The organism is Clostridium sp. DFI.5.61, from assembly GCF_024462915.1.
GTDB classification, from domain to species: Bacteria; Bacillota; Clostridia; order Oscillospirales; family Oscillospiraceae; genus Lawsonibacter; species Lawsonibacter asaccharolyticus.
This window is the reverse complement of the sequence record NZ_JANGBZ010000015.1, coordinates 1-56,133: the sequence shown is the minus strand read 5'-3', so window position 1 is coordinate 56,133 and position 56,133 is coordinate 1. Positions and strand designations below refer to the sequence as shown.

Here is a 56,133-nt window from a genome sequence, read left to right as displayed (position 1 = left end):
TGCTGGGCTATCTCCAGGAGGCGGCCACCCTGGCCGCGGAGGACGGGGGCTTCGGGCGGGAGAAGACCCTGGAGTACCACGCTTTCTGGATGCTGGCCCGGATCTGGTTCCGTCTGGACCGCCCCCTGCGGTGGGAGGAGAAGGTGACGGTGCGCACCTGGCACCGGGGCAGTAAGACGGCGCTGATGTACCGCGATTTTGACCTGCTGGCGGGCGGCGTCCCAGTGGGCGAGGCGGTGTCCGCCTGGGTGCTGGCTGGTGTGGAGGACCGGAAGCTGCTCCGCCTGTCCCAGATGCGGGAGCTGGAGGGGACCGAGGGCGGCGGGCTGTGCAAGCAGCTGACCCTCTCCAAGCTGCGCATGCCTGGAGAGATGGAGGAGCGGGACCGGCGGAGGATGGGGTACAGCGATACCGACATCAACGGCCATGTGAACAACACCCGCTACGCCGACTTCGTATGCGATGCCCTGCGGCTGGAGGGCCTGCCCCGTAGCCGCTTTCTGAGCGAGCTCCAGATCGGATACACCGCAGAGAGCCGGGCAGGTGATGTGCTGACTCTGGAGGTGGGAGAACAGGGGGGGCAGCACTTTGTGAAGGGTGTAGACGAGGCGGGCAAAACTCACTTTGAAGCGGCCGCGAAATTTGGAGAAGAGATTCATTGACAAGCCCGCGAGGCGGGGGGTACAATAGAAAAAATATGATCCTCAAATCCCAACATCATTCCTTGCTATTGGAGAGAAAAGGAGCTGTGAACTATGGTCAACCAGGACGCTTCCCAGAAGTTTGTCAAGCAGGGGCTTACCTTTGACGACGTGCTGCTGATCCCCGCCGCCAGCGATGTGCTGCCCGCTGATGTGGATCTGCACACCAATCTGACAAAGAAAATCCGGCTGAATATCCCGCTTATCAGTTCCGCTATGGATACCGTCACCGAGTATCGCATGGCCATCGCCATCGCCCGGGAGGGCGGCATCGGCGTCATCCACAAGAACATGTCTATCAGCCAGCAGGCGGAGCAGGTGGATATGGTCAAGCGCAGCGAGAACGGCGTCATCACCAACCCCTTCTGGCTGGCTCCGGGCCACACCCTGGCGGAGGCCGACGAGCTGATGGCCAAGTACCGCATCTCCGGCGTGCCCATCTGTGACAACGGAAAGCTGATCGGCATCATCACCAACCGGGACATGAAGTTCGAGACCGACATGAACCAGCTCATCGACAACGTGATGACCAAGGAGAACCTGGTCACCGCCCCCGAGGGCATCACCTTGGAGGAGGCTAAGGAGATCCTGCGCCGCCACAAAATCGAGAAGCTGCCCCTGGTGGACAAGGATTTCCGCCTCAAGGGCCTGATCACCATCAAGGACATCGAGAAGGCGGAGGTGTACCCCAACTCCGCCCGTGACGAGAAGGGCCGCCTGCTGGTGGGTGCCGCCATCGGCGCCACCGCCGACGTGCTGGACCGGGTATCCGCTCTGGTGGAGGCCGGCGTGGATGTGCTGAACCTGGACTCTGCCCACGGGCACACCCAGAACGTGCTGGAGACCGTCAAGCGCATCAAGGCCCTCTACCCGGAGGTCCAGCTGATCGCTGGCAACGTGGCCACCGCCGAGGGCACCCGCGCCCTCATCGAGGCAGGCGCCGACTGTGTGAAAGTGGGCATCGGCCCCGGCTCCATCTGCACCACCCGCGTGGTGGCCGGCATCGGCGTGCCTCAGATCACCGCCATCTATGACGCCGCCTGCGTGGCCGCCCAGTATGGTGTGCCCATCATTGCTGACGGCGGCGTGAAGTTCTCTGGCGATATCGTAAAGGCCATCGCCGCTGGCGGCAGTGTGGTCATGATCGGCTCTCTGCTGGCGGGGTGCGAGGAGTCCCCCGGCGATACCGAGATCTATCAGGGCCGCCAGTTCAAGACCTACCGCGGCATGGGCTCCCTGGCCGCCATGAATCACGGCTCCAAGGACCGCTACTTCCAGGAGTCCAACAAGAAGCTGGTGCCCGAGGGCGTGGAGGGGCGCGTCCCCTATAAGGGCTCCACCAGCGACACCATCTATCAGCTGATGGGCGGCCTGCGGGCCGGCATGGGCTACACCGGCTGCCACAGCATCGCGGAGCTCCAGCAGAACGCCCAGTTCATGCAGATCACTGCCGCCGGCCTGCGGGAGTCCCACCCCCACGACATCTATATCACCAAGGAAGCTCCCAACTATACCATCAGTCCTGACTGATCGCAGAGCCCGGGCCGCAACTGCGGCCCGGGCTTTTCCATTCCCATGATCCCCCCTTGTCCTCCCGGAGCGGAGTGAGTCTGACCCAATGGGGAGCTATCCCTTTTTCCGTGTCAAGAAGATCCCGACGATCGCGGCGATCAGGATGATGGGGGCCGCTCTGACGAACAGCCATTCCAACCCGTGAAGGGCCACCCCGATTACAGCGGTCTCGGGATCGCTGTAATCCCAGCCTAAGTAAGGGCTGTTCAGGGCCGACAAGAAGGCGAAGATGGCCGCTATGACCGCGCACAATGATAGGAGGAGCCAATGCAGGATACGCCTCCTTGTGGTTTTTCTCTGCGCAAGCTGCAGGTTTATCACCTCCAGTTTTGCGGAGATGGCTTTCAGGGGATCAACGTCCGACTCCATGACGGTTTCTCCCAGCAAGGTGCTCACGGGGGTCTCAAGGGCTTCCGACAGAGAGATCAGCAGGTCAGAGTCGGGGACAGATAATCCTTGTTCCCATTTTGAGATCGTCTGCCGCACCACGTTCAGCTTGACAGCAAGCTCCTGCTGGGAAAGTCCTTTTGATGTTCGGATCGCTTTTATGTTTTCGTTGAGCATTTGGGATGGTCTCCTTCCATCTGTTCTCTGCCATAATTATATAGAGAGCGGCCCGTTGCCGCAAGCAACGTATGTTAACATTTCAGGAAAATGGCCATTTTTGTTCCATGATTTGAGGCTGGCCGCTGTTCATACGCAGAAAAAATGAGTTCGATCTCTGGATGCTTTGGAGCGTTTCATATACATGTAAATTTCCCTGCGCTTGGGAGAAAGAAGAAGGGGCGGAAGTCCATGAATAAGGAGGAGAAGAATATGGAGCGGTACACCCTGCGGGAAGGGGGGCGGGTCCTCTGCCCCACGGAGCGCCTGGAGGCGGCGCTGGAGCGGCTGGCGGCCTTTGAGGACCTGGCCTGTGGACTGGAGGAGGAGCAGCAGTCCATCTCCCAGCGTCTGGAGGAGCTGAGAGGACAGCGGAAGGAAAAGACCGTCCAGTTCCGGGAACTGCTGGCCCAAAAGCTGGTCAACAGCAGCCTGATCCAGCTGCTGGAGCGGAAGGGACTGAAATGAGACCCAGCTGTCCGGCGGACGGGAGGGACAAGCGGGCCCCCGAAGAGAAATTACTTTCTCTCCGGGGGGCTTTGTGCTACAATGCGTATAGCTGAAAAACAGGCTGGAGAGGGGCGAGGACCGTGCTGAAGCTGATACTGGGCCGGGCGGGATCGGGGAAGACTACCGCCGTCTACCGCCGCATGTGCGGGGCGGGGGCGGAGCGCCCCCAGGTCCTGCTGGTGCCGGAGCAGAACTCCCACGAGGCAGAGCGGGCGCTGTGCAAGGTGGGGGGGAACGGAGTATCCCTGTATGCGGAGGTGCTCTCCTTCAGCCGCCTGGCCAACCGGGTCTTTCTGGCGGCCGGAGGGCTGGGAGAAGCGGAGCTGGACGCAGGCGGCCGCCTGCTGCTGATGCACCGGGCAGTGAAGTCGGTGGCGGCCCAGCTCACCGTGTGCGCCCGCTCAGCGGGGCGGGCCTCTTTCCTCCGCAGCCTGATCGCCACTGTAGACGAGCTGAAGAGCTGCCGGGTCTCCCCGGCAGACTTGGAGCGGGCGGGCTGTGAGGCGGAGGGACCGGAGGGAGAGAAGCTGCGGGACCTGTCCCTGATCTGCGGGGCTTACGATGCCCTCACTGCCCAGGTGGCCCTGGACCCCAGGGACCGGCTGACCCGGACGGCGGAGAAGCTGAAGGACTGCCCCTGGGCAGCGGGGAGGGACCTGTGGCTGGACGGCTTCACCGACTTTACTCCCCAGCAGATAGAGGTGCTCTCCCGCCTGCTGGAGCAGGCCCATTCGGTGACGGTCACCCTCACCTGTGACCATCTGGAGGAGGATGAGGGGGGGACCGGCATCTTCTCCCCCGCCCGCCGAACGGCCGCCCAGCTGCTGCGGGCGGCCCGGGAGCGCCGCGTCCCCAGCCAGGTGGAGCACCTGGCGGCGGAGGGAGGAGGACGGGCGGCGGATCTGGACTTCCTGGAAAAGGCCCTGTTCGCCCACGCTCCCGGCCTGGAGCGGGAGCCGGAGGGGGCAGTGGAGCTCTTTGCCGCCCGGACGCCCCGGGGAGAGGTGGAGTGGACTGCGGCCCGCATCCTGGAGCTGGTGCGGCGGGAGGGGCTCCGCTTCCGGGACATCGGGGTGGTAGCCCGATCCTACAGGACCTATCAGGATTTGGTGGAGTCGGTGTTCGCCCGGTACGGGGTGCCGGTGTTCTCCTCCTCTATGAGTGAGATCCTGGATAAGCCCGTCCTGGCTCTGGTGACCGGGGCGCTGGACACGGTGGCGGGGGGATATGTCTATGACGACGTGTTCCGCTATCTCAAGACCGGCCTCACCGACCTGGGGGAGGAGGACCGGGATCTGCTGGAGAACTATGTCTTGAAGTGGGACATCCGGGGGAGCCGGTGGACGCAGGAGAAGCCCTGGACCATGCACCCCAGGGGCTATGGCTTCCCCATGACGGAGGAGGACCAGGCCCTGTTGGAGCGGGTGGACCGGGCCCGGCGGCAGGTGGCGGCCCCGCTGGAGAGGCTGCGGAAAAATTCGGCCCGTACAGGACGGGGACAGGCTATGGCTCTCTACGGCTTTCTGGAGGAGATCGGCCTGCCCCGGCGGCTGGGAGAGCGGGTGGAGGAACTGCGCCGGCGGGGGGAGCCCGCGCTGGCCGAGGAGTACCGCCAGCTCTGGGAGATCCTGTGCGGCGGGCTGGAGCAGTGTGCCGCCCTCACCGGGGAGGTGCCTATGGAGCTGGAGGAGTTCTCCAGTCTGTTCCAGCTGGTGCTCTCTCAGTATGACGTGGGCACTATCCCGGTCTCCCTGGACCGGGTGACAGCGGGGGAAACCACCCGGCAGACCGGCCACCGGGTGAAGGTGCTCTTCCTGCTGGGGGCGGACGACAGCTCCATCCCCCAGGTGGGGGCGGAGCCCGGCCTGCTCTCCGACGACGACCGCACCCTGCTGGCCTCCTACGGCCTGGAGCTGAACCAGAGCGCGGAGGAGCGCCTCTACCGGGAGATGACCACCCTGTATCAGATCTGCGCCCTGCCCAGCCGGCGTCTGATTCTCACCTGGCCCGCCCAGGGGGCGGGGGGGGCGGAGCGGCGGTCCTGCTTCCTGGTGGGGCGGCTGAAGCTGCTCTTCCCCGGCCTTGCAGAGGTGCGGGAGGAGGGACTGGGGGACTCCTTCCGCATGGCGGCCCCCCTGCCCGCCTTGGAGCTGGCGGGGCGGAGCCCGGCAGTCCGGCGGGTGATGGGGTCCCTGCCGGAGTACGCCCCCCAGGTGGAGCGGCTGGAACGGGCCGGACGCTGGGAGAGAGGCAGGCTGACCCGGGGGGCGGTGGACCGGCTGTATGGACAGCGGGTACCCATGTCCGCCTCCCGGATGGACAAGTACAAGTCCTGCCACTTCTCCTACTTCATGCGCTACGGCCTCCAGGCGGAGCCCCGGAAGCCTGCCGGATTCACTGCGCCGGAGTACGGCACCTTCGTCCACTATGTGCTGGAGCATGTGCTCCAGAGCTGCCCCATCGGGGAGGAGAGCTGGGGGGAGGAGCTGCAAAAGCGGCTGAGAGCGGCGGTACGGGCGGCGGTGGACCGCTACACGGCAGAGGAACTGGGAGGGTTGGAGCACCAGAGCCAGCGCTTCCGCTATCTGTTCCGCCGCCTGCTGCGCTCCGTCCAGGCGGTGGTGGACAACGTGGCCCAGGAGCTGTGCGCCTCCCGATTCCGGCCCATTTCCTTTGAGCTGGGCTTTGGGAGCCGGGGGGAGCTGCCTCCGGTGGAGCTGACGGCGGAGGGGGTTACCATCAGCGTCTCCGGCTTCGTGGACCGGGTGGACGGCTGGGTGGAGAACGGGCGGCTCCACCTCCGGGTGGTGGACTACAAGACCGGTCGTAAAAGCTTTGACCTGACGGAGGTGTGGAACGGCCTGGGCCTCCAGATGCTTCTGTACCTCTTCGCCCTGGAGGAGCGGGGAGAGGGGTTCTACGGACTGCCGGTAGAGGGGGCGGGGGTGCTTTACCTGCCTGCCCGGGACGCGGTGGTCCGGGGCAGCCGGACCATGAGCGAGGAGGAGCGGCAGAAGGCAGTGGACAAAGAGCTGGTCCGCCGGGGATTGGTCCTCTCCGACGGGGCGGTGCTGGAGGCCATGGAGCGGCCAGGGCCGGGGGGTTACCGCTTCCTGCCCCTGCGGGTGTCCAAAAGCACGGGGGAGATCACCGGCGAGGCCCTGGTGAGCGCCGAGCGGCTGGGGCGGCTGGAGAAGCACACCCGCAAAGTCCTGGAGGAGATCTGCCGGGAACTGGCGGCGGGCAACATCGCTGCCGATCCCTTCTGGCGGGGGCCTGAGAAGAACGCCTGCCGCTTCTGCGACTACGCCGCCGCCTGCCACTTTGAGGAGGGCAGAGGCGGGGACTGTCGGCGCTGGCTGCCGGGGGTCAAGGCCCAGGAGTTCTGGGAGAACGTAGAGCGGGAGACAGACTGAGAGAGGTGCAGCAGATGGAACATCGTTTTTATAAGCTGGAGATCTTTGTACCGGAGGACTATTTCGCGGCTGTCCGTCAGGCCCTGTGGTCGGTGGACGCCGGGCACATCGGGGAGTATGACCGGTGCCTGAGCTGGAGCCGGGTGAACAGCTGCTGGAGGCCCCTGGAGGGGGCGGACCCCTTTGAGGGCATCCCTGGGGAGCTGTCCCAGGAGCAGGAGCTGAAGATCGAGGTGTGCTGCCGGGGGGAGCGGCTAAGGGAGACCCTGGCGGCAGTGAAGGAGGCCCACCCCTATGAGGAGCCCGTGATCAACGTGCTGCCCCTGGTGGGCACAGGGCTGTGAGAGGAGGACTGTGATGGACATCAGGCTGTGCTGTGTAGAGGCGGGGGAGGGATTCCCGCTGGTGCTCCTCCACGGCAACGGGGAGGACCACACCTATTTCAAGCGGCAGATGGGACCCTTTTCCCAGCACTTCCGGGTCATCGCGGTGGACACCCGGGGCCATGGGGAGAGCCCCAGAGGGACTGCCCCCTTCACCCTGGAGCAGTTTGCGGAGGATCTGAAGGAGTTCCTGGACGGGAGGAGCATTACCCGATGCCACCTGCTAGGCTTCTCCGACGGGGGCAACATCGCTCTGCTGTTCGCCCTGAAATACCCGGAGTATGTGGAAAAGCTGATCCTCAATGGGGCGGACCTGTGCCCCTCCGGCGTGAAGCTGACCACCCAGCTGCCCATCGTGCTGGGCTGGGGAATGTGCCGGGTGCCAGCCCTGTTCAGCCGGAAGGCCAGGGCGAATTGGGAGATGCTGGACCTGATGGTGACCCAGCCCCACATCCCCACGGAGGCGCTTGCCCGGCTCCCTATGCCCGCCTTGGTGGTGGCAGGGGAGCGGGACATGATCCGGGAGGGCCATACCCGGGCCATCGCCGCCGCCATCCCGGACAGCCGGCTGGCCATCCTGCCCGGGGACCACTTCGTGGCTCGGCGGAACTGGCAGACCTTCAATCCCCTCGTGCTGGATTTCCTGCTGGACGGCGCACAGATCCCGTAGGAATTGGAAAGGAAAGACAGAGATGGATGATTGGTTCACGCTGGAGCGGATCGATGAGGATACGGACATCCTCAGTGAGTACCGCCACTGGGAGGAGACTCACTGCTACCTGCTGCGGGGAAGGGAGCGCAGCCTGCTCATCGATACCGGGCTGGGGATCTGCGACATCCGGCAGGCGGTGGACCGTCTGACGGATCGGCCGGTGGCGGCGGTAGCCACCCACATCCACTGGGACCACATCGGGGGCCACCGGTACTTTCCGGAGTTTTACGCCCACGAGGCAGAGCTGAATTGGCTGTCGGGCGGGTTCCCGCTGTCCGTGGAGGCCGTCCGGGCCATGGTGGCGGACCGCTGTTGCCTGCCGGAAGACTTTGATGTGAGCCGGTACACCCTGTTCCAGGGGTATCCCGCCCGCGTGCTGCGGGACGGAGACCGCATCGAGCTGGGCGGGCGGACCTTGGAGGTGCTCCACACGCCGGGCCACTCTCCTGGCCACATGTGTTTTTGGGAGGCGGAGCGGGGCTATCTTTTTTCCGGAGATCTAGTCTATCGAGGCACCCTGTTCGCCTGCTACCCCTCTACCAACCCGGAGGAATACCTGAGTTCCCTGGAGCGGACCGCCTGCCTGCCGATGGAGCGCCTGCTCCCTGCCCACCACGCCCTGGACATCGGGCCGGAGCTCCTGGGCCGTGTGCGGGACGCTTTCCGCGGGCTGAAAGAGCAGGGAAAGCTCCGCCACGGCGGCGGCACCTTTGATTACGGGGACTGGGCGGTCCGGCTGTGACAGGAAAACCGGAAAAGCAGAACGACGAAAAAAGAAGGAATGGACCATGCAGCAGAACAAGAATATTTTGATCATCAACGACATGCCGGGATATGGAAAGGTCGCTTTGGCCGCCATGCTGCCGATTTTGTCCCACATGGGGCATAATATCTACAACCTCCCCACCGCCTTGGTGTCCAACACCCTGGATTATGGGAAGTTCACCATCCTGGATACCACCGACTATATGAAAAAGTCCATTGCCGTGTGGAAGGAGCTGGGCTTCTCCTTTGACTGCATCACCACGGGCTTTCTGGCCTCGGCGGAGCAGGTGGACATTATCCGCGCCTTCATCGAGAGCCAGAGGAAGGAGGACCTGCTGGTGATGACCGACCCCATCATGGGGGATGAAGGGAAGCTCTATAACGGCGTCACCGAGGAGACGGTGGAGAACATGCGCCGCCTCATCGGAGTGGCTGACGTGATCGTCCCCAATTTGACGGAGGCGGAGTTCCTGACAGAGCGGTACCGGGGGGCGGAGGCCCTCGACCGGCATCAGGCCCGGGAGGTGGTGGACGCCCTGCTGGCCTGCGGGCCCAGATCGGTGGTCATCACCAGCGGGCTGGAGGCGGAGACCGGCCGCCACGTGGTGTGGGGCTACTGTCACCGGCAGGGGCGGTACTTCACCCTGCCCTTCGACTTCATCCAGGTCCACTTTCCCGGCACTGGCGATGTGTTCTCTGCCGTCCTGGTAGGAGAGCTGCTGGCCGGGACCGGCCTGGAGCAGGCGGCCCGGAAGGCCATGGATACGGTGGAGCGCCTGGTCTGTCTGGACCGCAACGAGGTGGAGAAGAACAAGGGTATCCGCATCGAGCGGTTTTTGAAGGAATTGGATCTCTGAGCCTCCAGAGGGCGGAAGAAAGGAAGAAAAGGGATATGTGGGTAGTTTTTGCGCTCCTGTCTGCGGTGTTCGCTGCGCTGACCGGGATATTGGCCAAGCTGGGGATGGAGGGCATCAACTCCAACCTGGCCACCGCCATCCGCACCGTGGTGGTGCTGGTGATGGCCTGGGCTATTGTGTTCCTGACAGGGAAGCAGCATGAGATCGGGGATATTTCCACCCGGAGCTGGGTGTTCCTCCTCCTGTCCGGCCTGGCCACCGGCCTGTCCTGGCTGTGCTATTTCCACGCCCTTCAGATCGGCCAGGCCAGCCGGGTCATCCCCATCGACAAGTTCAGCGTGGTCATCTCCATGGTGCTGGCCTTTGTGGTGCTGAGGGAGGCGGTGACCGTCCAGACCGTCATAGGCGGCCTGCTCATCACGGCAGGGACGCTGGTGTTGATCCTGTGAATGGAGCGGACAGAGAGAGGAGGACGCGCAGATGGCCTTTGCCTTGACAGAGGAACAGAGCAGAGCAGTCCATGACCGGGGGGGCGGACTGCTGGTGTCGGCTGCGGCCGGCTCGGGCAAGACCCGGGTGCTGGTGGAGCGGTTGCTGGACCAGGTGACCGGGGAGGGAGCGGATATCGACGACTTCCTGGTCATTACATATACCCGGGCGGCTGCGGCAGAGCTGCGGGCCCGGATTGCTCAGGAGCTGTCCGACCGGCTGGCGGAGCGGCCCAACGACCGGCACCTGCGGCGGCAGACCACGTTGGTCTACAAGGCCCAGATCTCCACGGTGCACGCCTTCTGTGCCGCTCTGCTGCGGGAGAGCGGCCACCAGATCGGGTTGGACCCGGACTTTCGGCTGTGCGACGAGGGGGAGGGCGCGGTCCTGATGGCCCGGGTGCTGGGGGAGACCCTGGACCGCCAGTACGAGGATCTGGACCCGGAGGGGGACTTTGCCGCCCTGGTGGACACCATGGCCGCCGGGCGGGACGACAGCCGCCTGGAGCAGATCGTGCTGGACGTGTTCGGCCGCATCCAGAGCCACCCGGACCCGGCGGGCTGGCTGGCAGACCAGAGCCGCCTGTGGGAGCTGGATGGGGTCACCGACGCGGGGGACACCCCCTGGGGGGCGCTGCTGCTGGCCGACGCCAGGCGGCAGGGGGAGCGCTGCCTGGAGCTGCTGCTCCGGGCGCTGGAGCTCACCGGCCGGGACAGCGTGCTCAGCCAGAATTACGGCCCCAGTCTCTCCCAGTCCATCCAGGGGGTGCGGGCCCTGCTGGCGGCGGACAGCTGGGACGGCGTGTACCGGGCCCTGCCAGTGGAGTTCCCAGCGGCGGGGCGGAAAAAGGGCGTGGAGGACCTGGAGGCGGCGGAGCGGGTGAAGGGACTGCGCACCCGCTGCAAGAAGCAGATGGACAAGCTCTTTGAGGACCTGGGCGGGGACAGCGGGCAGCTGCTGGCCGACCTGGCCCTGGCCCGGCCCGCGGTGCAGGGCCTGATGGAGCTGACGGCCCGCTTTCAGGAGGACTACGCCCGGGAGAAGGCGCGCCGGGGCGTACTGGACTTTTCCGACCTGGAACATCTGGCCCTGCGGCTGCTCACCCAGGACGGGGACGGAGGGCCCGGCCCGCTGGCCCGGTACTGGAGCGGCCGGTTCGCCGAGGTGATGGTGGACGAGTATCAGGACACCAACCAGGTGCAGAACGCCATCTTCACTGCCGTGTCCGATGGGGGGCGGAAGCTGTTTATGGTGGGAGACGTGAAGCAGTCCATCTACCGCTTCCGGCTGGCCGACCCCACCATCTTCCTGGACAAGTACCGCCGTTTCAAACCTTGGGACCAGGCGGCGGAGGGGGAGGAGCGGACAGTGGTGCTCACCCGCAACTTCCGTTCCCGGCCGGAGGTCCTGGAGGGGACCAACGACCTCTTCCGAAATATTATGTCAACTGAATTCGGGGAGCTGGACTACACCCAGGACCAGGCGCTGGCGCCGGGAGCCGCCTTCCCGCCGGAGGGAGACTGGCAGGTGGAGCTGGACCTGGAGGACCTGTCCTTCCTGGGGGACCAGGAGGAAGGGGAACGGGCGGACAAAAATCTGCTGGAGGCCCGCTGGGCGGCCCGCCGTATCCGGGAGCTGCTGGACGGGGAGCTGATGCTGACGGAGGGGAGCGGGCAGCGGCGGGCGGAGCCCTCTGACGTGCTCCTTCTCCTGCGCTCCCCGGGGGCGGTGCTCCACCACTATATCCGGGCCCTCAACGAGGCGGGGCTGCCCTGGTCCGCCGAGGGCGGGGAGGACTTCTTTGCCTCCACCGAGATCAATGTGGCCCTGTCCCTTCTCCAGATCGTGGACAATCCCCGCCAGGATGTGGCGCTGATCGCGGCCCTGCGCTCCCCGGTGTACGGCTTTTCAGGAGATCAGCTGGCTCTGCTCCGGGCGGAGGGGGAGGGGGACTTCTATTCCGCTGTGGTCCAGGCCGCCGGCCGGGGGGACCAGGCGTGCCGGGATTTCCTGACGGAGCTGGAGGAGCTGCGCTTCGGGGCAGGGGACCGCACCTGCCGCCAGCTGATCTGGCACATCTATGAACGGACCAACCTGCTGGGCCTGTTCGGGGCCATGGACGGGGGGCAGGAGCGGCAGGGCCGCCTGCTCACCCTCTATGCCCTGGCGGGGCGTCTGGAGGAGGCGGGGTGCCGGTCTCTCTTCCAGTTCCTGCTGCGCCTGGAGCGGATGCGCCAGACCGGGGGACTGTCCCTGTCCGCCCCAGGCCGGGAGGGGGGCGGTGTGACCATCATGTCCATCCACCGCTCCAAGGGGTTGGAGAAACCGGTGGTGCTGCTGTGCGGCCTGTCCCGGCGGCTGAACCGGGACGACCTCCAGCGGCCTGTCCTCTTCCATCCGGTGCTGGGGGTGGGCCCCCGGGGCCTGGACCGGGAGCGGATGGTGGAGTACCCCACCCTGGCCCGCAAGGCGGTGGCCCGGAAGCTGGAGCGGGAGATGATGGCGGAGGAGCTGCGTCTGCTCTATGTGGCCATGACCCGGGCCAAAGAGAAGCTGATCCTCTCCATCCCGCTGCGGCGGGGAGCGGAGGAGCTGGAAAAGCTGGGGGAGGACCTGTCTGTTCCACCCTCCCCCATGGCGTTGGAGCGCCAGCAGAGCGTGGGCGGCTGGGTGCTGCTTCACGCCCTGGCCCGGCCCGAGGCGTCCGCCCTGCGGAGCATGGCGGGGCTGCCGGAGGTGTCCCCGGGGACTCTGGGGCCCGCCTGGGATATTCGATGGGTAGATGGGGCGGCACTGGCCGAGATTCCGGAGCAGAGGGGCCGCTTCGCGGATCTGCCCGGAGAGTCGGAGACGGAACCGGAGGGGCTGAGAGAGGCGCTGGCCTGGCACTATCCGTTCTCCCTTTCCTCCCAGACTCCCTCCAAGCTCACCGCCACCCAGCTCAAGGGGCGGAGCCTGGACCAGGAGACCCGGGAGGAGGCCGCCCCGGCGGCCCTTCCGCCCCAGCCGCTCTCCATCCTGCGGCCCCAGTTCGTGGCGGAGGAGCGGGGACTCACCCCGGCCCAGCGGGGCACAGCCCTGCACCTGGCCATGCAGTATCTCCCCCTGGACACGGACACCCCGGAGCGGGCAGCGGCGGAGCTGGAGCGCCTGGTGTCCGGCGGCTTCCTCACCCCCCAGCAGGGGGCGGCGGCCGATCCGGGACAGCTCTCCGCGTTCTTTAACTCGCCCCTGGGCAGGGAGATGGCGTCGGCCCCCGTGTGCCGCCGGGAATTCAAATTTTCCGTGCTGCTGCCGGCGGAGGAGTTCTGCCCCGGCCTGGAGCCGGGGGAGGAGGTGCTGCTCCAGGGCGTAGTGGACGCCTGGTTCGAGACTCTGGAGGGCATCACGGTGGTGGACTTCAAGAGCGACCGGGTCTCCCGGTCCGGGGTGGCGGCCCGGGGAGAGGAGTACCGCCCTCAGCTGGAGGCGTACAGCCGGGCCCTGGAGGAGATCACCGGAAAACAGGTGGTCCGAAAGGCGCTCTGGTTCTTCGAACCGGGGGAGCTGATCCTTCTGTGAAAGGGCGACAAAAGGGCCGAGAAAAAAGTCAGGATAATTTTTTGAAAAAATAGTTGCTTTTGCGGGAGATCCATGCTATTATATCAGTTGCGTTTACAGATGATCCCTCCATGGAGAAAGAGGTGAAGATACAATGAAAGCAGGCATCCATCCCGATTATCAGCAGACCACCATCCGGTGCGCTTGCGGCAATGTGATCGAGACTGGCTCCACCAAGAAGGATATCCGCGTGGAAGTGTGTTCCAAGTGTCACCCCTTCTACACCGGTAAGCAGAAGATGGTGGACACCGGTGGTCGTGTCAGCCGCTTCAACAAGAAGTTCGGCCTGGACAAGTGAGATTGCGCCTCAAAAGCCGCACCGTGGATCGGTGCGGCTTTTTGTCGTATTTTGCTGTCGGCCCGGAGTATCCTCGCCCCAGGGAGGGGCATAAACTAACAGATGAGATCAAAAATGAGTTAGGAGGCTGTATCATGAAGAAGATCGACGTGAAGAGCTTGCAGGACAACGTATTTTCCCTCATCGGGGACCGGTGGATGCTCATCACCGCCGGCACGGCGGAGCGGTGCAACACCATGACCGCCAGCTGGGGCGGACTGGGCGTGCTGTGGGGCGCCCCGGCGGCCACCATTTACCTGCGGCCCCAGCGGTACACCAAGGAGTTCGTGGACCGGGAGGAGTATTTCACCCTGGCCTTTTTCGGGGAGGAGCAGCGCAAGGCCCTCACCCTGTGCGGCAGCAAGAGCGGCCGGGAGGTGGACAAGGTGAAGGAGTGCGGCTTCACCGTGGCCCAGGCCGAGTGCGGGGCCCCCTATTTTGAGGAGGCGGAGCTGGTGCTGGTCTGCCGCAAGCGCTATGCCCAGGAGATGGACCCCCAGGCCATCCCCCAGGATGCCAAGGACAGATTTTATCCTGAGAAGGACTACCATACCATGTATATCGGAGAGGTCGTGGAGGCGCTGAGGAAATAAGGGCCTCAGCGCCCAGACCGCCTCCTGACAGACGGGGAAAATCCCATTTTGGAGGATCTATGACAGAAAACAACACGGAAAAGAAAAACAGGGCGGTGCTGGTGGGCCTGTCCTCCCGCGCCCTGGCCCCGGAGGAGAACGCCGACGAGGCCTCCATGGAGGAGCTCTCTGCCCTGCTGGAGACAGCGGGGGGAGAGTGCGTGGGCGTGGTGACCCAGTCCAAAGACAGCCCGGACCCCCGCACCTTCATCGGGGAGGGCAAGGTGGCTGAGGTGAAGGAACTGGCCCATGCCATGGACGCGGACATGGTGATCTTTGACAACGGCCTGTCTCCCTCCCAGCAGAGGGTCTTGTCAGAGGACCTGGGGGTGTCGGTGCTGGACCGCTCCGCCCTGATCCTGGACATCTTCGCCCAGCGGGCCCGCACCCGGGAGGGCCGGCTCCAGGTGGAGCTGGCCCAGTATAAGTATCTGCTCCCCCGCCTGATGGGCATGTGGACCCATCTGGAGCGGCAGGAGGGCGCCATCGGCACCCGCGGCCCCGGCGAGACCCAGCTGGAGAGCGACCGGCGGCACATCCGCCGCAAGATCTCCAAGCTGGAGGAGGAGCTGAAGGATGTGCGCCGGGTGCGGGCCACCCAGCGGGAGCGGCGCATCAAGAACGAGGTGCCGGTGGTGGCCATTGTGGGCTATACCAATGCGGGCAAATCCACCCTGCTCAACCGGCTCACCGGGGCGGCCATCCCGGCCAATGACCGGCTGTTCGACACCCTGGACACCACCACCCGCACCCTGGAGATCTCCGACACCTGCACGGTGCTCATCTCCGACACGGTGGGCTTTATCCGCAAGCTGCCCCACCATCTGGTGGAGGCCTTCAAGGCCACCTTGGAGGAGCTGGAGTACGCCGACCTGCTGCTCCATGTGATCGATGCCTCCAACCCGGAGTGGCGGGACCAGACGGCGGTGGTGGAGGACCTGATCCGGGAGCTGGGGGCCGAACAGACCCCCCGCCTGGATGTTTTCAACAAATGCGACCGGTATCTGGGGGACATCCGGCCCCACGGGGAGGACATCGTCTCCATCTCCGCCAGGACCGGCGAGGGGGTGCCCGAACTGCTGGCCGCCATCGGCAGGCGGCTGGACAACGGCGCCCGCCGGGTGATCATCCATCTGCCCTACGACCAGGGCGGGCTGCTGGACAAGCTCTACCAGCAGGCCAAGGTGGAGTCGGTGGAGTACGGCGAGACCATCGATGTGGCGGCGGTCTGCACCCCCAAGGTGATCGGTCAGCTGGGCCCGCTGGTGGAGGGCTGGAGGCCCCATCGGGAGCCCTGGGAAGACTGAAAGCCCCATCTCAGAAAAGAAAGGGAAAGGACCATGGACGTGATGCTCAGACCCTGGCGCCCGGAGGACGCCCCCTCTATCGCCCGGCATGCCGATGACCCCCAGGTGGCCGCCAACCTGCGGGATGTGTTCCCCTGCCCCTACCAACTGTCAGACGCGGAGGAGTTCATCCGCCTGTGCAGGGCGGCGGAGCCGGAGCAGGCCATATTCCGGGCCATCGTGGTGGATGGACAGGCCGTGGGCAGCGTGGCCCTCACCCGGGGCACGGATGTCTGCCGCCGGTCGGCCGAGCTGGGCTACTGGCTGGGCCGGGCCCTCTGGGGCCGGGGCATCATGACCAAGGCGGTGGAGGAGATGTGCCGGACGGGCTTTGAGGCGTGGGACATCGTGCGCATCTACGCGGAGCCCTTCGCCCACAACGCCGGCTCCCGCCGAGTGCTGGAGAAGGCGGGCTTCGCTCTGGAGGGCGTCATGCGCAGCGGCATATGGAAAAACGGCCGGCTGCGGGACTACTGCATGTACGCCCTGCTGCGGCCGGAGACCCAGTAGGACTGCCACAGGCGGCGGAGGGCGCCGGCGTCCTGCTCCAGGCTGTCCCCCAGCCGCTGGAGGAGGTTTTCGGAGATTTCCCGGGAAACCTGCTCCGGGCGGCAGGAGAGGCCGTCCATATAGTCCAGCAGAAGGGAGAGCAGCAGCGTGTCCTCTGTGATGCGGGTGACCGTGTCGTTCAGATGGTCCAGCAGTTCGAGCTCGTTCATCATTTATGCACCTCACAATATATCGCTGAAAGCGATTATAATGGAGTTAAGGAGAAAAGTCAATCGCTTAAAGCTATATATTTTCATAGACATAGCTATGAGCTATAATAGCTTACGGTGATGGATTTTGAAGGACTATAAAGAAGTGATTCGAGAAAAGAGAATAGAGTTGGGATTGAGTCAATATAAGTTGGCGAAATCTGTGGGGATTGCGCAATCTTTTATGAATGAGATTGAAAGTGGGCGAAAGACCCCATCTCTGGATGTTTTCTTTCGGATCTGCAAGGAATTGCAGATCAAAGTCTTTCCCGACGAGCCCTAAGGGGCGCCGCGGCCCCGGTCCCTGCGCAGGGACGCACACTGTGCGCCCGCCGTCCGTGAGGATGCGGCCCGATGCGGGCATCGGGCCCTGCGGGGTGCGTGCTTCTCCCTGTCTTTGTGTAGGGGGTGGGGCTTGCCCCCGCCCGCCGGTCCCAGGTCTGCGATGTGCCGCAGGAGTGATTTCCAGACCTGCCCGGGCTATTGAATCGCTCTGGCGGAAGAACGCCCCCTCATCCGTCACGGCTTCGCCGTGCCACCTTCCCCCCCGGAGGAGGGGAAGGCTTTTCGGGCGGCTGGAGGCCGCCCCTACATGATATTTTCGGCCTTTGCGCAGGGGCGCGCAATGCGCGCCCGCCGGTTTCTCACCAGCCGCCCCTATTGTGCCAATCTAGGCGCGCCCCGCGAGTATTCCCCAAAACGTGCAAAGGCAGGTGACCCCATGATAGAGTATTACATCCCCACCCAGGCCGGTGAGGCGGAGCTGGTCGAGAAGCGCTCCCGCTTCATCGGCCATGTCTGGCGTGTGGAGAGCGAGGAGGAGGCCCGTGCCCGCATCGAGGAGATGAAAAAGCGGTACTACGACGCCCGGCACAACTGCTGGTGCTACCTGCTGCGGGAGGGGCCGGTGCGCTACTCGGACGACGGGGAGCCCCAGGGGACGGCGGGCCAGCCCATGCTCAACGTGTTCCAGCGGGAGGAGGTCACCAACGTCTGCTGTGTGGTCACCCGGTATTTTGGGGGCATCCTTCTGGGGGCGGGGGGGCTGGTCCGGGCTTATACTCAAAGCGCCAAGGACGCCCTGGACGCCGCCGGCATCTCGGTGGTGCGCCGCTGGGTGGAGACGCTGGTACCCTGTCCATACAGCCTTTTGGAGCGCCTGAAGTCGGAGACCGCCGCCTGGGGCGGCGTGATCCCGGAGACGGAGTACGGGGCTGATGTGACCCTCACTGTCTTGCTGCCGGAGGAGAAGGCGGAGGCATATCTGGCACACATCCTGGACATGACCGCCGGGACGGTGGAGGGCATCGCCACCGGGGAGCGGTTCCAGGACGTGCCTTGGCGGTCCGCCGGAGGGGCCGGCGGACCCGGATAAAAAAATTTTTGAAAAATTTTGATTTTTTAGAAGGAAAATGGGGAGCGGCCTCGTATAAGATAAAGTGTACGGAACTGTACGACCTCACATGCACCCCCGGCGGGGTGGGACAGGAGGGACCATGACGCTGAGAGAGCAGACTGAACAGAGGGAGCGGGAGACACTGTCCTCCCGCGCCTGCCTGGCGGAGCAGACCCGGGGCCGGGCGCGGCCGGAGGAGCCCTGCGGCGTGCGCACCTGCTTCCAGGTGGACACAGACCGCATCGTCTACTGCAAGTCCTTCCGGCGGCTGAAGCACAAGACCCAGGTGTTCCTCCAGCCGGAGGGGGACCACTACCGTACCCGGATGACCCACACCCTGGAGGTCAGCCGCATTGCCCGGACCATCGCCCGGGGGCTGGCGCTGAACGAGGACCTGACCGAGGCCATCGCCCTGGGCCACGATTTGGGCCACACCCCCTTCGGCCACGCGGGAGAGCGGCTGCTCAACTCCATCGTGCCCGGCGGCTTCGCCCACTTCCGGCAGTCCCTGCGGGTGGTGGAGCGGCTGGAGAAGGAGGGAGCCGGACTGAACCTGACCTGGGAAGTGCGCAACGGCATCGAGCGCCATACCGGCGGGGAGGACGCCGCCACCCTGGAGGGGCAGGTGGTCCGTCTGGCCGACAAGATCGCCTACATCAACCACGACATCGAGGATGCCCTGCGGGGCGGAGTGATCTACCCCATCGACATCCCGCTGGAGGTGTCCCAGGTGCTGGGCTTTACCCACGGGGAGCGGATCAACGCCCTGGTGGTGGACGCCATCTCCGCCAGCCGGGGGCAGGACCGCATCTGTCAGTCCCCCCAGGTGGGGGAGGCCATGGCGGTGCTGAAGGAGTTCATGTTCGCCAATGTCTACACCAACCCCATCGCAAAGGGGGAGGAGAGCAAGGCCCAGGACATGCTGAAGATGCTCTTCGGGTATTACCAGAAAAACCCCGATGAGCTGCCCGCCGACTTCCAGGCGATCCGCCTGGAGGAGGGGGTGGACCGGGCGGTGTGCGACTATATCGCAGGGATGACCGACCCCTTCGCGGTGAGCGAGTACACCCGGCTGTTCATCCCCATGGGATGGGGCGTGAAGTAGGCCTTTTTCCCCAAATAGGGATAAAGAGCCGGGATTCGGGCCATCAATAGCGGAAGGGGGAGAAAAATGCCCATACCGGAGCGGTTTTTGGACGAGCTGATCGCCCGGACTGACATCGTGGACCTGGTGGGCGAGTATGTGCGCCTGACCAAAAAGGGCCGCAACTACTGGGGACTGTGCCCCTTCCACTCAGAAAAGACCCCCTCCTTTTCCGTCTCCCCGGACAAGCAGATCTTCAAGTGCTTCGGCTGCGGGAAGGGCGGCGGGGCCATCAACTTCATCATGGAGCTGGACAGCCTGCCCTTCCGGGACGCGGTGGGAGTGCTGGCCAAGCGGGTGAACCTGGAGGTGCCGGACACCGGCGGCTTCAGCGCCGGCATGAAGGAGCGGCGGGAAAAGCTGCTGACCATCAACAAGGCGGCGGCCCGGGTGTTCCACAAGTGGCTGTACGCCCCGGAGGGGGCGGCGGGGCTGGCCTACCTTCAGAGGCGCGGGCTGAGCCGGGGGACCCTGACCCGGTTCGGACTGGGCTTCGCCCCCGACCGCTGGGACGGTCTGCTGACGGCCCTGGCGGAGCAGGGGTGGGACAAGGCCGACCTGCTGGACGCCGGGCTGGCGGTGAGCAACAAGGACGGCCGCATCTATGACCGCTTCCGAAACCGGGTCATGTTCCCTATCATCGACATCCGGGGGGACGTGATCGGCTTCGGCGGCCGGGTGATGGATGACTCCACCCCCAAGTACCTCAACTCGCCGGACACGCCGGTGTACAACAAGAGCCGCAATGTATTTGCCCTGAACATCGCCAAGAAGTCCAGGGCGGGGCGGGTGATCCTGACGGAGGGGTATATGGACACCATCTCCCTCCACCAGGCGGGCTTTGACAGCGCGGTGGCCTCCCTGGGCACCTCTCTGACCGCGGAGCACGCCCAGCTGCTGGCCCGCTACTTCAAGGACGCGGTCATCGCCTACGACGGCGACGGGGCGGGGGTGTCCGCCGCCCAGCGGGCCATCCCCCTGCTGGAGCGGGCGGGGCTGAATGTGAAGGTCCTCCGGGTGAAGGGGGCAAAGGACCCGGACGAGTTCATCAAGAAATACGGGCCCGAGGCCTTCGCCCGTCTGCTGGACAAGAGCGAGAACCACATCGACTACCGGCTGGAGCAGCTGCGGGGCCGGTATGACCTGAGCGACGACAGCCAGCGGGTGGAGTTTCTGCGGGAGGCCACCGGGGTGATCGCCTCCCTGCACAGCGCGGTGGAGCGGGAGATCTATGGGGGCCATGCGGCCCAGATGGCGGGCATCTCCGCCGAGGCCATGGCCCAGGAGGTCAAAAAGGAGCTCCGCCGCCGCATCCAGAAGGAAAAAAAGCAGCAGGAGCGGCGGGACCTGTCCCCCGCCATCCAGCTCCAGCCCAAGGCCAGGGGGATGCGCTACGACAACATCCGCTCCGCCCGGGCGGAGGAGGGGGTGCTGCGCCTGATCCTGCTGGACAGCTCCCTGCTGGAGGAGACGGAGGGCCTGACGGGTTCGGAGTTCTCCTCTCCGCTGCTGGGGCGGATCTTTGACCTGCTGCGCAGCCGTGCGGCAGAGGGACTGAGCACCCAGCTGCCCGCCCTGGCCGGAGCGCTGGAGCCGGAGGAGATGGCCCACCTGGCCTGGGTGGCCGAGCAGCCGGAAAATCTGGCCAACAGCCGCAGAGCCCTGGCCGACTACATCGCCCTCATCCGGGAGGAGGGGCTGCGCCGCAGCGGGACAGATGAGGAAGCTCTGCTGAGGGCGGCGCAAAAGAGATATCAGGAAACAAAAGCATATATGGAGGAGAAGCCATGAGCACCAAGAAGACAGAGACTTCCGCCGCTGTGGAAGAGAAGAAGAGCAAGACCGACATCGAGACCCGCATGGAAGCGGGCAAGGTGGAGGTCATGAAGGTGGTGGGAGGCATCCCAGGTGCGGAAAAGCTGGCCGAACTGATCGAGCGGGGCAAGAAGAAGGGCAATCTGTCGGCCGCCGAGCTGATGGACGTGCTGGAGGACATGGATCTGGAGTCCGAGCAGATGGACAAGATCTATGATACTCTGGAGAACCTGGGCATCGACACAGTGGGGGAGGACTACATCCCCGAGCTGCCCGACGACGTGGAGCCCACCATTGAGGCCATCGAGGAGCTGCCTGAGGAAGAGATCGTGGACCCCAACACCATGGTGGACGCCTTCGGCACCGACGACCCGGTGCGGATGTATCTGAAGGAGATCGGCAAGGTCAACCTGCTCACCTCCGATGAGGAGATCGACCTGGCCCAGGCCATGGGGGCGGGCGCCGAGGCAAAGGAGCAGATGGAGGAGCTGGAGAGCTCCGGAGAGGAGATCCCCGCCGAGGTCCGCACCGAGCTGGAGAAAGCCATCAAAAAGGGCGAGCGGGCCAAGCAGCGGCTGGCAGAGGCCAACCTGCGCCTGGTGGTCTCCATTGCCAAGCGGTATGTGGGCCGGGGGATGCAGTTCCTGGACCTGATCCAGGAGGGCAACCTGGGCCTGATCAAGGCGGTGGAGAAGTTCGACTACACCAAGGGGTACAAGTTCTCCACTTACGCCACATGGTGGATCCGTCAGGCCATCACCCGGGCGATCGCTGACCAGGCCCGCACCATCCGCATCCCGGTGCACATGGTGGAGACCATCAACAAGGTGATCCGGGTCTCACGCCAGCTGCTCCAGGAGCTGGGCCACGACCCCACGCCGGAGGAGATCGCCGACGAGATGAACATGCCGGTGGACCGGGTGCGGGAGATCCTGAAGATCGCCCAGGAGCCCGTCTCTCTGGAGACCCCCATCGGGGAGGAGGAGGACAGCCACCTGGGGGACTTCATCCCCGACGAGGATGCCAGCGAGCCCGCCGAGGCCGCCTCCTTCACCCTGCTGAAGGAGCAGCTGGTGGATGTGCTCTCCACCCTGACCCCCCGGGAGGAGAAGGTGCTCAAGCTGCGCTTCGGCATCGAGGACGGACGGACCCGTACCTTGGAAGAGGTGGGAAAGGAGTTCAACGTCACCCGGGAGCGCATCCGCCAGATCGAGGCCAAGGCCCTCAGAAAGCTGCGTCATCCTTCTCGTTCCAAGAAACTAAAAGACTTTTTGAACTGATCCGGGGATCGTTTTGCTGAGTGTTCCGGGGCGCAGCTTTCCGGGGCCCCCGGGCGGGCCCAGCGCAGCGGGCCGCACGGGGAGAGCCGGAGCGACGGAATGAGTGAGCTCCCGCCTCCGGCGGGGGCGAGGGATATGCAGTCCGCGACGGCGACGCGTCATCCTTCTCGTTCCAAGAAACGAAAAGACTTTTTGAACTGACAGGCAGGCAGAGCACCGGAGGGCCGGGGCGCAGGTTTCAGGTGCCCCACCTGCAAAAAGGACCCCAGCGGAACACACATCCCCCGGAGCGCGGCTCCGGGGGTGTGCTTTGCGGGAAAGAGCGGAGAACGACTATGACAAAGCAGGATGTTTTGAAGCAGTATTTCGGCTATGACACCTTCCGGGGCGGTCAGGAGGAGATCATCGACGCACTGCTGGCCGGGCGGGATGTGCTGGCCGTCATGCCCACGGGAGCGGGGAAATCGGTGTGCTATCAGGTGCCTGCCCTGCTGCTGCCCGGCATCACCCTGGTGGTCTCCCCGCTGGTCTCCCTCATGAGGGACCAGGTGACCCAGCTGGTGCAGATGGGAGTGCCCGCCGCCTACCTCAACAGCTCTCTCACCTACCGGCAGTATCTGCTGGCCCTGGACCGGGCCAGGGAGGGCCGGTACAAGATCATCTATGTGGCTCCGGAGCGGCTGGATACCGAGGGGTTCCAGTCCTTTGTCCGCTCGGCCCAGATTTCCATGGTGGCAGTGGACGAGGCCCACTGTATCTCCCAGTGGGGGCAGGACTTCCGCCCCGCCTATCTGAACATCCCTGACTTTGTGGACCGGCTGCCCCAGAGGCCGGTGGTGGGGGCCTTCACCGCCACCGCCACCTCGGAGGTCCGGGAGGATATCCAGCGGCTGCTGGAGCTGGAGGCCCCCCTGTCCATCACCACCGGGTTTGACCGGGACAACCTGTATCTGGAGGTGTGCCACCCCTCCGTAAAGCGGGTGGAGCTGCTGGCCCGGGTGCGGGAGCGGCCGGGGGAGTGCGGCATCGTCTACTGCTCCACCCGGAAGAACGTGGAGGAGGTCTGCCAGTTCCTCCAGAGCTCCGGCATCTCCGCAACCCGCTACCACGCTGGGCTGGAGCCGGAGGAGCGGCAGCAGAATCAGGAGGACTTCCTCTTCGACCGGGTCCAGGTGATGGTGGCTACCAACGCTTTCGGGATGGGGATCGACAAGTCGGACGTGCGCTTCGTCATCCACTACAACATGCCAAAGGACCTGGAGAGCTACTACCAGGAGGCGGGCCGGGCGGGCCGGGACGGGGCGGAGGCCCGATGTATCCTGCTGTACAGCGGGCAGGACGTGCGCACAGCCCAGTTCCTCATCAGCCAGAGCGAGCCCAGCGAGCAGCTGGACCCGGAGACGGCGCGGCAGCTCCAGGAGCGGGACTTGGGTCGTCTGAAGCAGATGACGTTCTACTGCCGCACCCGGCGGTGCCTGCGTCAGTATATCCTGAACTATTTCGGCCAGTCGGCCCCGGACTACTGCGGCGCCTGCTACAACTGCCTCCACAATTTCCAGGAGATCGATGTGGGGGAGGACGCCCGGGCCATCCTCCGCTGTGTGGCGGAGACCGGCCAGCGGTTCGGCGCCGGACTGATCGCCGCAGTGCTGTGCGGCGGGGAGAACGAGAAGATCCGCCGTTACCGGCTGGAGCGGGAGAGGACCTATGGAGCCCTGGCCGCCCTGAGTCAGCGGGAGGTCCAGGACCGCATCCGCTTCCTGGTGGACGAGCACATCCTGGAGCTCACTGACGGCCAGTACCCGGTCCTCCGGTGCGGGGAGCGGGCGGAGGACGTGGCGTACAGCGACGGACCGCTGATGATGAAGGCCGTTCGGGAGGAGCGGCCGGCGGCCGACCGCCGGCGGGCGGAGGACAGCCCCCTGACAGAGCGGCAGCAGGCCCTCTTCCAGCGGCTACGGGAGGAGCGCGCCCACCTGGCCCGCCTCCGGGGCGTGCCGGCTTTTGTGATTTTCTCCGACAAGACCCTGCGGGAGATGGCGGCTGCCCAGCCACGGGATCTGCGTCAGCTCCAGAACGTGGGCGGCGTGGGCAGCTTCAAGGCGGAGCAGTACGGAGCTCAGTTCCTGGAGATCATCTCGGATTTTCAGGAGACAGCGGCAATATAAGAGCCTGCCCCAGACAGATGGTGTCCGGGGCAGGCTCTTATATACATATTTTACTTCGGAGCGTGGGGGCCGCAGCGAGTGTGGTGTCCGCCGCACCCGCCGCAGGTGCCGCAGTCCCCATTGCAGTGGCCGCCCGACTTGTGGGACTGCCACAGGGAGCGGACCGCGAGGGCGACCACGCCCGCAAGGATCAGGGAGACGATGATGGTAGGCAGCAGCTGGGACATATCTGACCCTCCTTGTCGATCACAGATTATTTCTTGCCGGCAGGGATGTCGGTCAGGTGACGGACCTCCTCGCTGGGCTGGTAGCCCCTGCGCACCAGCAGGAAGATGATGCCGGCCAGCAGGGCGATGGCGATGACGGTGAAGACGCTGAAGGCGGCCTCGCCGGTGAACAGACCGCCGATCTGATAGACGATCATGGCAGTCACATAGGCGAACAGGCACATGTAGCCGATGGCGCCCAGAGTCCACTTGGTGTTGTGCATCTCCCGCTTGATGGCGCCCATGGCAGCGAAGCAGGGGGCGCACAGCAGGTTGAAGATCATGAAGGAGTAGGCGGAGATGGCGCCGAAGTCAGCCCCCACCATAGCCCAGATGGGGCTGGAGTCCTCCATCAGATCGATGTCGCCGGCGTAGTGGTACAGCACACCGAAGGTGTTGACCACCTCCTCCTTGGCGATGAGGCCGGTGAAGGTAGCCACTGCGGCCTTCCAGGCCATGGAACCGGTCCAGCCCAGGGGGTAGAAGATCCAGGCGATGGCATTGCCGATGACGGCCAGCAGGGAGTCGTTGTTGTCCTCCACGGCCTGGAACACGCCGTCCACAAAACCGTAGCCCTGGAGGAACCACAGGATGATGGAGGAGATCAGGATGACGGTGCCGGCCCGCTTGATGAAGGACCAGCCACGCTCCCAGGTGGCCCGCAGCACGTTGCCGGCGGAGGGGGCGTGGTAGGCGGGCAGCTCCATGACAAAGGGGGCGGGCTCGCCGGCAAAGGCCTTGAATTTCTTCAGCATGATGCCGGAGACGATGACCGCCGCCACGCCAATGAAGTAGGCGGAGGTAGCCACCCAGGCGGAGTTGCCAAAGACAGCGCCGGCGAACAGGCCGATGATGGGCATCTTGGCGCCGCAGGGGATGAAGCCGGTGGTCATGATGGTGATTTTGCGGTCACGGTCCTGCTCGATGGTGCGGGAGGCCATGATCCCGGGCACGCCGCAGCCGGTAGCCACCAGCATGGGGATGAAGCTCTTGCCGGACAGGCCGAAGCGGCGGAAGATCCGGTCCATGATGAAGGCGATGCGGGCCATGTAGCCCACATCCTCCAGGACAGCCAGCAGGACGAACAGGACCAGCATCTGGGGCACGAAGCCCAGCACGGCGCCCACGCCGGCCACGATGCCGTCCTGGATCAGGCCGTACAGCCAGTCGGCCACCACAGGCTCGCCACTGGCGTTGAGCAGGAAGCTGTCAAAGAAGCCGGGCACCCACTCACCGAAGATGGTGTCGTTGGTGAAGTCAGTGGCGGCGGTGCCGATGGAGATGGCCCAGCCGCCCATGGCGATGGCATAGATCAGAAACATCACTGCCACGAAGATGGGCAGGGCCAGGACACGGTTGGTCACGATCCGGTCGATCTTGTCGGAGGTGGTCAGGCTGTGCTTGGGGGCCTTCTTTTTTACTGCCCTGCTGACCACAGAGTTGATGTACGCATAGCGCTGGTTGGTGATGATGCTCTCAGCGTCGTCCTCCAGCTCGTTCTCACAGTCGGCGATGTGGGCCTCCAGGTGGGCCTCCAGGTCTTTGGTCAGGGTCAGGGACTCCAGCACCTTCTCGTCCCGCTCGAACACCTTGATGGCATACCAGCGGAGATACTGGTCGTCCACCATGCCCTGAATGGACTCCTCAATGTGGGCGATGGCGTGCTCTACGCTGCCAGTGAACACGTGGGGGAGCTCCCCGGCCTTGTGGGCCTGGGCCGCGGCTACGGCCCGCTCGGCGGCGGCCATGCCGCCCTCGCCCTTCAGGGCGCTCATCTCCACCACCTGGCAGCCCAGGGCCTGGCCCAGCTTCTGGAGGTCGATCTTGTCGCCGTTCTTCCGCACCAGATCTATCATGTTGACCGCCACTACCACGGGCAGGCCCAGCTCGATGAGCTGGGTGGTCAGGTACAGGTTGCGCTCGATGTTGGTGCCGTCCACGATGTTGAGGATGGCGTCCGGCTTCTCATTGACCAGGTAGTTGCGGGCCACCACCTCCTCCAGCGTATAGGGGGACAGGGAGTAGATGCCAGGCAGGTCCTGGATGATGACCTCCTTGTGGCCCTTCAGCTTGCCCTCCTTCTTTTCCACCGTGACGCCGGGCCAGTTGCCCACGTACTGGTTGGAGCCGGTCAGGGCATTGAACAGGGTGGTCTTACCGCAGTTCGGGTTGCCCGCCAGCGCGATCTTGATATTCATGGTATTTCTCCCTTCAGAAAGTTAGAAGTGACTAACTAACAGTGAAAAACGAAAGCGGAGCTCAGAGGATCTCGATCATCTCCGCGTCTGCCTTGCGGACGGACAGCTCATAGCCCCGCACATTCAACTCCATAGGGTCCCCCAGCGGGGCGACCTTTCGGATGTGGATCTCCACTCCCTTGGTGATCCCCATATCCATAATGCGGCGCTTCACGGCTCCCTCGCCGTGGAGCTTAGCCACGGTGACGGTGTCTCCCACCTTGGCGTCTTTCAGCGTTTTCATCCTTTCTCTCCTCCTCAGATCATAATACGGTTGGCCATGGTCCTGTCCACAGCGACCCGGCTGTCCTTTACCTGAAGGATCAGGTTGCCGGCCATCTCGCTGATGACGGTCACCGACTCGTCCACCACAAAGCCGAGCTCTGCCAGATGCTGGCGCACCTCGTCCCTGCCGGTGATCTTTCGGATGACCACGGTCTCGCCGGGTCTGGCCATTGTCAGGGGCATCATGAGACTCCCTCCCAGATCAGGTTGACTTTTGCTGCTAGAATTGCTTGAAAAGCTGGTTAGCTTAACCTAACCCTCGGAACAGATAGAGTTTACTTCTGCTAACCAGATTTGTCAAGCCCTTTTCTGAAAAAATTGGGCCGTGCTCCGCACTTTTCCAGCCGCGACAAAAGCAGCCGGTGAACAGAGCAGGATCCCGTCTATTTTTCCCAGAGAGAAGAAAGCATGGCCCGCCGCACCAGCGGCGGGCCATTTGCCTTATTTCACGTTTTGGCCGGGGAAGGTGAGGTGGATGGTGGTCCCGCGGTCCGGCTGGCTCTCCAGGGAGAGGTCGGCCCCGTGGAAGGCCGCCCCGTGCTTGACAATGGACAGTCCCAGACCGGTGCCTCCGATGGCTTTGGAGTGGCTCTTGTCCACCCGATAGAACCGCTCAAAGACCCGGCTCTGGTCCTCAGGAGGGATACCGATGCCCGTGTCGGACACAGAGAGCTCCGCGCCCCGGTCGGAGCGGGAGACGGAGATAGTGACCCGGCCCCCAGGACGATTGTACTTGATGGCGTTGTCGCACAGGTTGCTGATCATCTCGTCCAAAAGCTGGCGCACGCCAGAGATCCGCACCGGTCCGCCCGTCACCTCCAGGGTGACCTGCCCCTTGACAGCGGCGGGGGTCAGGCGGCCGGCCACCTCCTGGGCCAGGTGGTACAGGTCCACCTCCTCCGTCTGGAGGGAGCTGCCCCCTTCATCCAGCTGGGACAGGCGGAGGATGTCCTCCACCAGGCGGATCATGCGCTGGGCCTCGCCGTAGATGTCGTCTGCGAAGCCGGGGATGTCCTGCGGCTTGACCAGCCCGCCCTTGATGATCTCCGCAATGCCGGAGATGGAGGTGAGGGGGGTCTTGAGCTCATGAGATACATTGGCGGTGAACTCCCGGCGCAGCTCCTCCCGCTGTTCCCGCTCGGTGACATCCAGGATGACCAGCACGGCGCCGGCCACCTGGCCGTCTTGAATCACGGGGTTGGCCAGCAGCTGGCAGCAGCGGCCTCCCAGGTCCACCAGCTGCTCGTCCCGCCTGCCGGTGAGGGCGGCATCCACCGCTTGGCGGAAGCGCTCGGTGCGGTTCAGAGTGAGGTAGCTGGCCCGTTCCTCAGGGGCGGCGGCGTGGAGCAGGCGCAGGGCACCGGAGTTGTGGGAGAGGATGCGCCCCTGCCGGTCCAGCAGGAGGAAGCCCTCGCTCATGTTCTCGGTGATGGCGGTGAACTCGTTCTGCTTCTGGCGCAGCTGGGCCATCTGCTGGGCGATGGTCTGGTTCTGCTGCTTGATGCGGGAAAGCAGGGGGGTGAGCTCTTCGTAGGTGTCGGAGTCCTCTGGGTGCTCCAGGTCGATGGCAAGGACGGGCTTGATGATGTGCTTGGAAAGGCGGGAGGCCAGCACCGCCGACAGGGCCACGGCCAGCACCAGGATGATGAGGATGGGCTGGACCATGGACAGGAGCAGGGAAGGGAGGCTGCGCTGCTCACTGGACACCCGTAGCACCGTCCCGTCAGCCAGCCGCTGGGCAAAGTACAGGGTCCGCTGAGAGAGGGTCGTGGAGTAGCGGGAGGCGGTGCCTGTCTCGCTCTCCAGAGCGGCTCGCACCTCCTCCCGGTCGGCGTGGTTCTCCATCTGGGCGGGGTCGGCCTGGTTGTCAAAGAGGACAGTGCCGCCGGCGTCGATCCAGGTGATACGGTTGGCGGAGGAGAGGCCGTCCAGATAATCCATGCTGCCCATCTCCACCCCACGGGCAGCCAGGGCGGCCTCCGACTCCAGCTGGATCAGCAGCTGGCTGCCAAAATACTGGTACAGCACGCCCATGAACAGAGCGATAGAGAGAAAGAACACCGCAACGCCCACCAGAAAGGAGTTGCGGAAGATTTTAGATGTCATGGCTGTTCCTCACTTTTGGACGGATCAGATTCCGCCTTGTAGCCAACGCCCCGCACGGTCTCGATGCAGCGGCCCGCCTCCCCCAGCTTTTGACGCAGGGTGCGGACGTGGACATCCACTGTGCGGCTGGCGCCGTCGAACTCATAGCCCCAGATGGTGTTGAGCAGCTGGTCCCGGGTGAATACGGTCCCCGCATGCTCCACCAAAAGGGAGAGCAGCTGGAATTCCTTCAGGGTGAGGGTGACTTCCCGCCCGTGGGCCAGCACCTGATGGCGGGCCGGATCGATGCGCAGTGGGCCCAAAGTAAGGGCGTGGACCGGCTCCGCCTCCCCGCCGCTGTGGCGCAGGGCGGTGCGGATGCGGGCCATCAGCTCCATCATGCCGAAGGGCTTGGCGATGTAGTCGTCCGCCCCGCCGTCCAGGCCCACCACCTTGTCGTACTCGGTCCCCTTAGCGGTGATCAGGATGACGGGGAGCCTAGCGGTGGAGGCGCCGGCGCGGATGCGCTTGAGGATGTGCAGGCCGTCCTCCTCCGGGAGCATCAGGTCCAGCAGGACCAGGGAGGGGAGCTGCCGCTCCATGGCGGCCCAGAACTGGGAGGGCAGTTCAAAGCCCTCCGCCTCCATGCCCTGGCTGTTCAGGGTATAAATGACCAGCTTGCGGATGCTGGGGTCGTCTTCCAGAAAATAAATCATGGGTAGGACCTCCTACGGCTGTGAAAATTGGGGCGCCCGCCGTTCAGGGCAGGTCAGCATGGTGCCCGGTGAGGGAGTACTCCACCCACTCGGCGATGTTGACGGCGTGATCTCCGATGCGCTCCAGATATTTGGCGATCATCAGCAGGTCGATGCACACCTCTCCGCTGTCCCCCATGCCGATGCGGCGGATCAGCTCCTCACGGACCTGGAGAAACAGATCGTCCACCACGTCGTCGGAGGAGATCACTGCCTCCGCCAGACCCAGGTCCTTGCGGACAAAGGAGTCCACGCTGTCGGTAACCATCTTGATGGTGGCCCGGGCCATGTCCCCGATAGGGACCAGGTCCTTGATGCTGTTGTCGGCGATATCCCGGGTGATCTCAGCGATGTCTGCGGCTTGGTCGCCGATGCGCTCCATGTCAGAGATCATCTTCAGGGCGGAGGAGATGGTGCGCAGATCCCGGGCCACCGGCTGCTGCTGGAGCAGCAGCTTCATACACAGGCTTTCGATGTCCCGCTCCTTTTGGTTGATGTCCCGCTCCGCGGCCAGCACGGTCTCCCGCAGGCCGGAATCGCCGTCCAGCAGGGCCTTGGCCGCGCCGGAGATGACCTCCTCGCACAGGGCACCCATGGTGATAAGTTCTACGTTGAGCCGCTCCAGCTGTGCTTCAAATTTGACTCGCATTATCCAAACCTCCCGGTGATGTAGTCCTCGGTGCGCTTGTCCTGGGGCATGGAAAAGAGCTGCTCCGTGTCCCCGTACTCCACCAGGTCGCCCAGCAGGAAGAAAGCGGTCTGGTCGGAGACGCGGGCGGCCTGCTGCATGTTGTGAGTCACCATGACGATAGTGTACTCGCTTTTCAGCTCCATGGCAAGGTCTTCTATTTTGGATGTAGAGATGGGGTCCAGGGCGGAGGTGGCCTCGTCCATCAGCAGGACCTCCGGTTGGACGGCCAGGGCCCGGGCGATGCACAGGCGCTGCTGCTGGCCGCCAGACAGGCCCAGGGCGGGCTTTTTCAGCCGGTCTTTCACCTCGTCCCAGATGGCGGCCTGACGCAGGGACTTCTCCACCAGCTCGTCCAAGGCCAGCTTGGAGCGCACTCCATGGGTGCGGGGGCCGTAGGCCACGTTGTCGTAGATAGACATGGGAAAGGGGTTGGGCTTCTGGAACACCATGCCGATGCGCCGGCGCAGGTCGGTGACGTCCACGCCGGGGGCGTAGATCTCCTGCCCGTGGAAGGTGAGGGAACCGGTGATCTTCACGCTGGGGATCAGGTCGTTCATCCGGTCGATGGTCCGCAGAAAGGTGGACTTGCCGCAGCCGGAGGGCCCGATGAGGGCGGTGATCTTGTTGGCTTTGATGTCGATGGAGATGTCCTTCAGTGCGTGGTTCTCACCGTAATACAGGTTCAGCCCGCAGGCCGAGAGAATGACAGATTGATCCATAGTTGTCCTCCTTAGCGCTTTTTCAGGCGCTTGCCCACCAGCTTGGCGGACAGATTGATGGCGAGGGTGATGGCCAGCAGGACCAGGGCCACAGAGAAGGCCAGGTCGAACTCGGCCCGCTCCTTGGCGTAGACGTACAGGGCCACAGTGAGGGTGGCACCGGAGCTGTCAGTCAGGCCGCTGAACAGAAGGGAAAGGTCACCGGTGGACAGAAAATGCGACAGAGCTTGGTCGTTGAAGCTGCCGAAAAAGTTCTGGAGGGTGGTGCCCATGCCGGCGGTGAACATGAGCACCGCAGACTCGCCCACCACACGGCCGATGGACAGGATGCAGCCGGTGACGATGCCGTCCACGGAGGAGGGGAGCACCACGGTGCGGATCATGTGCCACTTGCCGGCCCCCAGGCCCAGGGAGCCCTCCCGGTAGCTCTGGGGCACCGTCTTCAGGGACTCCTGGGTGGTGCGGATGATGGTGGGCAGGGTCATGATGACCAGGGTGAGGGCGCCGGCCAGCAGGGTCTTGCCCAGGTCCATGACCTGACAGAAGATCAGCATACCCACCAGGGCGTACAGGATAGAGGGGATGCCGGCCAGAGTCTCGGTGGCGAACTCGATGGCAGAGACCAGCTTGTGGTTGGAGGCGTACTCGGTGAGGTAGATGGCGGCCCCCACCCCCAGGGGCAGGATGAAGATCAGGGTGACCACGATGACATAGAGGGTGTTCTGGATGGCAGGCATGATGCCGTCGGTCCCCCGCAGGACACTCTCCTGGCTGGTGAGGAAGGTCCAGTTCAGATTGGGCAGGCCCCGGTAGAGGATGTAGCCGATGAGAAAGAGGAGCAGCAGGCAGGTGATGCCCGCGGAGAGATACAGCAGCCCGCGCATCCCCACCTCATAGGTGCGGCGGCGGGGGGAGAGGCCCTTGGACTGGTAGCTCTGGGCCTCTTCCGAGGAGATCATGGCGTTGGTCATAGCTCAGCCCTCCTTGTTCCGTTTCAGGAATACGTTTAGGATCACATTGATGCACATGATAAACAGAAATAGGATCAGCCCAATGGAGTACAGGGCGTTGCGCTGGAGGCTGCCCACGGCGGCATAGCTCATCTCGCTGGCAATGGCGGTGGTGAGGAATTTGACGCTGGAGAGCAGAGAGGGCATGTTGGCCACATTGCCGGCCACCATCAGGATAGCCATGGCCTCACCGATGGCCCGGCCCACGCCCAGCACCACAGCGGCGGCAATACCGCTCTTGGCTGCGGGGACAGAGACCCGGAAGTAGGTCTCCAGCTCGGTGGCCCCCAGGGCCAGGCTGGCCTCCTCATACTCCCGGGGCACCGCATTCAGGGCGGTCTCGGACACCGAGATGATGGAGGGCAGGATCATCACTGCCAATACGATGATGGCGGCCAGCAGGCTGTCACCGGCGGCGATGTCAAAGGTTTTACGGATGGCGGGGAGAAGGACCATCATGCCCACCAGGCCGTAGACCACCGAGGGGATGCCCGCCAGCAGATCCACTGCCGGACGGATGACGGCGGCCACCTTGGGGGGCGCCACCTTGGAGAGAAAGACGGCGGTGAGGAAGCCGATGGGCACCCCGATGAGGATGGCCCCGGCGGTGCCATAGATAGAGGTGAGGATAAAGGGGAGGATGCCATAGGCGGGGTCGGTCTTGTCGGTGGAGGCCCAGCGAGTGCCGAAGAGGAAGTCGGTCAACCCCACCTCACGGATAGCGGGCAGGCCGGAGATGATCAGGTACACGGTGATCAGCAGGACAAAGGCGATAGCGATGAAGCCGCAGACCAGAAATACGGTCTTCATGATCCACTCCATGGCCTCTTTGGCCCGGAGGGCGCCCCCGCCGGGGACGCCGGGATGCTCTTTTTTCATAGTACTCAACCTTTTCTTGTAGATTCTGTCTCCTCAGCTGACACACGGGCGCGGGGGCCGTGCCTGTGTGTCAACTGAGGAAAGGGGGCAGAAGGGGAGACATCATTCAAAACAAGCCCCCGGGCTCGGGGGCTTGTTTTGAATTGGATCGGGTGAGCTCAGGCGTTGGCAGACACAGCGCCGGCAACAGCAATGATCTCAGCGGCGTCAGCGCTCATGGCAAAATCCAGGAAAGCCTGGGCTGCCTCGGAGAGCTGGGTGCCCTCCTTGGTGACCATAACGAAGGGACGCTGGATCTCATAGGAGCCGTCCTTCACGGTGTCCTCGGAGGGGGTCACGCCGTTGACCGCCACGGCCTTCACGGTGTCGTCCACGGCGGACAGGGAGGCATAGCCGATGCCGTTGGGGTTGGAGGCCACGTTGCCGATGACGTCGCCGGTGGAGGAATACTCGTTGGTGTACGTACAGGCATCTTCAACGCCCACGATCTCCTCAAAGGCCCCCCGGGTGCCGGAGCCGGCCTCGCGGCCAAAGACCGCGATCTCGGCATCGGCGCCGCCCAGCTCGGACCAGTTGGTGATCTCGCCGGTGAAGATCTGGGCGATCTGCTCCACGGTCAGGTCGGTCACGCCGTTCTCGGGGTTGACAACCACGGCCACGCCGTCCAGGGCTACGATGTTCTCTACGGCGCCGTTGCTCTTCTCTTCGTCCTTCAGGGCACGGGAGGCCAGTCCCAGGTCCACGGTGCCGTCGATGGCGGCCTGGATGCCGGTGCCGGAGCCAGTGCCGGAGTAGTTGACGGTCACATCGGGGTTCTGCTCCATAAAAGCCTCAGCCAGAGCCTTGACCACGCTCTCCATGGAGGTGGAGCCGTCTGTGTTCACGGTGCCGCTGAGGGTGGTGGTCTGGGATTGGACAGGGGTGGAGCTGGCGGCGGGGGTGCTGGTGGGAGTGGAGGTGGTCCCATTGGAGCCGCAGCCGGCCAGCAGGCCGGCCATCAGGGCCAGAGACAGCCCCATGCAAGTCAGTTTTTTCATGTAAGATCTTCTCCTTTATTGCATTCGTTTTGTGTTTCCTCTGGAGTACAGGGCTCAGTATAAAAAAGAAATGTAAAATGCGAAACAGCGGATATGTTAAATCTGCGTAAAGTGCGGTAAAATCAGAGAGTAAAAATGTAAAATACCGGCCGCCGGGACTTCCGGCGGCCGGTTTGGAATATCACATGTTCTGAATGGAACGGTGGACTGGCCTCAGCTCCGCTCCTCCACGGGGTCCTTGTCCCGGAAGAGCAGAGAGATGCACCACACGGCGGAAAGACCCACCAGGGTATAGATCACGCGGCTGATCATACTGCCGGAACCGCCGCAGGCGAAGGCCACCAGGTCGAATCGAAACAGACCCACGCTGCCCCAGTTCAGGCCGCCGATGATCAGCAGAGTCAGGGCGATCTTATCCATTATCATGGTTCATACCTCCTCGCATTGGTATTCCGGAGGTAGTTTGGCCAAAAGAGAGCTTTTTATTCCGTCGGTTCAAAAATTAAGGGAGCCCGGCCCGAAGCCGCAGGGCAGCAGGGTGGAGAGCGGGGCGGACTGGAAGGCACCGTCCCCTCGGACGGCCAGGACCCGGAGCTGGGGAGCAAATTCAAACAGCATCTGCCGGCAGGCACCGCAGGGCCAGCAGAAGTCGCTTCCCCGGCCGGCGATGGCGATAGCGGTGAAGCCGCCGGTGCGGCCCTCGCTCACCGCCTTGACCAGCGCCGTGCGCTCGGCGCAGAGGGTGGAGCCGTAGGCGGCGTTCTCCACATTGCATCCGGTGAACACCGCCCCGTCACTGCACAACAGGGCAGCGCCCACGGGAAAATGAGAATAGGGTACATAGGCCCGCTCCTGCATGGAGACGGCCGTGGAGATCAGCTCAGCATCAGTCATAGTTTGCTCCTTTCTGTGGCGGATATCCGGAAAGCGGGAAGCGCCGGTGCTGCGGAATGCCCCGGCGGGGACCGCAAAGGGAGACATCGCTCTGGGGGAAAAACAGAATGTGAAGGAGAGAGGGCCATATTATAAAACAGAGCGTGAAAAAGACCTGTGGTTTCCTTTACGGTCAGTACAGGCAGAGTCCCTGCATCTCGTCTCTATTTTACCACAGAGACCGGTGCTTCTCAAGGGCCTCCACGTCTCTTCTGCGCCGGGAACTGCCAGGGGATGGCTCCGGCAGTTTGAAAAAAACCGGGTGATCGGAGACCACTGCCTTGCAAAGGACAGGACAACATGGTGGAGTAAAGCAAAAAATTTTGTGCCCTTTGGCGGGAGGAACGCCTTGTTACGCACCCGGGGCCGGCCTGGGAGAAACAGGAACAAGCAGGAGCAAAATAAGACATTTGTTCCAAACAGTGATTTTTTGCAACGACCTATGTGAAAAAAACAAGTTCCTGCTCTTGCCAGAACGGGACACAGAGCTTATAATAAGAAAAACGACAGCAGAGAAAAATGACGAGAAAAGGGAGCTCGCATGACGGGCTGAGAGGGAGCTGTTCGCTCCGACCTGTGACCTGATTTGGGTAATGCCAACGTAGGGAAATATACTTGCGGAACTAGGCCGCGGGGATATCCCGAAGTGGGGTGCCCCGCGGTTTTTGCTGTCTGCGGACAAAGGAGAGAGGGATATGGAGCTGGGAGCCTGCCTGGACCGGGTGCGGGAGCGGAGGCCGCTGATCCACTGCATCACCAACTATGTGACGGCCAACGACGTGGCAAACCTCCTGCTGGCCTGCGGGGCCAGCCCCATCATGGCCGATGAGCCGGAGGAAGTGGAGGAGATCACGGCCCGGTGCGCCGGACTGTGCCTCAACTTGGGAACACCCAGCCGGCGCACCATCCCCAGCCTGATGCGGGCCGGAGTCAAGGCTGGGGAGCTGGGCCGCCCAGTGGTGCTGGACCCGGTAGGGGTGGGGGCCAGCACCCTGCGTCTCCGCACGGCCCAGGATCTGATGGCCCGTGTCCCCTTTACTGTGCTGCGGGGCAATGTCTCAGAGCTGCGGGCCCTGGCGGGCGGCCAGGAGCACACCCGGGGGGTGGACGCCGGCGGGGCGGACGCAGTGACGGAAGCGGAACTGGAGCGGGGGGTGGCCTTCGCCAAAGGGACCGCCCGCCGCACCGGGACCGTAGTGGCGGTCACCGGGGCCATTGACCTGGTCTCAGACGGGGAGCAGTGCGTCGTGATCCGCAACGGCCGCCCGGAGATGGGGCTGGTCACCGGTACCGGCTGTCAGCTGTCCGCCCTGACTGCGGCCTGCCTGGCCGCCAGCCCGGAGCGCCCCCTGGAGGCGGCCGCCGCCGCGGTGTGCGCCATGGGAGTGGCGGGGGAGCTGGCCTGGGCGAGGATGTCCCCTCAGGACGGAAACGCCACCTATCGGGATCGGATCATTGACGCTGTGTGCCGGATGGACGGCGCGGCGCTGGAGAAAGGAGCCAACTATGAGATGCGATAAAAAGGATTTGCTGCTCTACGGCGTAACGGACCGGAGCTGGCTGGGGGACAGGACCCTGGCCCAACAGGTGGAGGCATCCCTGCGGGGGGGCGCCACCATGATCCAGCTGCGGGAGAAGCATATGGACCGTGGGAGCATTCTGGCCCAGGCCCTGGAACTGCGGGAGCTGTGCGGGCGCTACGGCGTGCCCCTGATCCTCAACGACGATGCGGAACTGGCCCAGGCGGCAGGAGCGGACGGCGTCCACGTGGGCCAGAGCGATATGGAGGCGGGGCGAGTCCGGGCCCTGCTGGGGGAAGACAAACTCATCGGCGTGTCCGCACGCACGGTGGAGCAGGCCCTGGCCGCCCAGGCGGCGGGGGCCGACTACCTGGGGGTAGGAGCCATGTTCCCCACCGGGACCAAGCAGGACACCCGACCAGTGAGCTATGACACCCTGAAGGCCATCTGCGCCGCCGTGGACATCCCTGTGGTGGCCATCGGGGGCATCGGAGCCGGCAATGTGGCGGAGCTGGCGGGGAGCGGCATCGCCGGGGTGGCGGTGGTCTCAGCCCTGTACGCCCAGCCCGACGTGGAAGCGGCCACCCGCTCCCTCCGGGCCCAGGTGGAGCGGGTGGTGGGCCCATGAGGATCGAGGGGGCCATCTTCGATCTGGACGGGACCCTCACCGACTCCATGTACATCTGGAACGAGGCGCCCAAGGCTCTGGTCCGGAAGTTTGGAGGAGAGCCGCCGGAGGACCTGGCCCGGGACATCCGGGAGATGGGGCGGCGGGAAGCCTCGGAGTACATGGTGGATACATTTTGCCTCCCCTGTACGCCCAAACAGGTGATGGAAGGGGTGAACGCCCTGGTGACAGGGGAATACCGGGACAGGGTCCCCATGAAGACGGGGGCGGACACACTGCTGGAGCGGCTGGGAGCCCTGGGGGTCCCCTGCGGCATTGCCACCGCCAGCGAGGCCTTTCAGGCACGGGACGCCATGGTCCGTCTGGGGCTGTGGAAGCACTTCCTGTTCGCCTTCAGTTCCCTTCAGTACGGGCCTAAGACCGGACCGGACCTCTATCGGGCTGCTGCCCGCAGCCTGGGCAGCGCGCCGGAGCGCACGGTGGTCTTTGAGGATGCCCTCCATGCCGCACGCAGCGCCAAACGGGCGGGCTTTCTGGTGGCGGGGGTGTATGACCCCTCCGCCGAGGAGGATCAGGAGGCACTGCGGTGCCTCTGCGACTGGTATCTTCCCCGGCTGGACTCCCCGGATTTCCTGGCAGCATTGGAGCGGGGCTGAGCCGGGAATGGAGCGGGTGCGGCCCGGAGAGGAGGGGCAGAGGAGCACAGTGAGGGATGGCCGTCAGACCGTCCCGAACACAGCAAAAATGGGGGCAGCCGTAAGGCCGCCCAGCCGGGGCGCAGCCCAGCGGAGCGGGTGCGGCCCGGAGAGGAGGAGCAAGGGAGCGCAGTGAGGGATGGCCGTCAGGCTGTCCCGAACAGAGCGTACTTTGCTCCGACGACGCGGCACCTCGGGGGCACCACCTGGTGTCGCGGAACAAAACTTCAATGCGGAGAAAGGAGTTTTCTGATGAAAACAGCATTGACGATCGCTGGGAGCGATTCCAGCGGAGGCGCCGGGATCCAGGCCGACATCAAGACCATGACTGCCAACGGCGTCTACGCCATGAGCGCGGTCACCGCCCTGACGGCCCAGAATACCACCGGCGTCTACGGCATCCTGGAGTCCACCCCGGAATTCCTGGCCAGTCAGCTGGACTGCATTTTTACCGACATCTTCCCCGATGCCGTCAAGACAGGGATGGTGTCCTCTACCGGGCTGATCCAGGTCATCGCGGACAAGCTGAAGCAGTACCAGGCCCGGAACATCGTGGTGGACCCGGTGATGATCGCTACCAGCGGGTCCCGCCTGATTTCGGAGGAAGCGGTGGAGGCGCTGAAGAGCCAGCTGCTCCCCCTGGCCGCCGTCCTCACCCCCAACATCCCAGAGGCGGAGGTCCTGTCGGGCCTCACCATCTCCGGTCCGGAGGACATGGAGCGGGCTGCCCGGGAGATCGGGGAGCGGTACGGCTGCGCTGTGCTGTGCAAGGGCGGGCATGACCTGAACGACGCCAACGACCTGCTGTGGCAGGATGGGAGCTGCAAATGGTTCTGCGGACGCCGGATCCATAACCCCAACACCCACGGGACAGGCTGCACGCTCTCCAGTGCCATCGCCTCCAATCTGGCGAAGGGCTGCGACCTGGAGACGGCGGTGGAGCGGGCGAAGATCTATCTCTCGGGGGCGCTGTCCTCCATGCTTGACCTGGGGGCGGGCAGCGGCCCCCTGGACCACCTCTTTTCCATCCCGGAGCTGGACCTGGACCGCATCCGGTCCCTTCAGTCCCCCGCCGGAGGAAGGTGAGGGGCGGTCCGCCTGATGACCGAGATCCATGAAATAGGAATCAATAGATAAAGGAGAAGATCTTTATGGAACGCAATTATACCACACAGATGGACGCCGCCCGCCGGGGGATCGTGACCCCGGAGCTGGAGACTGTCGCCCGAAAGGAGCACATGTCCGTGGAGGAGCTGATGCCCCTCGTCGCGGCCGGCAAGGTGGCCATCCCTGCTAACCGCCTGCACAAATGCCTGGACCCGGAGGGTATCGGCTCCATGCTCCGCACCAAGATCAATGTCAACCTGGGAGTCTCCCGGGACTGCAAGGACTACGACGTGGAGATGCAGAAGGTGCTCTCTGCGGTGAATATGGGGGCCGAGGCCATCATGGACCTGTCCAGCCATGGCAACACCCAGCCCTTCCGCCAGAAGCTCACTGCCGAGTGCCCGGTGATGATCGGCACCGTCCCTGTCTATGACAGCGTCATCCACTACCAGCGGGACCTGGCCACCCTCAGTGCCAAGGACTTCATCGATGTGGTCCGCCTCCATGCCCAGGACGGCGTGGACTTCGTCACCCTCCACTGCGGCATCACCCGTAAGACCATAGATCAGATCCGCAAGCACAAGCGGAAGATGAACATCGTCTCACGGGGCGGTTCCCTTGTGTTCGCATGGATGTGCATGACCGGGGAGGAGAATCCCTTCTATGAGTTCTACGACGAGATCCTGGATATCTGCCGGGAGTACGATGTGACCATCTCCCTGGGCGACGCCTGCCGCCCCGGCTGCCTGGCTGACGCCACCGATGTATGTCAGATCGAGGAACTGGTCCGCCTGGGCGAGCTGACCAAACGGGCCTGGGAGAAGGACGTGCAGGTGATGGTGGAGGGGCCCGGCCATGTGCCCATGGACCAGATCGCCGCCAACATGAAGGTGCAGCAGACCATCTGCATGGGAGCCCCCTTCTATGTGCTGGGCCCCCTGGTCACCGACATCGCCCCTGGCTATGACCACATCACCGCTGCCATCGGCGGGGCCATCGCCGCCATGAGCGGCGCTGCTTTCCTGTGCTATGTCACCCCAGCCGAGCACCTGGCGCTTCCCAACCTGGACGATGTGAAGCAGGGCATCATTGCCAGCAGGATCGCTGCCCACGCCGCCGATATCGCAAAGGGCATCCGGGGCGCCCGGGACATCGACGACAAGATGGGCGACGCCCGCCGGGCCCTGGACTGGGAGGCCCAGTGGGCTTGTGCCCTGGACCCGGAGACCGCCAAGGCCATCCGGGACGACCGCTCCCCCGAGCATGACGACACCTGCTCCATGTGCGGCAAGTTCTGTGCCGTGCGCTCCATGAACAAGGCCCTCAGCGGGGAGTATATCGACATCCTCTGATGGATTGTCTCCCATCAGAAAAGGGAGCAGGAGGGAGAGGTGCCCCCCAGGGTGGGCGCCCATTCCCGGACCAACAGCTGAACAGCGCTGAAGACCGCCCTCTCACGAGGGCGGTCTTGACAAATACGGGGGGAAATGCCGGAGACGGGCCGCTTCGTTGTTTTACCCATTAAAATAATAGGAAAATTTCTGTTTTCAGAAAAAATACAGTTAGACATTTGGAGCAGAACGTGCTAGAATAGGGGCAGATCCTGGCGAGAAGGGGCTGAGCGCCGTTTGAGGAGCGGAGTCCCGGGGCAAACTGATAGAAAGAAAGCGGAGCCCGGTCGGAGCAGGTCCGGGCCTGTACGTGGGAGGAACCTCATGTTAGAGTTACAAAACATCAGCTATGGCGTGGAGCAGGACGGCGACAGCAAGAACATCCTGCGGGACATCAGCCTGACCATCGACGAGCGGTTCGTGGCTATCACAGGGCCCAACGGCGGAGGAAAGTCCACTCTGGCCAAGGTCATTGCGGGCATCCTGACCCCCACTCAGGGGCGCATCCTGCTGGACGGGGAGGATATCACCGGGCTGGACATCACCCAGCGGGCCCAGAAGGGGATCAGCTTTGCCTTCCAGCAGCCTGTCCGCTTCAAGGGCCTGACGGTGAAGGACCTGATCACCCTGGCCTCGGGCAAGCAGATCGGGGTGCCGGAGGCGTGCGGCTATCTGTCCGAGGTGGGGCTGTGTGCCAAGGACTACATCGACCGGGAGGTGGACGCATCTCTGTCCGGCGGAGAGCTCAAGCGTATCGAGATCGCCATGATCATGGCCCGGGGCACCAAGCTGTCTGTCTTTGACGAGCCGGAGGCGGGCATCGACCTGTGGAGCTTCAGCAATCTGATCCAGGTGTTTGAACATCTGCACGAGAAGATCAACGGCTCTATTATCATCATATCTCACCAGGAGCGTATCCTGGACATTGCGGACCGGATCATCGTGCTGGCCGACGGGCGCATCCAGACCCAGGGGACCCGGGATGAGGTGCTGCCCCAGCTGCTGGGAGAGGTCCCGGGCGTGTGCAGCGCCCTGTCGGAAAAAGTGCGGTAAGGAGGGAGCAGAGAGATGGACGCGATCCAGAAAAGCCTGCTGGAGCAGGTGGCCGGGCTCCACGAGGTGCCCGAGGGGGCCTATAACATCCGGGCAAACGGCAAGGCGGCGGCCCGAAACACTACCGCCAGCATCGACATCGTCTCCAAGGAGGACAAGGATGGCATCGACATCATCATCAAGCCGGGGACCAAAAACCAGTCGGTCCACATCCCGGTGGTGCTGAGCGAGAGCGGTCTGACGGAGACGGTATATAACGATTTCCTGATCGGAGACGACTGCGACGTGACCATCGTGGCCGGCTGCGGCATCCACAACTGCGGGGTGCAGAACTCGGAGCACTCCGGCATCCACACCTTCCATGTGGGCAAGCGCTCCAAGGTGCGCTATGTGGAGCGCCACTACGGCGAGGGGGACGGCCGGGGGGAGAATATCATGAACCCCACTACCGTAGTGGAGATGGACGAGGACAGCTACATGGAGATGGAGACCACCCAGATCAAGGGGGTGGACTCCACTGTGCGCACCACCAACGCCAAGCTGGGGCCCCGCGCCACCCTCATCATCAGGGAGAAGGTGATGACCCACGGCAGGCAGCTGGCCAAGTCCGACTTCACTGTGGACTTGGACGGAGAGGACTGCCACACCAACGTGATCTCCCGTTCTGTGGCTAAGGACCAGTCCAGGCAGGTGTTCCTGGCCCGCATCAACGGAAATGCCCGGTGCTACGGCCACTCGGAGTGCGACGCCATCATCATGGACCAGGGCGTGGTGGCCGCCATCCCGGAGGTCACCGCCAACTGCGTGGATGCCAGCCTGGTCCACGAGGCCGCCATCGGCAAGATTGCCGGGGAGCAGCTCATCAAGCTGATGACCCTGGGCCTGACGGAGAAAGAGGCGGAGGAGCAGATCGTCAACGGTTTTCTGAAATAAACGGACCACGGGAGAGAGGACGGAGACGTCCTCTCTTTCTTTTTCCGCCGGAATGTGGTACAATACCGGAAAAATCCTTTGTAAAGGGGGGCGGGCCGTGAGGACCATTTATGTTGACCTGGGGGAACTGGACCAGTCCGGCGCGCTGGGACTCATCAGCAGTAAGGTGCAGATTCTTCCAGCTGGGGCAGTGATCCGCACGGAGCAGGCCGAGATTCGGGCGGAGGTGCCCCGGTATCAGGAGATGGCAGAGCGGGCTGGGGTATTCTTTTTCTTTGAGGATGAGGAGCTCCCGGAACTCCCATTCTTCGCGGTCCCCGGCCTGGAGCTGGCGGCCCGGGACCGGGATGGCAGCTGGTACGGCCGCTCGGAGGCCCTGGGGGAGGGTGTGTACTGCGTCACCCCGGAGGGGACTGCCTTCCGAGTGTCAGAGGACATGGGCCGGTTTTCCAGCCGCCTGCTGGCGGGGGAGGAGGTCCGGGAGATGTGGGAGCCAGCCCCAGGGCTCAGGGTGTACCCCTCCAAGGCGGAGGCGGCGGGACAGATCCGGCTGATCCCGCTCTCAGAACTGGCCCCGGAGGCACTGGAAAGGGGAGAATAGGCTGTGTATCAGATCGCTGGCGCCGCCCAGATGAAGGAACTGGACCGGCAGGCCATAGAAGAATATGGGGTCTCCTCGCTGGGGTTGATGGAGCGGGCCGCCCGGGCGGTGGCGGAGGAGGTGCGGGGACTGCTGGAGGGCGGCGGTCCGGACTTCATCGGCGGAGCCGCCTCCGTGGCGGTCCTGGGAGCAGGGGCGGAGACGGAGGAGGACCGGCGGGAGCTGGAGGCCCTTCAGGCCCTTGCGGAGGAGAAAAATCAGGATCACGCTCCCTGGGTGGGGGTGCTGTGCGGCCCCGGCAACAACGGCGGGGACGGCGTGGCCGCCGCCCGCATCCTCCGGGGCATGGGCTTTCGGGTCCGAGCCTTCCTGGTGGGAGACCGGAGGAAGATGACGCCGGACGAGCGGGCCATGGAGAAAAAGCTGGAAGAAGCTGGAGGCGCGCTGGAGGAGTTCCGGCCGGAGGACCGCCGGCAGATGCTGTGGTTGTCTCTGTGCGGCTGCCTGGTGGACGCCCTGCTCGGGGTGGGGCTCTCCCGCCCTGTGGAGGGGGACGCCCTTCTGGCTGTGCGATTGATGCAGGGAAGGTCCCCGCTGAAGCGGGTGGTGTCCTGTGACATCCCCTCCGGGGTCCACGCCGACACTGGCGCCGTATTGGGTGAGGCCGTCCGCGCGGACCGGACCGTCACGTTCACCTGCGCAAAGCCCGGCCTCTATCTGGGGGAGGGGGCCTCTTGTGCCGGACTGGTCACAGTAGCGGACATCGGCATCCCCCACAGGCTCATCTTCGGCCCCGGAGCACAGATGCGCTTCCCGGTGGGGGTGATGGGATATGAGGATGTGGTCCTGCCCCGGAGAAAGCGGGACTCCCACAAGGGGGACTACGGGCGGGTGCTGATCCTGGCAGGGAGCGTGGGCTATACCGGGGCCCCGGTGCTGGCCGCCTCCGGCGCGGTGCGCGGCGGGGCGGGCCTGGTGTCCCTGGGCGTGCCGGAGGAGATCTGGCCCATCGCGGCGGTGAAGTGTCTGGAGGCCATGCCCTTCCCCCTGCCGGCGCGGTATGAGGATATCCTGAGGCGGGCGTCGTCCTGCGAAGGGGTGCTCATCGGCCCGGGACTGGGCCGGGCGCCCCGGACGGAGCGGCTGGTCCGTTCCCTGCTGGAGGACCTGAAGGTGCCGGTGGTGCTGGACGCCGACGGCATAAACGCGCTGGACGGGCATATAGATAGTCTGGACGGACGAAGGGCTCCCACCATCCTGACCCCCCACGCCGGAGAGTTCGCCCGGCTGACCGGGCGGCCCCTGCCGCTGGAGGACCCCCTGACGGCGGCCCGGGACTTTGCCCGGGACCACCGGTGTGTGCTGGTGCTGAAGGGGCACCGCACCGTCACCGCTGCCCCGGACGGCCGGGCCTGGATCAACACCACGGGCAATCCGGGCATGTCCAAGGGGGGCAGCGGCGACGTGCTGGCCGGACTCATCCTCGCCCTGCTGGGACAGGGGTGGGAGCCGGAGCTGGCGGCCCGGGACGGCGTATATCTCCACGGGGAGGCCGGGGACCGCTGCGCCGGTAGCCTGGGGGAGTACGGTATGACGCCCGGGGACCTGGTGGAGCGGCTGCCTGAGACCCTGGAGGCCCACGTCCGGTCCGGATCCTGAATTTGGAGGTCGGAGCGGTGCGGAGATCCCTGCTGATTTGCGTACTGATGATGACCCTCTCCCTCTCCGCCTGCGGCGGAGGCGGGGGAGGCAGCGAGGCGGAGGAGCTCGCCCTCACCATCCGGGGGGAGTATCTGGCTATGACGTCCTGCGCGGCCCAGGCCGTGGTGACAGCGGATTATGGCCAGCGGGTCTACCGGTATGAGCTGTCGGCTGCGGTGAACGGGGAGGAAGCCCTCCTCACCCTGACCGCGCCGGAGACGGTGGCCGGCCTGACGGCCCGGATCGAAGAGGATGAGGGCTGGCTGGAGTACGATGGAGCCATCCTGGAGACCGGAGAGCTGGCTCCCGGCGGACTGACCCCCATGGGGGCCATCCCCGCCCTGCTGGAGACCGCTCGGTCCGGCTATCTGGACACCTGTGTCCTGGAGGAGCTGGGGGAAGTCCAGGCCCTGCGGGTGGTGAGCCGGGACCCGGAGGAGAAACAGGGCAGCGGGACGGAGACCACCCTGTGGTTCGACGCCGCCACCCACGCCCTGGTCCGGGGAGAGATCTCCCAGGATGGGGTGTGTGTGCTCCAATGCGAATTTTCTCAATTTACCAAGGAATAGAGGTTTTACCATGACAGAGACCGCGCAAATGAGGACCTGGGCGGAGATATCCCTGGACCGTCTGGCCCATAACTACCAGACTCTGCGGGCCATGCTGGCTCCGGACTGCCGCTTTTTGGGGCTGTGCAAGGCTAACGCCTACGGCCACGGGGCCCTCCAGGTGGGGCGGAAGCTGGAGGCGCTGGGGGCCGATATGCTGGCGGTGGCCTGTGTGGATGAGGCGGCGGAGCTGCGCCGCGGCGGCGTGACCATCCCCATCCTGTGCCTGGGGCAGACGCCGCCCCAGCTGGCCGAGCTGCTGCTGGAGCATGATGTGACCCAGACTGTCTCCGACCTGGAGACCGGCCGGGCCCTGGCCCGCGCGGCACAGGCTGCGGGACGGACGCTGAAGATCCACGTGAAGGTGGACACCGGCATGACCCGGCTGGGCTTTCTCTGGCGGGAGGGGGGTGAGCGGGAGACCGCCGCCGCCATTGCGGCGCTGTGCGCCCTGCCCGGCCTGGAGGCGGAGGGGCTGTTTACCCATTTTGCGGACGCCGACGGGAACGAGGAGTATACCATGGGGCAGTTCACCCGTTTCCTGGATGCCAGGCAGGCTCTGGAAGCGCTGGGGGTCCGGTTCAAAATTTGCCATTGTGCTGCCAGCGCGGCCGTGTTAAACTATCCTTGTACTCATATGGATATGGTCCGTCCCGGCATCGCCCTGTACGGCTATTATCCCGCGCCGGGACTGGAGGGACTGGACAGCTCCGGCCTGCTGCCGGTGATGGCGCTGAAGACTCGGGTGGCCGCCGTGCGGGCCGTTCCTGCGGGCACCTGTGTCAGCTACGGCTGCACTGCCCGGCTGGAGCGGGACAGCCGCCTGGCCGTGCTGCCGGTGGGCTATGGGGACGGATATCCCCGCCTGCTCTCCAACCGGATGGAGGTGCTGCTGCGGGGCCGGCGCTGCCCCGTGGTGGGCCGTATCTGCATGGACATGTGCATGGTGGACGTGACAGATGTCCCGGACGCGGTCCCCGGGGACGTGGCGGAGCTCTATGGCCGGGAGGGTCTGCTGGAGCAGGCCGCCGCGCTGGCGGGCACCATCCCCTATGAGCTGCTGTGCAACGTGAACCCCAGGGTCCCCCGGATCTATACGGGCCGGGGGGAGTGACAGGGACCGATCCCAGCTGCCCCGCATAAGATGGTATGGAGCAGCGGGCCGCCGCCCGCCGCCGGGCAGGGGCTGCGGAGTTTTTTCCCTGCATGTATAAACCTTGCCGCCCCGTGGGAAAATCATAATACAGCGTTACATAAAGACCGCTGCGGGTCCGCTGTAACGCCGTATTATCTTCCGGCGGAGTGTGAAATCACGTGGACAACAGTGTAGTCAAACGAGGCGATATTTTCTATGCCGACCTGAGCCCGGTGGTGGGCAGCGAACAGGGGGGCGTGCGCCCGGTGCTGATCGTGCAGAACGACACCGGAAACCGGCACAGCCCTACTGTCATTGCCGCCGCCATCACCTCCCAGACCGGCAAGGCGCGCCTGCCCACCCACATCTCCCTGGCCGCCATGAGCTGCGGCCTGCCCAAGGACTCGGTGGTCCTGCTGGAGCAGATCCGCACCCTGGATAAGCGCCGCCTGCGGGAGCACATGGGCCGGGTGGACGAAACGATGATGAAGCAGGTAGACACGGCCATCGCGGTGAGCTTTGGCCTTCATCCAGACACGATGGTATAAAAGTGCGCCCGTCCCGGAACTCTGGGGCGGCGCGGAACACGAAGGCGTTCCCCCATGGCCCGGCCCCGGCCGGGCTGCGGGGGAGCAGAAAAGGAGTACATAGGATGAAGCAGAACAAGAAATGGAGCATGCGGATCGCCTCCTTCTGCCTGGCCGGTGCCTGCCTCTGCGGCGGCGCGGTCCTGGCGGCGGGGGGAGATGAGTCCGACCCCCTGGTCACCCTCAGCTATCTCACCCAGACAGTCACCCCCAATATCCTCAAGCAGGTGGACGAGCAGGCGGCCAAGCGGCAGAGTGAGCTGCTGGCTCAGCTCAATACCGCCATCGCGGACTATAAGATGGCAGTGGAGGGCGGCGGGGCCTCCGGGGGGACCAGTGCCTCCTACTCCGTGGTTACTCTCACCTCCGGGCAGACGCTGGCCCTGGGGGTGGGATGCGAGGTGATGCTGCGGGTGGGCGCCGCCACCCTGGCGGCCAACACGGACCCGGGGCTGATCGACGTAAGCACCGGGGGGACGCTGAACAACGGCGGCGCGCTGACCGCCAACCACCTTTACATGGCCACCATCGCGGACCGGACAGTCCAGGCCACCGCCGCCACCGTCAAGCTGCTGGTGCGGGGAGAGTACACCGTCTCCTGAGACTGGAGCACAGACAGAGGGCCCGGCATGTCTCTTTGACATGCCGGGCCCTTTCTGATATGATCGAAGCAGAGAGAACGGAAAGCCCCGGAGATGGGAGAGTCAGAGAGTGGAGGCGCATTTTCCCCGCGGAGGGGGACGCCGGTAGAGAGGAGAGAACGTGTCTATGGCTGTTAAAATGCTTCTGATTGCTATATTGATCGCTGTGCTGATGACGCTCTTCAGTGGGATCTACCCAGGCTCTGTCCTGTATGGTTGGCTGGACCAAAACGGTCTGAACTTCGTATGGGCCGGACTGACAGCGGGGATCATAGCCGCCTGCCTGGTCCTGTACCGCCGGAGGAAAAAGTGATCGTATTATGAGTATGAAAGACAAGGCCCCTTTTTATAAAAGGGGCCTTCCATGAAACAAAACTTGGAATTCCTTGCGGAGCACCCCTGTATGGCAGCGAAAGGCCGGACCTCTGCCTGAATGTGAGTGAGCTGCTGGAGCTGATCCAATGACTCCTTGGGAAACCGCATAGCGGCGGCCTCTTTCGCGGATGCCGGACAGCGGTTCCGGGCCGGTCAGGAGGTTGCGCCTTCCTCGTCTTCCTCCTGCACACCGCCCTGGCACACGCCGGCGGAGGAGGCTGGGGAGATGGCGTTCCGGCCGTACTTGGCCCGAATCTGGTCCAGCGTCCGGTCCAGGCGTTCCAGGCGGTCCCGCCTGGGGGCGTCTGCCTGGCCCAGCAGGTCCAACTGGACGCCAGCCTGGTCCTCGGAGATCAGATAGAGGGCGGTCACCGTCAGGGCACGGACGGGACTGTCCATGTTCCAGCAGCCCTCCGCCAGGGAGACGGCGGCCTGGGACAGCTCCCGGGCCAGGCAGGTGGGGGGCTCCAGCCGGCGCTGGCGGCTGATATCCCGGAAATCCGGGTCCCGGATGGCCAGAGAGACGCCGGCAGCCTTCATCCCTGCCCGGCGCAGGCGGACGGCCACCCGGTCGGACAGCATGGCGATGCCGGAGCAGATCTCCTCCCGGCCGGACAAGCTGCGGGGGAAGGTAAGGCCGTTGCCAATGGACTTGGGTGCGTTCTCCTGACAGGCGGAAGAGACGGGACTGCGGTCCAGCCCGTTGGCGTAGGCATGGAGCTGCCTGCCGTGGCGCCCCAGCAGGGAGAACAGGGCTTCCCGGTCAAACCGGGCCAGATCGCCGATGGTCCGCACCCCGAACCGCTTCAGGGTGTCTGCCGCAGCCCGGCCCACATAGAGCAGGTCGGTCACCGGCAGAGGCCAGACCAGGGCACGAAAGTTATCCGGCGAGATCAGGGTGACGGCGTCCGGTTTTTTGTAGTCGCTGCCCAGCTTGGCAAACACCTTGTTGAAGGAGACTCCCACCGAGATGGTCAGGCCCAGCTCCCCCCGCACCCGACGGCGGAGCTGGTGGGCCAGGGCCAGGGGGTCCCCGCCGAAGAGGTGGAGAGAGCCAGTGACGTCCAGCCAGCTCTCGTCGATGCCGAAGGGTTCCACCAGATCGGTGTACTCCTGATAGAGCTGGTTTACCTGGCGGGAGAACTCCCGGTACTTGTCGTGGTGGGCGGGAAGGAGAACCAGCCTGGGACACTTTTTCCGGGCCTGCCAGATGGTCTCCGCGGTCTTGATACCGAAGGCCTTGGCAGGCTCGTTTTTTGCAAGGATGATGCCGTGGCGGCTGGCCGGGTCGCCGCACACCGCCACTGGGAGGTGGCGCAGTTCCGGGTGGTCCAACAGCTCCACCGAGGCGTAAAAGCTGTTCAGATCACAGTGAAAGATGACACGGTCCACCGGGCGCTCCCCCCTTATTAGGATGTCCTTATTATATCCCTTTGGGCCATGGAAGTCAAACCTTTGTTCGATTCCTCTTGACGGAGCGATCTGGATATGCTATGGTGAAAATAGGAAAGGAGGTGGGGAGATGGAGTATCTTCCGGCTAAACATCTGCTCCACCGCAGCCGGGACACCCGGTGGTTCGGGACGGATCACACCATGAATATCTATCGGGGGTGCTGCCACGGGTGCCTGTACTGCGACAGCCGCAGTGCCTGCTATCAAACCCCGGACTTTGATACGGTAAAGGCCAAGGCAGACGCCCTGCGCATCCTGCGGGACGACTTGGCACGGAAGGTCCGGCCCGCCTTCATCGCTACCGGGGCCATGAGCGACCCCTACAACCCCTTTGAGGCGTCCCTCCAGCTGACCCGACACGCCCTGGAGCTGATCGACGCCTACCGGTGCGGGGCGGCCATTGCGACCAAGAGCGACTTGATCGTCCGGGACGGGGACATTTTGGACTCCATCGCCCGGCACTCGCCGGTGATCTGCAAGCTCACCATCACCACCACGGATGACGCCCTGGCGGCCCGGCTGGAGCCCGGGGCGCCCTCCCCCTCCCGGCGGCTGGCCGCTCTCCGGGAGCTGGCGGACCGGGGACTGTTTGCCGGGGTGCTCCTGATGCCGGTACTGCCCTTCCTGGAGGACACGGAAGAGAATGTGCTGGAGGTGGTGGAGCGGGCGGCGGAGGCAGGGGCATCTTTTGTCTACCCAGCCCTCGGCGTGACCATGCGGGAGGGCCAGCGGGAGTATTTCCTACAGGGGCTGGAGGACGCCTTCCCCGGGCAGGGGCTGCGGGCCCGCTACCTCCGGCGGTACGGGGACCGGTATTGGTGCGCCAGCCCCAGGGCCAGACGGCTGTGGGAGGTGTTCTCTCACAGGTGCGGTCAGTTGGGCATGCGGTACCGTATGGAGCAGATCGTCTCCGCAGCCACCCGGGACTATGGGGACCGGCAGCTGAACTTTTTTTGACGGAAAATACAGAAAAGGAGCGGGACAGATGAAATATACGGCAGTGGTGCTTTCTGTGGCGGATGTCAAGGCCGCCAGAGGATTTTATGAGGATCTGTTCGGATTGGAGGTCTGCCAGGACTATGGGATCAACGTATCCTTTACCTGCGGGCTCTCCCTCCAGCAGGAGTTTGACTGGCTGGTGGGGCTGCAGAAGGAGCGGATCGGGAAAAAGAGCAACAACATGGAGCTTTGCTTTGAGACGGAGGACCTGGACCATTTTCTGGAGCAGCTGAGACGATACCCCGGGGCAGAGCGCCTGGGGGACGTGGTGGAGCACGGCTGGGGACAGCGGGTGGTCCGCTTTTATGATTTGGACGGGCACCTGGTGGAGGTGGGGGAGGACATGGGCATGGTGGTCCGTCGTTTCCTCCGCAGCGGGATGACCATGGAAGAAGTGTCCAACAGGATGGATGTCTCCATGGGGGACCTGAAGAAGCTGCTGGAGAGAGACACCGGCGGCCACTCCTGAGCGTTCCGGCCGGAATGAAAAGCCATTGACGAACCGCTGCCTGGGCCTTACAATGGCGGTGCGGGAATAAAAACACATCATGGTTGGTAGTCCATGAGCGGGCCGCGCTCCCGTCAGTAGCCCTCCCTCCCGGGTCGTCCGTTTCCCGACACAAGTGTTTGGGAGGAATCGAATATGGACTGGAACGTGAGCAGCTTTACGGTGTGCTTTCAGCCCCCCTTCTGGGTGGGGATCGCGGAGCGGTGGACGGCGGACGGCTATGAGGCCGCCCGGGTAGTCTTTGGACCAGAGCCCTCCGACGCCCAGATCTACCAGTGGCTGGGGGTGGAGTGGCACAAGCTGCGGTTCAGTCCTGCCGCTCCGGGGGAGCGGGCCAGAGTCCGGCCGGAAAACCCAAAGCGTGTCCGGCGGGAGGCCAGAAAGACCCTGGAGAGCTCCGGAGCTGGCACCAGAGCCCAGCAGGCCCTGGCCAGAGAGCGGGAGCAGGCGGGAGAACGGCTCCGCCAGGAGCGGCGGCAGCGCCGCCTCCAGTCGGAGGAGGAGCGGTTCCGTCTGCGCCAGCAGAAAAAGCGCGAAAAAAAGAGGGGGCGGTGACGCCCCGGGACCGGGGGGGGGGGGGGGGGGGGGGGGGGCGGGGGAGATCTCCCGCGGCCCTCCGGCATGAAAATAGGTGAAATGACATATGAGAAGTTTCAATAGACCCATTCGCGTCAATAATACATGTGCAAAATAGACAGGAGTGACGGGAAAATCTTTGTCAGATATGGAGAAGATTTTTTCTCCCTTGAGAGTTTTTGTAGGGATTTGAAGCGGGGCTGGTATCCTGTGCCTATCCGGAGCAGAAAGAAGACGCGCTCCGGCCATTCTAGGAGAGAAAAGGAGACAGAGAGATGACCATTGAACTGAATGTCCTCCAGACGACAGGGCTGGCCATGCTGCTGTTCGTGCTGGGCCGCTTTATCGTGAACCACGTGGGATTCCTGCGGCGCTGCTGCATCCCGGCCCCCGTGGTGGGAGGGCTGATCTTCGCCATTTTCCACCTGGTGGTCCATCAGACGGGACTGCTCACCCTGACCTTTGACGAGACGCTGAAAAATGTGTTCATGATCTGGTTCTTCACCAGTGTAGGGTACGGGGCCAGCTTCAAGGTGCTGCGCAGGGGCGCGGGACCGGTGCTGGTGTTCCTGCTGCTGGCCACCGTCATGATCACGATGCAGAACTTTGTGGGCGTAGGCTTCGCCCAGCTGTTCGGCTTGGATGACCCCCGGCTGGGCCTGTGCATGGGCTCCATTCCCCTGGTGGGCGGCCACGGCACTTCCGGCTCCTTCGGGCCCCAGTTCGAGGCGGCCGGTGTGGCGGGAGCCGAGGTGGTGGCCATCGCCTGCGCTACCTACGGCCTGGTGTCCGGTAGCCTGATGGGCGGCCCCATCGCCCGGGCGAAGATCAAAAAGTATGGTCTGCACTCCTCCGTGAAGGCGGAGGCCGTGGAGACCGTGGAGACGGTGCAGGAGCCCAGCCCGGCCAAGGACCAGGGTGCGGACAGCATCCTGAAGGCATTCATCCTGCTGATCATTGCCGCCGGCATCGGCACCTATATCAATGCCTACTTTGACGGCAAGATCACCCTGCCCACCTATATGGGCGCCATGATCGTGGCGTTGATCATTCGCAATGTCAGCGACTGGCGGAAGATCGAGCTGCCCATGCACGCCATCGACATCAGCGGAAATGTCTGCCTGAATATCTTCCTGGCCATCGCCCTGATGACCCTGAAGCTGTGGGAGCTGGCGGCCTTGGCGGTGCCCATGATCGTCACCCTGCTGGTGCAGACCCTCATCATGTTCCTGTTCGCCTCCTTCATAGTATTCCGGGTCATGGGACGGGACTATGAGGCGGCCTGCATGACCACCGCTTTCTGCGGCTTCGGCATGGGCGCGACCCCCAACGCCATGGCCAACATGCTCAGCGTTACCGGCCAGTATGGCCCCGCGCCCAAGGCGTTCTTCGTGGTGCCCATTGTGGGAGGCATGTTTGTGGACTTCACCAATACCGCCGTCCTCTCCATGTTCCTGAATTTCCTGCCCAAATGAGGGCAGACCAAAAGCTCCCACCGCCTGCGGGCGGTGGGAGCTTTGCCGCTTTTTCGAGAAAGATGCAGTCTGCCGCGGACAAACCTCACACTGGCAGCCTGAGCAGTGTTTTTCCCGACACGCATGTCGCCGGGGAAAACGGATCAGAACTGAATTCACGCCTGCGGGAGCGAACTCTGCGAGGCTTTTTCCGTGGGAGGCCGACGGCTATGATCTGGGCGGGGGTCAGTCCGGCCCGTTCTGCCGGGCGGCGGCCAGGCGCTCCGCCTCTTTTTTTCGCTTCTTGGCCAGATATCGGTCCTCCTCGCTGAACACACAGCCGCAGTATTTCTGCATATAGAAGCCGTGGTCCCGGGCAAACTGCTGCCCCTCCCGGAAGAGGGGGCGGAAATCCCGGTACAGGAATTCCACGCCGTACTCCCCGCCCATGGCCCGGGCCACGGCGCAGATGGCCTCGTGGTTCTGGTAGGGGCTGATGAGCAGGGAGGTGGTGAAGCTGTCAAAGCCGTGCTCGGCGGCATAGCGGGCGGTCTCCTCCATCCGCACCCGATAGCAGTAGGCGCAGCGGCCGTCGATGTTGTCGGCTACATGCTGGACGAACTGGCGCAGACCGTAGTCATTGACTACCACCAGAGGGAGGGAGATCTCCCTGGCGTAGTCCTCCAGGCAGGTTTTTCGGCTGCGGTACTCGGTATAGGGGTGGATATTGGGATTGTACCAGAAGCCGGCCAGCTCGATGCCCTCCTCCCGCAGGGCGGCGATGGGGCGGTTGGCGCAGGGGGCGCAGCAGATATGCATCAGCGTCTTCATGTCAGTCTCCTTGTTCTGGGTCGAGGATCTGGACGGGGACGCCCTGACGCATGGCGTAGGCCAGGGTCTGGGCGGTTCCGCCCTTGGGCACGCCGTCATAGACCGACAGCACCAGGGCAGAGCGGTCCACCATATAGCGGTTCCGCCGCTGCATACAGAAGCGGTCATAGCGGTGCTGGACCAGAGTCTCGAAGTCGCACTGGTCCAGAATGGCCTGATACCGGTGCCGTTCTGCCTCAGGCCAGGCGTCAGCCTGGCTCTCGCAGGGGCGGGCGGCCTCCAGGGTGACGCCGGAGCGGCACAGGCGCAGGGCCAGCACCGCCTCCGCAAAGTACAGGTCCGTCCCCCGGGCCATGCCGCAGATGAAGTGGCGCATCCCCTGGGTGTAGGCTCCCTCCACCGCCTGGGTCAGACGGCGCTTCAGCGTCAGACAGCGGGGGTCCGACTCCCGGCTGCCCCAGGGCAGCTTGTCCGGGCGGTGCCCGGTGAAGCAGCAGGTGGTGGCGCGGTCCACGGGCATCCCTCCCGGCAGTTTTTTTCTATTGTAATCTGAATAGGGAGGATTGTCAACGGAGATAGAAAATTTGTTCGAGGCACTCAGCTGAAAAAGTCCCGCACCGCATCAGCTGCTGCCAGGCCGTTGGAGGCCAGCGCCGGATGCGCCCCATGGTCGAATAGGCACATCCTGGCCTGGGGCAGGATCTCCAGAATATGCTGGTATTCCGCCTCCAGATCTTTCCGGCACATGACGTCCTCCCGGCTGCCCATCAGCAGTAGGGGGGCCTGCAGTTCGTCCAGGGGCCTGGAGAAAAGGGGGAGGCCCTCCCGGGCGCACCGGACCAGAGATCGGGTGTCACGGTCCACCACTTCCTCCCAGTCCGCTCCCTGGCACCATTGGTAAAACTGACGCGCCTGGTGGGACGCTTTGGCTGCGGCCCGCTCCTCCAGCAGCTCCCGGTCAAAGCCGCGGTGAAGGGTGCGGCCATCAAAGCTGTCGGCCACGATCCCCCGCACCAGATCAGGGTGCTCCAGCCCCGCGTTCAGGGCGGCCCAGGCACCGCCGCTGGTCCCCACCAGAAAGACGGGACCAAGGCCCAGGTGCCTGATCAGAGCGGCGGCCTGCCTGCCCTGGTCGATCCAGAGCTGGGGTGGAAGCTCCGGCATCCGCTGAGAGCGCCCGCTGCCCAAAAAATCAAGCAGGATACAGCGAAAGCAGGGGGTATAGAAGGGGAGCAGAAACTGAAACATCTGGGAAGAGGCGGTGTTCCCGTGGAGGAACAGGAGGGGAGGACCCACACCGGAGCAGGTGTAGAAGCAGCGCTTCCCCTGATAGAAAAAATAGGGCAAAGGAAAGCACCTCCTTAATTCGGATCGGAGCAGAGGGGGAAGACGGCGGAAAGGCGCGGCGGTGCGGTCAGCCGCGGCAGCGGGACGAGGCGAAGGCGAGGATCAAAGAGGGAAGGATAGAGGCGATCAAGGGGCCCCATTGGGTGGACCAGGAGGTGAGGGAGAGGGGGACCCAAACGATGCCCAGGCAGATGCAGGCGGCGGAAAATAGGAGCTGCCGCCTCCGAGAGTGGTGCTGGGGGACATAGGGGTACAGATGGAGAGCCCAGGCAACGCCCTGCCAGAGATTATACAGGCCCAGCAGAAAGACAGAGGGGGTGACCACAGGCAGGAGACAGAAGATGCACGCGAGAAAACCAGCCAGAGTGAGGAAGACATAGACACCCCAGTAGATCCATTTTTTCATGCCGCGATCCATGTGAGAGACCTCCTTGTCCGCCCGGTGCCGGATGGCAGACAGCTCATCCGGGCTTTGCCAACAGTATAGCACAGGGACGTCCCGTGTTCCATGCTTTTTCTTGCCGAAATGGCGGGGCGGGGCCCGCGAGAAGAGAAGCGGGGGGGGGGGGGGGGGGGGGGGGGGGGGGGGGGGGGGGGGGGGGGGGGGGG

At 64.2% G+C, this 56,133-nt stretch carries 58 protein-coding genes and 1 riboswitch (1 of these 59 only partly in view); of the genes, 38 read left to right on the top strand and 20 right to left on the bottom strand.

Annotated elements, in window-relative coordinates; all coding sequences use genetic code 11:
• Together NE584_RS09540 and guaB are read left to right on the top strand one after the other, a co-directional pair.
• On the top strand, window positions 1-662 hold the 3' portion of the coding sequence (locus NE584_RS09540; protein ID WP_108980759.1) for an acyl-[acyl-carrier-protein] thioesterase. Its footprint begins 79 nt before the window's first position; 662 of the gene's 741 nt are visible here — the last part of the coding sequence; the start codon falls outside the window, past its left edge; the stop codon is at window positions 660-662.
• A gap of 93 nt (window positions 663-755) precedes the next feature.
• Window positions 756-2,231, top strand: a complete 1,476-nt coding sequence (gene guaB, locus NE584_RS09535) for an IMP dehydrogenase (RefSeq protein ID WP_050623761.1) — start codon at window positions 756-758, stop codon at window positions 2,229-2,231.
• A 96-nt stretch (window positions 2,232-2,327) separates the two neighbouring features.
• On the opposite strand, the gene NE584_RS09530 is transcribed toward guaB, so the two are convergent.
• On the bottom strand, window positions 2,328-2,837 hold the full coding sequence (locus tag NE584_RS09530) for a helix-turn-helix domain-containing protein (protein WP_108980760.1): 510 nt from the start codon (window positions 2,835-2,837) through the stop codon (window positions 2,328-2,330).
• Window positions 2,838-3,068: 231 nt separating this feature from the next.
• Between NE584_RS09530 and NE584_RS09525 the strand changes: the two genes are divergently transcribed.
• The 12 genes from NE584_RS09525 (at window position 3,069) to NE584_RS09470 (ending at window position 16,433) form a co-directional block, all read left to right on the top strand.
• Window positions 3,069-3,344: a hypothetical protein gene (locus NE584_RS09525; protein WP_108980761.1), complete on the top strand. Its 276-nt coding sequence runs from the start codon at window positions 3,069-3,071 to the stop codon at window positions 3,342-3,344.
• Window positions 3,345-3,466: 122 nt separating this feature from the next.
• Window positions 3,467-6,802, top strand: a complete 3,336-nt coding sequence (locus NE584_RS19695; protein WP_108980762.1) for a PD-(D/E)XK nuclease family protein — start codon at window positions 3,467-3,469, stop codon at window positions 6,800-6,802.
• Window positions 6,803-6,816: 14 nt separating this feature from the next.
• Window positions 6,817-7,146 (top strand): cytochrome c biogenesis protein, encoded by a 330-nt coding sequence (locus NE584_RS09515; RefSeq protein WP_050623765.1) that lies wholly within the window; start codon window positions 6,817-6,819, stop codon window positions 7,144-7,146.
• A 13-nt stretch (window positions 7,147-7,159) separates the two neighbouring features.
• Window positions 7,160-7,855, top strand: a complete 696-nt coding sequence (locus NE584_RS09510) for an alpha/beta fold hydrolase (RefSeq protein WP_050623766.1) — start codon at window positions 7,160-7,162, stop codon at window positions 7,853-7,855.
• Between the two features lie 22 nt (window positions 7,856-7,877).
• The gene (locus NE584_RS09505; RefSeq protein WP_108980763.1) at window positions 7,878-8,639 is read left to right on the top strand and encodes an MBL fold metallo-hydrolase; all 762 of its coding nucleotides are present in this window, start codon (window positions 7,878-7,880) and stop codon (window positions 8,637-8,639) included.
• Window positions 8,640-8,685: 46 nt separating this feature from the next.
• A complete protein-coding gene (locus NE584_RS09500) occupies window positions 8,686-9,519 on the top strand; it encodes a pyridoxamine kinase (protein ID WP_108980764.1) in 834 nt (277 codons plus the stop codon).
• 35 nt (window positions 9,520-9,554) lie between these two features.
• Entirely contained in the window at window positions 9,555-9,968 is a 414-nt protein-coding gene (locus NE584_RS09495; RefSeq protein WP_108980765.1) for an EamA family transporter, read from the top strand.
• Window positions 9,969-9,999: 31 nt separating this feature from the next.
• Window positions 10,000-13,569, top strand: coding sequence for a helicase-exonuclease AddAB subunit AddA (addA, locus tag NE584_RS09490; protein ID WP_108980766.1), 3,570 nt, complete (start codon window positions 10,000-10,002; stop codon window positions 13,567-13,569).
• A 133-nt stretch (window positions 13,570-13,702) separates the two neighbouring features.
• Window positions 13,703-13,906, top strand: coding sequence for a 50S ribosomal protein L31 (rpmE, locus tag NE584_RS09485; RefSeq protein WP_050623772.1), 204 nt, complete (start codon window positions 13,703-13,705; stop codon window positions 13,904-13,906).
• Between the two features lie 134 nt (window positions 13,907-14,040).
• Complete coding sequence (locus NE584_RS09480) at window positions 14,041-14,538, top strand: flavin reductase family protein (RefSeq protein ID WP_108980767.1); 498 nt, start codon at window positions 14,041-14,043, stop codon at window positions 14,536-14,538.
• 59 nt (window positions 14,539-14,597) lie between these two features.
• Window positions 14,598-15,884, top strand: a complete 1,287-nt coding sequence (gene hflX, locus NE584_RS09475) for a GTPase HflX (protein WP_108980768.1) — start codon at window positions 14,598-14,600, stop codon at window positions 15,882-15,884.
• Window positions 15,885-15,926: 42 nt separating this feature from the next.
• A complete protein-coding gene (locus NE584_RS09470) occupies window positions 15,927-16,433 on the top strand; it encodes a GNAT family N-acetyltransferase (protein ID WP_256182684.1) in 507 nt (168 codons plus the stop codon).
• Here the strand turns inward: NE584_RS09470 and NE584_RS09465 are convergent.
• Entirely contained in the window at window positions 16,394-16,645 is a 252-nt protein-coding gene (locus tag NE584_RS09465) for a hypothetical protein (RefSeq protein ID WP_108980770.1), read from the bottom strand. The two genes, NE584_RS09470 and NE584_RS09465, sit on opposite strands and share 40 nt — an antisense overlap.
• Window positions 16,646-16,787: 142 nt before the next feature.
• Here NE584_RS09465 and NE584_RS09460 point away from each other — a divergent pair, with 142 nt between their 5' ends.
• The 6 genes from NE584_RS09460 (at window position 16,788) to recQ (ending at window position 24,484) form a co-directional block, all read left to right on the top strand.
• Entirely contained in the window at window positions 16,788-16,964 is a 177-nt protein-coding gene (locus NE584_RS09460; RefSeq protein WP_256182686.1) for a helix-turn-helix transcriptional regulator, read from the top strand.
• 438 nt (window positions 16,965-17,402) lie between these two features.
• Window positions 17,403-18,056, top strand: a complete 654-nt coding sequence (locus tag NE584_RS09455; RefSeq protein WP_108980772.1) for a YigZ family protein — start codon at window positions 17,403-17,405, stop codon at window positions 18,054-18,056.
• Between the two features lie 121 nt (window positions 18,057-18,177).
• Window positions 18,178-19,182, top strand: coding sequence for a deoxyguanosinetriphosphate triphosphohydrolase (locus tag NE584_RS09450; RefSeq protein WP_050623779.1), 1,005 nt, complete (start codon window positions 18,178-18,180; stop codon window positions 19,180-19,182).
• Between the two features lie 66 nt (window positions 19,183-19,248).
• Window positions 19,249-21,012 (top strand): DNA primase, encoded by a 1,764-nt coding sequence (dnaG, locus tag NE584_RS09445; RefSeq protein ID WP_050623780.1) that lies wholly within the window; start codon window positions 19,249-19,251, stop codon window positions 21,010-21,012.
• Between the two features lie 68 nt (window positions 21,013-21,080).
• Window positions 21,081-22,316 carry an RNA polymerase sigma factor RpoD gene (rpoD, locus tag NE584_RS09440; RefSeq protein ID WP_242850390.1) on the top strand — a complete coding sequence of 412 codons (1,236 nt, stop codon included), beginning with the start codon at window positions 21,081-21,083 and terminating at the stop codon, window positions 22,314-22,316.
• A 335-nt stretch (window positions 22,317-22,651) separates the two neighbouring features.
• Window positions 22,652-24,484, top strand: coding sequence for a DNA helicase RecQ (recQ, locus tag NE584_RS09435; protein WP_108980773.1), 1,833 nt, complete (start codon window positions 22,652-22,654; stop codon window positions 24,482-24,484).
• Between the two features lie 50 nt (window positions 24,485-24,534).
• Here recQ and NE584_RS09430 read toward each other — a convergent pair whose 3' ends face one another.
• From NE584_RS09430 to cdd, 13 genes are all read right to left on the bottom strand, one after another.
• A complete protein-coding gene (locus NE584_RS09430) occupies window positions 24,535-24,711 on the bottom strand; it encodes a FeoB-associated Cys-rich membrane protein (RefSeq protein ID WP_242850298.1) in 177 nt (58 codons plus the stop codon).
• A gap of 26 nt (window positions 24,712-24,737) precedes the next feature.
• Complete coding sequence (feoB, locus tag NE584_RS09425) at window positions 24,738-26,948, bottom strand: ferrous iron transport protein B (protein ID WP_108980774.1); 2,211 nt, start codon at window positions 26,946-26,948, stop codon at window positions 24,738-24,740.
• A 61-nt stretch (window positions 26,949-27,009) separates the two neighbouring features.
• Complete coding sequence (locus tag NE584_RS09420) at window positions 27,010-27,231, bottom strand: FeoA family protein (protein WP_050623783.1); 222 nt, start codon at window positions 27,229-27,231, stop codon at window positions 27,010-27,012.
• A 14-nt stretch (window positions 27,232-27,245) separates the two neighbouring features.
• Window positions 27,246-27,458, bottom strand: coding sequence for a FeoA family protein (locus tag NE584_RS09415; protein ID WP_050623784.1), 213 nt, complete (start codon window positions 27,456-27,458; stop codon window positions 27,246-27,248).
• Between the two features lie 255 nt (window positions 27,459-27,713).
• Window positions 27,714-29,378 (bottom strand): ATP-binding protein, encoded by a 1,665-nt coding sequence (locus NE584_RS09410; RefSeq protein WP_108980775.1) that lies wholly within the window; start codon window positions 29,376-29,378, stop codon window positions 27,714-27,716.
• Complete coding sequence (locus tag NE584_RS09405; RefSeq protein WP_050623785.1) at window positions 29,375-30,073, bottom strand: response regulator transcription factor; 699 nt, start codon at window positions 30,071-30,073, stop codon at window positions 29,375-29,377. Before NE584_RS09405 ends, NE584_RS09410 begins: the two co-directional genes overlap by 4 nt.
• A 43-nt stretch (window positions 30,074-30,116) precedes the next feature.
• Window positions 30,117-30,761 carry a phosphate signaling complex protein PhoU gene (gene phoU, locus NE584_RS09400; RefSeq protein WP_050623786.1) on the bottom strand — a complete coding sequence of 215 codons (645 nt, stop codon included), beginning with the start codon at window positions 30,759-30,761 and terminating at the stop codon, window positions 30,117-30,119.
• Window positions 30,761-31,522 carry a phosphate ABC transporter ATP-binding protein PstB gene (pstB, locus tag NE584_RS09395; protein ID WP_050623787.1) on the bottom strand — a complete coding sequence of 254 codons (762 nt, stop codon included), beginning with the start codon at window positions 31,520-31,522 and terminating at the stop codon, window positions 30,761-30,763. Before pstB ends, phoU begins: the two co-directional genes overlap by 1 nt.
• A gap of 11 nt (window positions 31,523-31,533) precedes the next feature.
• Entirely contained in the window at window positions 31,534-32,493 is a 960-nt protein-coding gene (gene pstA, locus NE584_RS09390; RefSeq protein WP_082203537.1) for a phosphate ABC transporter permease PstA, read from the bottom strand.
• A 3-nt stretch (window positions 32,494-32,496) separates the two neighbouring features.
• A complete protein-coding gene (gene pstC, locus NE584_RS09385) occupies window positions 32,497-33,354 on the bottom strand; it encodes a phosphate ABC transporter permease subunit PstC (RefSeq protein WP_108981576.1) in 858 nt (285 codons plus the stop codon).
• Between the two features lie 215 nt (window positions 33,355-33,569).
• On the bottom strand, window positions 33,570-34,448 hold the full coding sequence (locus tag NE584_RS09380) for a phosphate ABC transporter substrate-binding protein (protein WP_108980776.1): 879 nt from the start codon (window positions 34,446-34,448) through the stop codon (window positions 33,570-33,572).
• 213 nt (window positions 34,449-34,661) lie between these two features.
• Complete coding sequence (locus NE584_RS09375; protein ID WP_050623789.1) at window positions 34,662-34,874, bottom strand: DUF378 domain-containing protein; 213 nt, start codon at window positions 34,872-34,874, stop codon at window positions 34,662-34,664.
• A 69-nt stretch (window positions 34,875-34,943) separates the two neighbouring features.
• On the bottom strand, window positions 34,944-35,342 hold the full coding sequence (gene cdd / locus NE584_RS09370; RefSeq protein ID WP_050623790.1) for a cytidine deaminase: 399 nt from the start codon (window positions 35,340-35,342) through the stop codon (window positions 34,944-34,946).
• A 558-nt stretch (window positions 35,343-35,900) separates the two neighbouring features.
• A riboswitch (TPP riboswitch) is annotated at window positions 35,901-36,007 on the top strand.
• 69 nt (window positions 36,008-36,076) lie between these two features.
• Here cdd and thiM point away from each other — a divergent pair.
• The 14 genes from thiM (at window position 36,077) to NE584_RS09300 (ending at window position 48,294) form a co-directional block, all read left to right on the top strand.
• Window positions 36,077-36,901, top strand: a complete 825-nt coding sequence (gene thiM, locus NE584_RS09365) for a hydroxyethylthiazole kinase (RefSeq protein ID WP_193955469.1) — start codon at window positions 36,077-36,079, stop codon at window positions 36,899-36,901.
• Entirely contained in the window at window positions 36,888-37,529 is a 642-nt protein-coding gene (gene thiE / locus NE584_RS09360; RefSeq protein ID WP_108980778.1) for a thiamine phosphate synthase, read from the top strand. Before thiM ends, thiE begins: the two co-directional genes overlap by 14 nt.
• Window positions 37,526-38,185 carry an HAD family phosphatase gene (locus NE584_RS09355; RefSeq protein WP_256182683.1) on the top strand — a complete coding sequence of 220 codons (660 nt, stop codon included), beginning with the start codon at window positions 37,526-37,528 and terminating at the stop codon, window positions 38,183-38,185. The genes thiE and NE584_RS09355 overlap by 4 nt, the downstream gene beginning before the upstream one ends.
• A 291-nt stretch (window positions 38,186-38,476) precedes the next feature.
• Complete coding sequence (gene thiD / locus NE584_RS09350) at window positions 38,477-39,310, top strand: bifunctional hydroxymethylpyrimidine kinase/phosphomethylpyrimidine kinase (protein ID WP_108980780.1); 834 nt, start codon at window positions 38,477-38,479, stop codon at window positions 39,308-39,310.
• Between the two features lie 65 nt (window positions 39,311-39,375).
• Window positions 39,376-40,683 carry a phosphomethylpyrimidine synthase ThiC gene (gene thiC, locus NE584_RS09345; RefSeq protein ID WP_050623795.1) on the top strand — a complete coding sequence of 436 codons (1,308 nt, stop codon included), beginning with the start codon at window positions 39,376-39,378 and terminating at the stop codon, window positions 40,681-40,683.
• Between the two features lie 363 nt (window positions 40,684-41,046).
• A complete protein-coding gene (locus NE584_RS09340; RefSeq protein WP_050623796.1) occupies window positions 41,047-41,775 on the top strand; it encodes an ABC transporter ATP-binding protein in 729 nt (242 codons plus the stop codon).
• A gap of 15 nt (window positions 41,776-41,790) precedes the next feature.
• Window positions 41,791-42,708 carry a SufD family Fe-S cluster assembly protein gene (locus tag NE584_RS09335; RefSeq protein WP_050623797.1) on the top strand — a complete coding sequence of 306 codons (918 nt, stop codon included), beginning with the start codon at window positions 41,791-41,793 and terminating at the stop codon, window positions 42,706-42,708.
• A gap of 97 nt (window positions 42,709-42,805) precedes the next feature.
• A complete protein-coding gene (locus NE584_RS09330; protein ID WP_108980781.1) occupies window positions 42,806-43,309 on the top strand; it encodes a hypothetical protein in 504 nt (167 codons plus the stop codon).
• 3 nt (window positions 43,310-43,312) lie between these two features.
• Window positions 43,313-44,968 carry an NAD(P)H-hydrate dehydratase gene (locus NE584_RS09325; RefSeq protein ID WP_256182682.1) on the top strand — a complete coding sequence of 552 codons (1,656 nt, stop codon included), beginning with the start codon at window positions 43,313-43,315 and terminating at the stop codon, window positions 44,966-44,968.
• Between the two features lie 17 nt (window positions 44,969-44,985).
• Window positions 44,986-45,579 (top strand): hypothetical protein, encoded by a 594-nt coding sequence (locus NE584_RS09320; protein ID WP_256182681.1) that lies wholly within the window; start codon window positions 44,986-44,988, stop codon window positions 45,577-45,579.
• 10 nt (window positions 45,580-45,589) lie between these two features.
• A complete protein-coding gene (gene alr, locus NE584_RS09315; protein WP_108980782.1) occupies window positions 45,590-46,732 on the top strand; it encodes an alanine racemase in 1,143 nt (380 codons plus the stop codon).
• 200 nt (window positions 46,733-46,932) lie between these two features.
• Complete coding sequence (locus NE584_RS09310; RefSeq protein WP_050623800.1) at window positions 46,933-47,301, top strand: type II toxin-antitoxin system PemK/MazF family toxin; 369 nt, start codon at window positions 46,933-46,935, stop codon at window positions 47,299-47,301.
• A 104-nt stretch (window positions 47,302-47,405) separates the two neighbouring features.
• Window positions 47,406-47,942, top strand: a complete 537-nt coding sequence (locus tag NE584_RS09305; protein ID WP_256182680.1) for a hypothetical protein — start codon at window positions 47,406-47,408, stop codon at window positions 47,940-47,942.
• Between the two features lie 166 nt (window positions 47,943-48,108).
• Window positions 48,109-48,294, top strand: coding sequence for an LPXTG cell wall anchor domain-containing protein (locus NE584_RS09300; RefSeq protein ID WP_108980784.1), 186 nt, complete (start codon window positions 48,109-48,111; stop codon window positions 48,292-48,294).
• Between the two features lie 215 nt (window positions 48,295-48,509).
• Here the strand turns inward: NE584_RS09300 and dinB are convergent, their stop codons facing one another.
• Window positions 48,510-49,748 (bottom strand): DNA polymerase IV, encoded by a 1,239-nt coding sequence (gene dinB, locus NE584_RS09295; protein ID WP_108980785.1) that lies wholly within the window; start codon window positions 49,746-49,748, stop codon window positions 48,510-48,512.
• A 130-nt stretch (window positions 49,749-49,878) separates the two neighbouring features.
• Between dinB and NE584_RS09290 the strand changes: the two genes are divergently transcribed.
• The 4 genes from NE584_RS09290 (at window position 49,879) to gltS (ending at window position 53,367) form a co-directional block, all read left to right on the top strand.
• A complete protein-coding gene (locus NE584_RS09290) occupies window positions 49,879-50,766 on the top strand; it encodes a radical SAM protein (RefSeq protein ID WP_108980786.1) in 888 nt (295 codons plus the stop codon).
• 28 nt (window positions 50,767-50,794) lie between these two features.
• Complete coding sequence (locus NE584_RS09285; protein ID WP_108980787.1) at window positions 50,795-51,277, top strand: VOC family protein; 483 nt, start codon at window positions 50,795-50,797, stop codon at window positions 51,275-51,277.
• Between the two features lie 174 nt (window positions 51,278-51,451).
• Window positions 51,452-51,871, top strand: a complete 420-nt coding sequence (locus tag NE584_RS09280; RefSeq protein WP_108980788.1) for a YjdF family protein — start codon at window positions 51,452-51,454, stop codon at window positions 51,869-51,871.
• Window positions 51,872-52,167: 296 nt separating this feature from the next.
• Window positions 52,168-53,367, top strand: a complete 1,200-nt coding sequence (gene gltS, locus NE584_RS09275) for a sodium/glutamate symporter (protein ID WP_108980789.1) — start codon at window positions 52,168-52,170, stop codon at window positions 53,365-53,367.
• Window positions 53,368-53,592: 225 nt separating this feature from the next.
• Here the strand turns inward: gltS and NE584_RS09270 are convergent, their stop codons facing one another.
• The 4 genes from NE584_RS09270 to NE584_RS09255 form a co-directional block, all read right to left on the bottom strand.
• Window positions 53,593-54,177, bottom strand: a complete 585-nt coding sequence (locus NE584_RS09270) for an epoxyqueuosine reductase QueH (protein ID WP_108980790.1) — start codon at window positions 54,175-54,177, stop codon at window positions 53,593-53,595.
• Between the two features lies 1 nt (window position 54,178).
• Complete coding sequence (locus NE584_RS09265; RefSeq protein WP_256182679.1) at window positions 54,179-54,697, bottom strand: SLOG family protein; 519 nt, start codon at window positions 54,695-54,697, stop codon at window positions 54,179-54,181.
• A gap of 77 nt (window positions 54,698-54,774) precedes the next feature.
• Window positions 54,775-55,524, bottom strand: coding sequence for an alpha/beta fold hydrolase (locus NE584_RS09260; RefSeq protein WP_108980792.1), 750 nt, complete (start codon window positions 55,522-55,524; stop codon window positions 54,775-54,777).
• A gap of 67 nt (window positions 55,525-55,591) precedes the next feature.
• Window positions 55,592-55,942, bottom strand: coding sequence for a hypothetical protein (locus NE584_RS09255; RefSeq protein ID WP_108980793.1), 351 nt, complete (start codon window positions 55,940-55,942; stop codon window positions 55,592-55,594).
• Between the last annotated feature and the right edge of the window lie 191 nt (window positions 55,943-56,133).

Coding starts and splice junctions, on each gene's coding strand:
- rpoD (WP_242850390.1), top strand. CDS start 21,081: ATGGAAGCGGGCAAGGTGGAGGTCATGAAGGTGGTGGGAGGCATCCCA.
- pstA (WP_082203537.1), bottom strand. CDS start 32,493: ATGACCAACGCCATGATCTCCTCGGAAGAGGCCCAGAGCTACCAGTCC.
- NE584_RS09505 (WP_108980763.1), top strand. CDS start 7,878: ATGGATGATTGGTTCACGCTGGAGCGGATCGATGAGGATACGGACATC.
- NE584_RS09480 (WP_108980767.1), top strand. CDS start 14,041: ATGAAGAAGATCGACGTGAAGAGCTTGCAGGACAACGTATTTTCCCTC.
- gltS (WP_108980789.1), top strand. CDS start 52,168: ATGACCATTGAACTGAATGTCCTCCAGACGACAGGGCTGGCCATGCTG.
- NE584_RS09430 (WP_242850298.1), bottom strand. CDS start 24,711: ATGTCCCAGCTGCTGCCTACCATCATCGTCTCCCTGATCCTTGCGGGC.
- pstB (WP_050623787.1), bottom strand. CDS start 31,522: ATGGATCAATCTGTCATTCTCTCGGCCTGCGGGCTGAACCTGTATTAC.
- dnaG (WP_050623780.1), top strand. CDS start 19,249: ATGCCCATACCGGAGCGGTTTTTGGACGAGCTGATCGCCCGGACTGAC.
- NE584_RS09270 (WP_108980790.1), bottom strand. CDS start 54,177: ATGAAGACGCTGATGCATATCTGCTGCGCCCCCTGCGCCAACCGCCCC.
- NE584_RS09300 (WP_108980784.1), top strand. CDS start 48,109: ATGGCTGTTAAAATGCTTCTGATTGCTATATTGATCGCTGTGCTGATG.
- alr (WP_108980782.1), top strand. CDS start 45,590: ATGACAGAGACCGCGCAAATGAGGACCTGGGCGGAGATATCCCTGGAC.
- hflX (WP_108980768.1), top strand. CDS start 14,598: ATGACAGAAAACAACACGGAAAAGAAAAACAGGGCGGTGCTGGTGGGC.
- NE584_RS09525 (WP_108980761.1), top strand. CDS start 3,069: ATGAATAAGGAGGAGAAGAATATGGAGCGGTACACCCTGCGGGAAGGG.
- NE584_RS09265 (WP_256182679.1), bottom strand. CDS start 54,697: ATGCCCGTGGACCGCGCCACCACCTGCTGCTTCACCGGGCACCGCCCG.
- NE584_RS09495 (WP_108980765.1), top strand. CDS start 9,555: ATGTGGGTAGTTTTTGCGCTCCTGTCTGCGGTGTTCGCTGCGCTGACC.
- NE584_RS09420 (WP_050623783.1), bottom strand. CDS start 27,231: ATGAAAACGCTGAAAGACGCCAAGGTGGGAGACACCGTCACCGTGGCT.
- addA (WP_108980766.1), top strand. CDS start 10,000: ATGGCCTTTGCCTTGACAGAGGAACAGAGCAGAGCAGTCCATGACCGG.
- NE584_RS09355 (WP_256182683.1), top strand. CDS start 37,526: ATGAGGATCGAGGGGGCCATCTTCGATCTGGACGGGACCCTCACCGAC.
- phoU (WP_050623786.1), bottom strand. CDS start 30,761: ATGCGAGTCAAATTTGAAGCACAGCTGGAGCGGCTCAACGTAGAACTT.
- thiD (WP_108980780.1), top strand. CDS start 38,477: ATGAAAACAGCATTGACGATCGCTGGGAGCGATTCCAGCGGAGGCGCC.
- thiC (WP_050623795.1), top strand. CDS start 39,376: ATGGAACGCAATTATACCACACAGATGGACGCCGCCCGCCGGGGGATC.
- NE584_RS09415 (WP_050623784.1), bottom strand. CDS start 27,458: ATGATGCCCCTGACAATGGCCAGACCCGGCGAGACCGTGGTCATCCGA.
- NE584_RS09510 (WP_050623766.1), top strand. CDS start 7,160: ATGGACATCAGGCTGTGCTGTGTAGAGGCGGGGGAGGGATTCCCGCTG.
- NE584_RS09515 (WP_050623765.1), top strand. CDS start 6,817: ATGGAACATCGTTTTTATAAGCTGGAGATCTTTGTACCGGAGGACTAT.
- NE584_RS09290 (WP_108980786.1), top strand. CDS start 49,879: ATGGAGTATCTTCCGGCTAAACATCTGCTCCACCGCAGCCGGGACACC.
- thiM (WP_193955469.1), top strand. CDS start 36,077: ATGGAGCTGGGAGCCTGCCTGGACCGGGTGCGGGAGCGGAGGCCGCTG.
- NE584_RS09470 (WP_256182684.1), top strand. CDS start 15,927: ATGCTCAGACCCTGGCGCCCGGAGGACGCCCCCTCTATCGCCCGGCAT.
- pstC (WP_108981576.1), bottom strand. CDS start 33,354: ATGGAGTGGATCATGAAGACCGTATTTCTGGTCTGCGGCTTCATCGCT.
- NE584_RS09455 (WP_108980772.1), top strand. CDS start 17,403: ATGATAGAGTATTACATCCCCACCCAGGCCGGTGAGGCGGAGCTGGTC.
- recQ (WP_108980773.1), top strand. CDS start 22,652: ATGACAAAGCAGGATGTTTTGAAGCAGTATTTCGGCTATGACACCTTC.
- NE584_RS09280 (WP_108980788.1), top strand. CDS start 51,452: ATGGACTGGAACGTGAGCAGCTTTACGGTGTGCTTTCAGCCCCCCTTC.
- NE584_RS09380 (WP_108980776.1), bottom strand. CDS start 34,448: ATGAAAAAACTGACTTGCATGGGGCTGTCTCTGGCCCTGATGGCCGGC.
- NE584_RS09255 (WP_108980793.1), bottom strand. CDS start 55,942: ATGGATCGCGGCATGAAAAAATGGATCTACTGGGGTGTCTATGTCTTC.
- NE584_RS09335 (WP_050623797.1), top strand. CDS start 41,791: ATGGACGCGATCCAGAAAAGCCTGCTGGAGCAGGTGGCCGGGCTCCAC.
- NE584_RS09500 (WP_108980764.1), top strand. CDS start 8,686: ATGCAGCAGAACAAGAATATTTTGATCATCAACGACATGCCGGGATAT.
- NE584_RS09305 (WP_256182680.1), top strand. CDS start 47,406: ATGAAGCAGAACAAGAAATGGAGCATGCGGATCGCCTCCTTCTGCCTG.
- NE584_RS09465 (WP_108980770.1), bottom strand. CDS start 16,645: ATGATGAACGAGCTCGAACTGCTGGACCATCTGAACGACACGGTCACC.
- NE584_RS09375 (WP_050623789.1), bottom strand. CDS start 34,874: ATGATAATGGATAAGATCGCCCTGACTCTGCTGATCATCGGCGGCCTG.
- NE584_RS09530 (WP_108980760.1), bottom strand. CDS start 2,837: ATGCTCAACGAAAACATAAAAGCGATCCGAACATCAAAAGGACTTTCC.
- NE584_RS09450 (WP_050623779.1), top strand. CDS start 18,178: ATGACGCTGAGAGAGCAGACTGAACAGAGGGAGCGGGAGACACTGTCC.
- NE584_RS09405 (WP_050623785.1), bottom strand. CDS start 30,073: ATGATTTATTTTCTGGAAGACGACCCCAGCATCCGCAAGCTGGTCATT.
- thiE (WP_108980778.1), top strand. CDS start 36,888: ATGAGATGCGATAAAAAGGATTTGCTGCTCTACGGCGTAACGGACCGG.
- NE584_RS09340 (WP_050623796.1), top strand. CDS start 41,047: ATGTTAGAGTTACAAAACATCAGCTATGGCGTGGAGCAGGACGGCGAC.
- NE584_RS09285 (WP_108980787.1), top strand. CDS start 50,795: ATGAAATATACGGCAGTGGTGCTTTCTGTGGCGGATGTCAAGGCCGCC.
- cdd (WP_050623790.1), bottom strand. CDS start 35,342: ATGACTGATGCTGAGCTGATCTCCACGGCCGTCTCCATGCAGGAGCGG.
- feoB (WP_108980774.1), bottom strand. CDS start 26,948: ATGAATATCAAGATCGCGCTGGCGGGCAACCCGAACTGCGGTAAGACC.
- rpmE (WP_050623772.1), top strand. CDS start 13,703: ATGAAAGCAGGCATCCATCCCGATTATCAGCAGACCACCATCCGGTGC.
- NE584_RS09410 (WP_108980775.1), bottom strand. CDS start 29,378: ATGACATCTAAAATCTTCCGCAACTCCTTTCTGGTGGGCGTTGCGGTG.
- guaB (WP_050623761.1), top strand. CDS start 756: ATGGTCAACCAGGACGCTTCCCAGAAGTTTGTCAAGCAGGGGCTTACC.